This window comes from Nitrosopumilus adriaticus (assembly GCF_000956175.1).
GTDB classification, from domain to species: Archaea; Thermoproteota; Nitrososphaeria; order Nitrososphaerales; family Nitrosopumilaceae; genus Nitrosopumilus; species Nitrosopumilus adriaticus.
In genome coordinates, this window is the sequence record NZ_CP011070.1 from 1,347,868 (window position 1) to 1,403,166 (window position 55,299).

The 55,299-nt window shown below is 34.3% G+C and carries 71 protein-coding genes, 3 tRNA genes and 1 pseudogene (2 of these 75 cut by a window edge); 22 read left to right on the forward strand and 53 right to left on the reverse strand.

Annotated elements, in window-relative coordinates; translation table 11 throughout:
- Together hemB and NADRNF5_RS07970 are read left to right on the forward strand one after the other, a co-directional pair.
- Positions 1–486, forward strand: partial view of a porphobilinogen synthase gene (gene hemB, locus NADRNF5_RS07965; protein WP_048117113.1) — the 3' portion only. Its footprint begins 495 nt before the window's first position; 486 of the gene's 981 nt are visible here — the last part of the coding sequence; its start codon lies beyond the left edge, outside the window; it ends in the stop codon at positions 484–486.
- Complete coding sequence (locus NADRNF5_RS07970; RefSeq protein ID WP_048117117.1) at positions 483–794, forward strand: hypothetical protein; 312 nt, start codon at positions 483–485, stop codon at positions 792–794. Before hemB ends, NADRNF5_RS07970 begins: the two co-directional genes overlap by 4 nt.
- Here the strand turns inward: NADRNF5_RS07970 and NADRNF5_RS07975 are convergent.
- The 3 genes and pseudogenes from NADRNF5_RS07975 to NADRNF5_RS07985 form a co-directional block, all read right to left on the reverse strand.
- Positions 791–1,410: pseudogene (locus tag NADRNF5_RS07975) on the reverse strand (HD domain-containing protein). The gene NADRNF5_RS07970 and the pseudogene NADRNF5_RS07975 overlap by 4 nt on opposite strands.
- On the reverse strand, positions 1,411–2,028 hold the full coding sequence (locus tag NADRNF5_RS07980; RefSeq protein ID WP_048117120.1) for a hypothetical protein: 618 nt from the start codon (positions 2,026–2,028) through the stop codon (positions 1,411–1,413). It abuts the pseudogene before it with no gap.
- Positions 2,029–2,371: 343 nt separating this feature from the next.
- Positions 2,372–2,472: transfer RNA gene (locus tag NADRNF5_RS07985), tRNA-Leu, on the reverse strand.
- A 119-nt stretch (positions 2,473–2,591) separates the two neighbouring features.
- Here NADRNF5_RS07985 and NADRNF5_RS07990 point away from each other — a divergent pair.
- Positions 2,592–2,906 carry a single stranded DNA-binding domain-containing protein gene (locus tag NADRNF5_RS07990; protein ID WP_048117122.1) on the forward strand — a complete coding sequence of 105 codons (315 nt, stop codon included), beginning with the start codon at positions 2,592–2,594 and terminating at the stop codon, positions 2,904–2,906.
- Here NADRNF5_RS07990 and NADRNF5_RS07995 read toward each other — a convergent pair.
- From NADRNF5_RS07995 to NADRNF5_RS11425, 3 genes are read right to left on the reverse strand one after another with little or no spacing between them, the layout of a single operon-like run.
- Complete coding sequence (locus NADRNF5_RS07995; protein WP_048119408.1) at positions 2,900–3,502, reverse strand: hypothetical protein; 603 nt, start codon at positions 3,500–3,502, stop codon at positions 2,900–2,902. The two genes, NADRNF5_RS07990 and NADRNF5_RS07995, sit on opposite strands and share 7 nt — an antisense overlap.
- A gap of 52 nt (positions 3,503–3,554) precedes the next feature.
- Positions 3,555–4,127 (reverse strand): histone H1-like repetitive region-containing protein, encoded by a 573-nt coding sequence (locus tag NADRNF5_RS11420; RefSeq protein ID WP_048117126.1) that lies wholly within the window; start codon positions 4,125–4,127, stop codon positions 3,555–3,557.
- Between the two features lie 21 nt (positions 4,128–4,148).
- On the reverse strand, positions 4,149–4,625 hold the full coding sequence (locus NADRNF5_RS11425; RefSeq protein WP_192828313.1) for a hypothetical protein: 477 nt from the start codon (positions 4,623–4,625) through the stop codon (positions 4,149–4,151).
- Between the two features lie 136 nt (positions 4,626–4,761).
- Between NADRNF5_RS11425 and NADRNF5_RS08010 the strand changes: the two genes are divergently transcribed.
- Complete coding sequence (locus NADRNF5_RS08010; RefSeq protein ID WP_048117134.1) at positions 4,762–5,073, forward strand: hypothetical protein; 312 nt, start codon at positions 4,762–4,764, stop codon at positions 5,071–5,073.
- Here NADRNF5_RS08010 and NADRNF5_RS08015 read toward each other — a convergent pair.
- A complete protein-coding gene (locus NADRNF5_RS08015; protein WP_048117137.1) occupies positions 5,062–5,730 on the reverse strand; it encodes a phosphatase PAP2 family protein in 669 nt (222 codons plus the stop codon). The two genes, NADRNF5_RS08010 and NADRNF5_RS08015, sit on opposite strands and share 12 nt — an antisense overlap.
- 121 nt (positions 5,731–5,851) lie before the next feature.
- On the opposite strand from NADRNF5_RS08015, the gene NADRNF5_RS08020 reads away from it, so the two are divergent.
- The gene (locus NADRNF5_RS08020; RefSeq protein WP_048117143.1) at positions 5,852–7,078 is read left to right on the forward strand and encodes a phosphoglycerate kinase; all 1,227 of its coding nucleotides are present in this window, start codon (positions 5,852–5,854) and stop codon (positions 7,076–7,078) included.
- On the opposite strand, the gene NADRNF5_RS08025 is transcribed toward NADRNF5_RS08020, so the two are convergent.
- The 15 genes from NADRNF5_RS08025 to NADRNF5_RS08085 all read right to left on the reverse strand — a co-directional run bounded on the left by NADRNF5_RS08025 (position 7,071) and on the right by NADRNF5_RS08085 (position 18,445).
- Positions 7,071–7,418 (reverse strand): hypothetical protein, encoded by a 348-nt coding sequence (locus NADRNF5_RS08025; protein WP_048117147.1) that lies wholly within the window; start codon positions 7,416–7,418, stop codon positions 7,071–7,073. The two genes, NADRNF5_RS08020 and NADRNF5_RS08025, sit on opposite strands and share 8 nt — an antisense overlap.
- A 1-nt stretch (position 7,419) precedes the next feature.
- Entirely contained in the window at positions 7,420–7,863 is a 444-nt protein-coding gene (locus NADRNF5_RS08030; protein ID WP_048117150.1) for an iron-sulfur cluster assembly scaffold protein, read from the reverse strand.
- Positions 7,860–9,104 (reverse strand): cysteine desulfurase, encoded by a 1,245-nt coding sequence (locus NADRNF5_RS08035; protein WP_048117153.1) that lies wholly within the window; start codon positions 9,102–9,104, stop codon positions 7,860–7,862. The genes NADRNF5_RS08030 and NADRNF5_RS08035 overlap by 4 nt, the downstream gene beginning before the upstream one ends.
- A 3-nt stretch (positions 9,105–9,107) precedes the next feature.
- The gene (locus NADRNF5_RS08040) at positions 9,108–9,416 is read right to left on the reverse strand and encodes a Rieske 2Fe-2S domain-containing protein (RefSeq protein WP_048119411.1); all 309 of its coding nucleotides are present in this window, start codon (positions 9,414–9,416) and stop codon (positions 9,108–9,110) included.
- 5 nt (positions 9,417–9,421) lie between these two features.
- A complete protein-coding gene (sufD, locus tag NADRNF5_RS08045) occupies positions 9,422–10,822 on the reverse strand; it encodes a Fe-S cluster assembly protein SufD (RefSeq protein WP_048117156.1) in 1,401 nt (466 codons plus the stop codon).
- Between the two features lie 23 nt (positions 10,823–10,845).
- Positions 10,846–12,246 carry a Fe-S cluster assembly protein SufB gene (gene sufB, locus NADRNF5_RS08050; RefSeq protein ID WP_048119414.1) on the reverse strand — a complete coding sequence of 467 codons (1,401 nt, stop codon included), beginning with the start codon at positions 12,244–12,246 and terminating at the stop codon, positions 10,846–10,848.
- Positions 12,247–12,367: 121 nt separating this feature from the next.
- Positions 12,368–13,165, reverse strand: a complete 798-nt coding sequence (locus NADRNF5_RS08055) for a uroporphyrinogen-III synthase (protein ID WP_048117159.1) — start codon at positions 13,163–13,165, stop codon at positions 12,368–12,370.
- Positions 13,165–13,905, reverse strand: coding sequence for a uroporphyrinogen-III C-methyltransferase (gene cobA, locus NADRNF5_RS08060; protein ID WP_048117162.1), 741 nt, complete (start codon positions 13,903–13,905; stop codon positions 13,165–13,167). The genes NADRNF5_RS08055 and cobA overlap by 1 nt, the downstream gene beginning before the upstream one ends.
- Positions 13,902–14,198: a hypothetical protein gene (locus tag NADRNF5_RS11650; RefSeq protein ID WP_342399221.1), complete on the reverse strand. Its 297-nt coding sequence runs from the start codon at positions 14,196–14,198 to the stop codon at positions 13,902–13,904. Before NADRNF5_RS11650 ends, cobA begins: the two co-directional genes overlap by 4 nt.
- Positions 14,194–14,838 carry a hydroxymethylbilane synthase gene (gene hemC, locus NADRNF5_RS08065; RefSeq protein ID WP_237089248.1) on the reverse strand — a complete coding sequence of 215 codons (645 nt, stop codon included), beginning with the start codon at positions 14,836–14,838 and terminating at the stop codon, positions 14,194–14,196. Before hemC ends, NADRNF5_RS11650 begins: the two co-directional genes overlap by 5 nt.
- The gene (gene hemL / locus NADRNF5_RS08070; protein ID WP_048117164.1) at positions 14,835–16,112 is read right to left on the reverse strand and encodes a glutamate-1-semialdehyde 2,1-aminomutase; all 1,278 of its coding nucleotides are present in this window, start codon (positions 16,110–16,112) and stop codon (positions 14,835–14,837) included. The genes hemC and hemL overlap by 4 nt, the downstream gene beginning before the upstream one ends.
- 137 nt (positions 16,113–16,249) lie before the next feature.
- Entirely contained in the window at positions 16,250–16,414 is a 165-nt protein-coding gene (locus NADRNF5_RS11170; RefSeq protein ID WP_160289403.1) for a hypothetical protein, read from the reverse strand.
- Between the two features lie 446 nt (positions 16,415–16,860).
- Complete coding sequence (locus NADRNF5_RS08075; RefSeq protein WP_148313087.1) at positions 16,861–17,280, reverse strand: hypothetical protein; 420 nt, start codon at positions 17,278–17,280, stop codon at positions 16,861–16,863.
- An 83-nt stretch (positions 17,281–17,363) separates the two neighbouring features.
- A complete protein-coding gene (locus NADRNF5_RS08080) occupies positions 17,364–18,041 on the reverse strand; it encodes an MIP/aquaporin family protein (protein ID WP_048117170.1) in 678 nt (225 codons plus the stop codon).
- A 2-nt stretch (positions 18,042–18,043) separates the two neighbouring features.
- A complete protein-coding gene (locus tag NADRNF5_RS08085; protein WP_257719696.1) occupies positions 18,044–18,445 on the reverse strand; it encodes an arsenate reductase ArsC in 402 nt (133 codons plus the stop codon).
- Between the two features lie 40 nt (positions 18,446–18,485).
- Here NADRNF5_RS08085 and NADRNF5_RS08090 point away from each other — a divergent pair, with 40 nt between their 5' ends.
- Positions 18,486–18,785 (forward strand): ArsR/SmtB family transcription factor, encoded by a 300-nt coding sequence (locus NADRNF5_RS08090; RefSeq protein WP_048117180.1) that lies wholly within the window; start codon positions 18,486–18,488, stop codon positions 18,783–18,785.
- On the opposite strand, the gene NADRNF5_RS08095 is transcribed toward NADRNF5_RS08090, so the two are convergent.
- From NADRNF5_RS08095 to NADRNF5_RS08125, 7 genes are all read right to left on the reverse strand, one after another.
- Positions 18,782–19,084 (reverse strand): P-II family nitrogen regulator, encoded by a 303-nt coding sequence (locus tag NADRNF5_RS08095; RefSeq protein WP_048117184.1) that lies wholly within the window; start codon positions 19,082–19,084, stop codon positions 18,782–18,784. The two genes, NADRNF5_RS08090 and NADRNF5_RS08095, sit on opposite strands and share 4 nt — an antisense overlap.
- A complete protein-coding gene (locus NADRNF5_RS08100) occupies positions 19,081–20,166 on the reverse strand; it encodes a sodium-dependent bicarbonate transport family permease (protein ID WP_048117188.1) in 1,086 nt (361 codons plus the stop codon). Before NADRNF5_RS08100 ends, NADRNF5_RS08095 begins: the two co-directional genes overlap by 4 nt.
- A gap of 256 nt (positions 20,167–20,422) precedes the next feature.
- Positions 20,423–22,051 (reverse strand): hypothetical protein, encoded by a 1,629-nt coding sequence (locus NADRNF5_RS08105; protein WP_048117193.1) that lies wholly within the window; start codon positions 22,049–22,051, stop codon positions 20,423–20,425.
- A 140-nt stretch (positions 22,052–22,191) separates the two neighbouring features.
- The gene (locus NADRNF5_RS08110; RefSeq protein ID WP_048117196.1) at positions 22,192–23,766 is read right to left on the reverse strand and encodes a 6-bladed beta-propeller; all 1,575 of its coding nucleotides are present in this window, start codon (positions 23,764–23,766) and stop codon (positions 22,192–22,194) included.
- Positions 23,767–23,861: 95 nt separating this feature from the next.
- A complete protein-coding gene (locus tag NADRNF5_RS08115) occupies positions 23,862–24,647 on the reverse strand; it encodes an ABC transporter permease (protein WP_048117199.1) in 786 nt (261 codons plus the stop codon).
- On the reverse strand, positions 24,644–25,642 hold the full coding sequence (locus tag NADRNF5_RS08120; RefSeq protein ID WP_048117202.1) for an ATP-binding cassette domain-containing protein: 999 nt from the start codon (positions 25,640–25,642) through the stop codon (positions 24,644–24,646). The genes NADRNF5_RS08115 and NADRNF5_RS08120 overlap by 4 nt, the downstream gene beginning before the upstream one ends.
- A gap of 223 nt (positions 25,643–25,865) precedes the next feature.
- Positions 25,866–26,372, reverse strand: a complete 507-nt coding sequence (locus NADRNF5_RS08125) for a PRC-barrel domain-containing protein (protein WP_237089250.1) — start codon at positions 26,370–26,372, stop codon at positions 25,866–25,868.
- Between the two features lie 33 nt (positions 26,373–26,405).
- Between NADRNF5_RS08125 and NADRNF5_RS08130 the strand changes: the two genes are divergently transcribed.
- Complete coding sequence (locus NADRNF5_RS08130; RefSeq protein WP_048117206.1) at positions 26,406–26,726, forward strand: nitroreductase family deazaflavin-dependent oxidoreductase; 321 nt, start codon at positions 26,406–26,408, stop codon at positions 26,724–26,726.
- Here NADRNF5_RS08130 and NADRNF5_RS08135 read toward each other — a convergent pair.
- Positions 26,723–27,490 (reverse strand): ArsR/SmtB family transcription factor, encoded by a 768-nt coding sequence (locus tag NADRNF5_RS08135; protein ID WP_048117209.1) that lies wholly within the window; start codon positions 27,488–27,490, stop codon positions 26,723–26,725. The two genes, NADRNF5_RS08130 and NADRNF5_RS08135, sit on opposite strands and share 4 nt — an antisense overlap.
- Positions 27,491–27,637: 147 nt before the next feature.
- Here NADRNF5_RS08135 and NADRNF5_RS08140 point away from each other — a divergent pair, with 147 nt between their 5' ends.
- Positions 27,638–29,830 carry a beta-propeller domain-containing protein gene (locus NADRNF5_RS08140; protein WP_048117212.1) on the forward strand — a complete coding sequence of 731 codons (2,193 nt, stop codon included), beginning with the start codon at positions 27,638–27,640 and terminating at the stop codon, positions 29,828–29,830.
- Position 29,831: 1 nt separating this feature from the next.
- Here the strand turns inward: NADRNF5_RS08140 and NADRNF5_RS08145 are convergent, their stop codons facing one another.
- Positions 29,832–30,476, reverse strand: coding sequence for a hypothetical protein (locus NADRNF5_RS08145; RefSeq protein ID WP_048117225.1), 645 nt, complete (start codon positions 30,474–30,476; stop codon positions 29,832–29,834).
- 81 nt (positions 30,477–30,557) lie between these two features.
- Here NADRNF5_RS08145 and NADRNF5_RS08150 point away from each other — a divergent pair, with 81 nt between their 5' ends.
- Positions 30,558–31,034: a hypothetical protein gene (locus tag NADRNF5_RS08150; RefSeq protein WP_048119420.1), complete on the forward strand. Its 477-nt coding sequence runs from the start codon at positions 30,558–30,560 to the stop codon at positions 31,032–31,034.
- A 9-nt stretch (positions 31,035–31,043) separates the two neighbouring features.
- Here the strand turns inward: NADRNF5_RS08150 and NADRNF5_RS08155 are convergent, their stop codons facing one another.
- Positions 31,044–31,403, reverse strand: coding sequence for a tetratricopeptide repeat protein (locus NADRNF5_RS08155; protein WP_048117229.1), 360 nt, complete (start codon positions 31,401–31,403; stop codon positions 31,044–31,046).
- 57 nt (positions 31,404–31,460) lie between these two features.
- Positions 31,461–32,963 carry a hypothetical protein gene (locus NADRNF5_RS08160; protein WP_048117232.1) on the reverse strand — a complete coding sequence of 501 codons (1,503 nt, stop codon included), beginning with the start codon at positions 32,961–32,963 and terminating at the stop codon, positions 31,461–31,463.
- A 107-nt stretch (positions 32,964–33,070) separates the two neighbouring features.
- On the opposite strand from NADRNF5_RS08160, the gene NADRNF5_RS11430 reads away from it, so the two are divergent.
- The gene (locus NADRNF5_RS11430; protein ID WP_192828379.1) at positions 33,071–33,214 is read left to right on the forward strand and encodes a hypothetical protein; all 144 of its coding nucleotides are present in this window, start codon (positions 33,071–33,073) and stop codon (positions 33,212–33,214) included.
- A gap of 242 nt (positions 33,215–33,456) precedes the next feature.
- Here NADRNF5_RS11430 and NADRNF5_RS08165 read toward each other — a convergent pair whose 3' ends face one another.
- Positions 33,457–34,329: a hypothetical protein gene (locus NADRNF5_RS08165; RefSeq protein WP_048117237.1), complete on the reverse strand. Its 873-nt coding sequence runs from the start codon at positions 34,327–34,329 to the stop codon at positions 33,457–33,459.
- 112 nt (positions 34,330–34,441) lie between these two features.
- Here NADRNF5_RS08165 and NADRNF5_RS08170 point away from each other — a divergent pair.
- Together NADRNF5_RS08170 and NADRNF5_RS08175 are read left to right on the forward strand one after the other, a co-directional pair.
- Positions 34,442–34,516, forward strand: a tRNA-Glu gene (locus NADRNF5_RS08170).
- A 53-nt stretch (positions 34,517–34,569) separates the two neighbouring features.
- On the forward strand, positions 34,570–35,226 hold the full coding sequence (locus NADRNF5_RS08175; protein ID WP_048117240.1) for a phospholipase D-like domain-containing protein: 657 nt from the start codon (positions 34,570–34,572) through the stop codon (positions 35,224–35,226).
- Here NADRNF5_RS08175 and endA read toward each other — a convergent pair.
- Positions 35,223–35,786 carry a tRNA-intron lyase gene (endA, locus tag NADRNF5_RS08180; RefSeq protein WP_048119423.1) on the reverse strand — a complete coding sequence of 188 codons (564 nt, stop codon included), beginning with the start codon at positions 35,784–35,786 and terminating at the stop codon, positions 35,223–35,225. The genes NADRNF5_RS08175 and endA overlap by 4 nt on opposite strands.
- Positions 35,787–35,884: 98 nt before the next feature.
- Here endA and NADRNF5_RS08185 point away from each other — a divergent pair, with 98 nt between their 5' ends.
- Complete coding sequence (locus NADRNF5_RS08185; protein WP_048117243.1) at positions 35,885–36,394, forward strand: 50S ribosomal protein L16; 510 nt, start codon at positions 35,885–35,887, stop codon at positions 36,392–36,394.
- Here the strand turns inward: NADRNF5_RS08185 and NADRNF5_RS08190 are convergent.
- The gene (locus tag NADRNF5_RS08190; RefSeq protein WP_048117245.1) at positions 36,386–36,649 is read right to left on the reverse strand and encodes a hypothetical protein; all 264 of its coding nucleotides are present in this window, start codon (positions 36,647–36,649) and stop codon (positions 36,386–36,388) included. The genes NADRNF5_RS08185 and NADRNF5_RS08190 overlap by 9 nt on opposite strands.
- A gap of 63 nt (positions 36,650–36,712) precedes the next feature.
- Here NADRNF5_RS08190 and NADRNF5_RS08195 point away from each other — a divergent pair.
- A tRNA-Gly gene (locus tag NADRNF5_RS08195) sits at positions 36,713–36,789 on the forward strand.
- Between the two features lies 1 nt (position 36,790).
- On the opposite strand, the gene NADRNF5_RS08200 is transcribed toward NADRNF5_RS08195, so the two are convergent.
- Together NADRNF5_RS08200 and NADRNF5_RS08205 are read right to left on the reverse strand one after the other, a co-directional pair.
- Entirely contained in the window at positions 36,791–37,222 is a 432-nt protein-coding gene (locus NADRNF5_RS08200; RefSeq protein ID WP_048117248.1) for a hypothetical protein, read from the reverse strand.
- Complete coding sequence (locus tag NADRNF5_RS08205) at positions 37,215–38,543, reverse strand: cation:proton antiporter (RefSeq protein WP_048119426.1); 1,329 nt, start codon at positions 38,541–38,543, stop codon at positions 37,215–37,217. Before NADRNF5_RS08205 ends, NADRNF5_RS08200 begins: the two co-directional genes overlap by 8 nt.
- Positions 38,544–38,971: 428 nt before the next feature.
- On the opposite strand from NADRNF5_RS08205, the gene NADRNF5_RS08210 reads away from it, so the two are divergent.
- On the forward strand, positions 38,972–40,498 hold the full coding sequence (locus NADRNF5_RS08210) for a hypothetical protein (protein WP_048117251.1): 1,527 nt from the start codon (positions 38,972–38,974) through the stop codon (positions 40,496–40,498).
- On the opposite strand, the gene NADRNF5_RS08215 is transcribed toward NADRNF5_RS08210, so the two are convergent.
- Genes NADRNF5_RS08215 through NADRNF5_RS08230 form a run of 4 tightly spaced genes read right to left on the reverse strand, consistent with a single transcriptional unit; the run spans position 40,495 to position 44,752 of the window.
- Positions 40,495–42,561: a cellulose synthase family protein gene (locus tag NADRNF5_RS08215; RefSeq protein ID WP_048117254.1), complete on the reverse strand. Its 2,067-nt coding sequence runs from the start codon at positions 42,559–42,561 to the stop codon at positions 40,495–40,497. The genes NADRNF5_RS08210 and NADRNF5_RS08215 overlap by 4 nt on opposite strands.
- A gap of 51 nt (positions 42,562–42,612) precedes the next feature.
- On the reverse strand, positions 42,613–43,560 hold the full coding sequence (locus NADRNF5_RS08220; protein WP_048117258.1) for a 4Fe-4S dicluster domain-containing protein: 948 nt from the start codon (positions 43,558–43,560) through the stop codon (positions 42,613–42,615).
- A 36-nt stretch (positions 43,561–43,596) separates the two neighbouring features.
- On the reverse strand, positions 43,597–43,905 hold the full coding sequence (locus NADRNF5_RS08225; protein WP_048117261.1) for a hypothetical protein: 309 nt from the start codon (positions 43,903–43,905) through the stop codon (positions 43,597–43,599).
- A gap of 1 nt (position 43,906) precedes the next feature.
- Positions 43,907–44,752, reverse strand: coding sequence for a sulfurtransferase (locus tag NADRNF5_RS08230; protein WP_048117264.1), 846 nt, complete (start codon positions 44,750–44,752; stop codon positions 43,907–43,909).
- Between the two features lie 92 nt (positions 44,753–44,844).
- Between NADRNF5_RS08230 and NADRNF5_RS08235 the strand changes: the two genes are divergently transcribed.
- Both NADRNF5_RS08235 and NADRNF5_RS08240 read left to right on the forward strand, forming a co-directional pair.
- Positions 44,845–45,660, forward strand: a complete 816-nt coding sequence (locus NADRNF5_RS08235; RefSeq protein WP_048117265.1) for an NAD(+)/NADH kinase — start codon at positions 44,845–44,847, stop codon at positions 45,658–45,660.
- Positions 45,650–46,129, forward strand: a complete 480-nt coding sequence (locus NADRNF5_RS08240) for an NOB1 family endonuclease (RefSeq protein WP_048117268.1) — start codon at positions 45,650–45,652, stop codon at positions 46,127–46,129. Before NADRNF5_RS08235 ends, NADRNF5_RS08240 begins: the two co-directional genes overlap by 11 nt.
- Here NADRNF5_RS08240 and NADRNF5_RS08245 read toward each other — a convergent pair.
- From NADRNF5_RS08245 to NADRNF5_RS08285, 9 genes are read right to left on the reverse strand one after another with little or no spacing between them, the layout of a single operon-like run.
- Entirely contained in the window at positions 46,115–46,873 is a 759-nt protein-coding gene (locus NADRNF5_RS08245; protein ID WP_048117271.1) for a sulfurtransferase, read from the reverse strand. The two genes, NADRNF5_RS08240 and NADRNF5_RS08245, sit on opposite strands and share 15 nt — an antisense overlap.
- Before the next feature lie 33 nt (positions 46,874–46,906).
- Complete coding sequence (locus tag NADRNF5_RS08250; protein WP_192828314.1) at positions 46,907–47,593, reverse strand: ERCC4 domain-containing protein; 687 nt, start codon at positions 47,591–47,593, stop codon at positions 46,907–46,909.
- A gap of 52 nt (positions 47,594–47,645) precedes the next feature.
- Entirely contained in the window at positions 47,646–48,038 is a 393-nt protein-coding gene (locus tag NADRNF5_RS08255) for a prefoldin subunit beta (RefSeq protein ID WP_048117278.1), read from the reverse strand.
- Positions 48,039–48,061: 23 nt separating this feature from the next.
- Positions 48,062–48,307 (reverse strand): KEOPS complex subunit Pcc1, encoded by a 246-nt coding sequence (locus NADRNF5_RS08260; protein WP_048117281.1) that lies wholly within the window; start codon positions 48,305–48,307, stop codon positions 48,062–48,064.
- Positions 48,291–48,503 (reverse strand): eL43 family ribosomal protein, encoded by a 213-nt coding sequence (locus NADRNF5_RS08265; protein ID WP_048117285.1) that lies wholly within the window; start codon positions 48,501–48,503, stop codon positions 48,291–48,293. Before NADRNF5_RS08265 ends, NADRNF5_RS08260 begins: the two co-directional genes overlap by 17 nt.
- 1 nt (position 48,504) lies before the next feature.
- A complete protein-coding gene (gene rrp42, locus NADRNF5_RS08270) occupies positions 48,505–49,323 on the reverse strand; it encodes an exosome complex protein Rrp42 (protein WP_048117288.1) in 819 nt (272 codons plus the stop codon).
- 2 nt (positions 49,324–49,325) lie between these two features.
- Positions 49,326–50,060 (reverse strand): exosome complex exonuclease Rrp41, encoded by a 735-nt coding sequence (rrp41, locus tag NADRNF5_RS08275; RefSeq protein WP_048117291.1) that lies wholly within the window; start codon positions 50,058–50,060, stop codon positions 49,326–49,328.
- Positions 50,060–50,740 (reverse strand): exosome complex RNA-binding protein Rrp4, encoded by a 681-nt coding sequence (rrp4, locus tag NADRNF5_RS08280; RefSeq protein ID WP_048117294.1) that lies wholly within the window; start codon positions 50,738–50,740, stop codon positions 50,060–50,062. Before rrp4 ends, rrp41 begins: the two co-directional genes overlap by 1 nt.
- Positions 50,740–51,426, reverse strand: coding sequence for a ribosome assembly factor SBDS (locus NADRNF5_RS08285; RefSeq protein ID WP_048117297.1), 687 nt, complete (start codon positions 51,424–51,426; stop codon positions 50,740–50,742). Before NADRNF5_RS08285 ends, rrp4 begins: the two co-directional genes overlap by 1 nt.
- Before the next feature lie 60 nt (positions 51,427–51,486).
- On the opposite strand from NADRNF5_RS08285, the gene NADRNF5_RS08290 reads away from it, so the two are divergent.
- Genes NADRNF5_RS08290 through NADRNF5_RS08310 form a run of 5 tightly spaced genes read left to right on the forward strand, consistent with a single transcriptional unit; the run spans position 51,487 to position 54,204 of the window.
- The gene (locus tag NADRNF5_RS08290; RefSeq protein WP_048117300.1) at positions 51,487–52,152 is read left to right on the forward strand and encodes a DNA-directed RNA polymerase subunit D; all 666 of its coding nucleotides are present in this window, start codon (positions 51,487–51,489) and stop codon (positions 52,150–52,152) included.
- 45 nt (positions 52,153–52,197) lie between these two features.
- Complete coding sequence (locus NADRNF5_RS08295) at positions 52,198–52,545, forward strand: 50S ribosomal protein L18e (RefSeq protein ID WP_082052001.1); 348 nt, start codon at positions 52,198–52,200, stop codon at positions 52,543–52,545.
- Positions 52,538–53,035 carry a 50S ribosomal protein L13 gene (gene rplM, locus NADRNF5_RS08300; RefSeq protein ID WP_052661908.1) on the forward strand — a complete coding sequence of 166 codons (498 nt, stop codon included), beginning with the start codon at positions 52,538–52,540 and terminating at the stop codon, positions 53,033–53,035. The genes NADRNF5_RS08295 and rplM overlap by 8 nt, the downstream gene beginning before the upstream one ends.
- Positions 53,032–53,481 carry a 30S ribosomal protein S9 gene (gene rpsI, locus NADRNF5_RS08305; protein ID WP_048117306.1) on the forward strand — a complete coding sequence of 150 codons (450 nt, stop codon included), beginning with the start codon at positions 53,032–53,034 and terminating at the stop codon, positions 53,479–53,481. Before rplM ends, rpsI begins: the two co-directional genes overlap by 4 nt.
- A 3-nt stretch (positions 53,482–53,484) precedes the next feature.
- A complete protein-coding gene (locus NADRNF5_RS08310; protein ID WP_048117309.1) occupies positions 53,485–54,204 on the forward strand; it encodes a nucleotidyltransferase family protein in 720 nt (239 codons plus the stop codon).
- Here the strand turns inward: NADRNF5_RS08310 and leuD are convergent.
- Together leuD and leuC are read right to left on the reverse strand one after the other, a co-directional pair.
- A complete protein-coding gene (gene leuD, locus NADRNF5_RS08315) occupies positions 54,182–54,766 on the reverse strand; it encodes a 3-isopropylmalate dehydratase small subunit (protein WP_048117313.1) in 585 nt (194 codons plus the stop codon). The genes NADRNF5_RS08310 and leuD overlap by 23 nt on opposite strands.
- 1 nt (position 54,767) lies before the next feature.
- Positions 54,768–55,299, reverse strand: partial view of a 3-isopropylmalate dehydratase large subunit gene (gene leuC, locus NADRNF5_RS08320; protein ID WP_048117316.1) — the 3' portion only. 884 nt of this gene lie beyond the right edge of the window; 532 of the gene's 1,416 nt are visible here — the last part of the coding sequence; its start codon lies off the right edge, out of view; it ends in the stop codon at positions 54,768–54,770.

Here is a 55,299-nt window from a genome sequence, read left to right on the forward strand (position 1 = left end):
TCTGCAATGATGGATGGCCAGGTTGCCGCAATTAGAAAGGCACTTGATGATGAGAGGTTCACAGATGTATCAATAATGTCACATTCAGCTAAACATCGTTCAAACTTTTATTCACCATTTAGAGATGCTGCAGAATGTGCTCCAAAATTTGGTGATAGAAAAACATACCAAGTTCCATATACAAATGCAAGAGAAGCCATGATGGAAGTAGAATCAGACATCAATGAAGGAGTAGATATCGTAATGATAAAACCTGCATTGTCTTATTTGGATTTAATTGCTGAGACACGTAGGAAATACAACATTCCAGTTTCTGCATACAGTGTATCTGGAGAATATGCATTAGTAAAAGCCGCATCACAGTTAGGATATGTAAATGAAAAAGACATCACAGAGGAAATCCTATACTCAATTAAAAGAGCTGGTGCAGACATGATAGTAACATATTTTGCAAAATCTGCTTCAAGATTTCTTCAAGAATCATGAGAAACGACGAACGATTTGAAATTCAAAGAGCATTTGATTTATTGCCACATGTTGTAGGCTCTAGCTGGGCAGTTATATGGTTCAGAATGAAGGGCATAAAAAAGCCTACAAGAGAAGAATATAGAGAAAAAACATTAGAATTTTTAAAGAAAATTGAACCAGTTTTCGAATCTTATCCTAAAGAGGAAGAATTTTCAGAGATTATGAAGTATATAGAATATAGAAAAAATGATGAGTATGAGAAGATAAAAACAGGAGAAAACAAAGAGGTCGAAATTAGATATGATAGATATGTCGATTATGGCTAAATCTCATCTTTAAGTTGTTTTAAAAATTTCTTCAAAATCCCAGTTCTCTTCTTTGCCTCTAATTTTCCAGATTTCGTATTCATTAGAGATTCTAATGTAAGTAATTTTTTAAAGAAATGATCAACTGCCCACATATTATCATCAGGGTTTCTTTTTTTACAGAAAGGATCATCAATATTATAAAACGGTCGTTTTAGTGAACCACTTGTAGCAAAAACTCGAGCGATTCCAATTGCACCGAGGGCATCCAATCTATCAGCATCTTGGAGAATTTTGCCTTCCATAGTATCAGGAATTTTTTTTGTGAAAAACTATGATCACGAATAGCATCAGAGATGATTTGAATTTCTTCATCTGAAAAATCATATTTTTTTAAAATACTTTGTGACTTTTTTGCACTTTCAATTGAAGACATCTTAGAGCGCTTGTCTGATTTTCGATACGATATGATGTCATGTAGTAATGCAGCACTCAAAACAAGTTTTTCATTTGCTTTTTCTTTTTTACATATTTTTTGTGCGTTTTTGTAAACTCGCATAATATGTTCAAAATCATGAGCAGGATCATTTTTGATTATTTTTTTGACCTCGGCTTGAAGTGAATCTAGCACTTTCATTTAGATTCTCCAAATCTTTGGTTTGACAAACTTTAATTTTTTCTGTGTAATTAAAACAGTCCAATTAATTGATGCAAAAACAACAAGAACTCCTATTCCTACACCGTCAATTAATAAAATTCCCGTGAGACGATCTTCAAAGAGTTCAAAAAATGGTCTCAAAACAGCATCACCAAAATAAATCATCATTATGTATGAAATGGTCCTACCAAACCAAAATCCCACATAGATACTTGCACTTTTTGCACGCATTAATCCATATGCAATAAACAGCATATTGCTTGGGAGGGGAGTAGCCCCAAACAAAAAGGATGCAATAATGTATCCATATTTTTTTCTATTCAGATAATCACCAATAATATCAAGATTAGATTTCTGTTCTTCGCCTACAAATTTTCTAAATAATCCGCTAATTTTTTTGAGGAAGAATCTTCCAAGAGTAGCTCCGGTAGCACCAACCATAGCAAGAATTACGATATTCAAGCTAGGATCAAGAAGGTAGAAGGATGTCAAAATAATCCAGCTAGGTGGCATTAGTATTGGTGCAGTATTAACACCAATCAAAACAAGAAAAATGCCCAAATACGAATATTCACTAAAAAATTCAAAAATATCCAAATTCTTTCAAAAATTCTATCTCATTTTTTGTTTCTAAACCCTTGGATCATCATTCAGTCAGAAGAAAATATCATTCTGATCTAAAAAATTAAAAGAATTACAAGATTTTTCTAACAATGATCATGTTTTGTAAAAAATTGGATCAATCATGCAATATCTTTATAAGCAATTTGTGCCTACACTGAATATGTCCGAGTTAGTTTGGAAATGTTTTAGATGCAATCTATCTTTCAAGGACGAAGAATTGGCCGAAATTCATAAAAAAATATCAACACATTCCACAACGAAAGTAAAAGCGATTGTTGCTTAATTTTTCAACATCAACTATTCAATCATAATAAAATGCAGAGGGTGGGATTTGAACCCACGAACTCCTGAGAGAAGGGATTTCCTATTATGAAGATCTTGAGTCCCTCTCGGTTGACCGGGCTTCGATACCTCTGCAATGAGTTTGTGTATAGACCAATATTTCTCAATTACTATTATGACAAAGGGAAAAATTGATCTGAAATTTCAATATTTTTGAGAAAGCTTATAATCGTGCTAATTTGATTCAAAAATAGATGACAGAGTTCATACCAATTTCACAAGCAAAGAAAATGCGTAGTGGAGTTAATGTAAATGCCGAAGTTAAAAGCAAAGGAGATCCAAGGACTGTAAATCTAAAAAGTGGAGGAACAGTTGATGTCTGCGATGCAGTTATAGCTAACGGTGAAACTGAAGATGACCAAATGAAACTCACATTATGGGGAGACGACATTAAAGCAGTTAATGTTGGAGACACCGTTGTGATCACTAATGGATACACAAATGAGTTCAAAGGGGAAGTATCACTTACAAAAGGTAAGTTTGGTCAGATGGAAATAAATCCTCAATAACTTCTTTTATTGCCTTGATTATTTTTCAAATCTACTAGTATTACTATTGTTCCAATTACAGAAATAATTATCCCAAGAATTAAAAAAAATCCAGAGAAAGCCAGAATCAATACAGTATTCATTGTGGAAGTATCTGAATTTGATAGTGGATCAAAATTATCTGGATCTTCAGAAAACATTGCTATGACATTGACATTTCTTGTTCCAATATTTTTGATTTCTAAATTTAGTGTGTCAGATTGGGAGATATCTAGCATCTCAAAAAGAATAGGATCATTTTGAATAAAATCACCATAATCATCTCCAAAAATATTTGAAACTTTAATGGATAATTTATCACCTGGTTGGTAATCAATAATTCTAATTCCCCACAACAATGGAACGTCTGATGAAAATGTACTATAGGAAAAATAAGTTGAATCACCAGGCATGATTTGAATCTCATTTGTCATTTCATTAAACATTTCTTCAAATAACGAGTTAGAAAAATTGTTTATTTCAGAAATATTACTTGGTACAACAGAAGATGCAATTGAAAGCGAGACAATAACTAGTACCAGTCCAATGATGGAAATTATAGGACCACGTTTAATTATAAACATATTATGAAGCCAACATATTTTATTTCTAGAAATAGTATAATGAGGTTTATCGTTTAGATTTCTTTACTGCTTTCTTTGCTGCAGTTTTTCTAGCTGGTTTTCTTTTTGCTACCTTTTTCTTTGCTGCAGTCTTTCTAGCTGGTTTTCTTTTTGCTACCTTTTTCTTTGCTGCAGTTTTTCTAGCTGGTTTTCTTTTTGCTACCTTTTTCTTTGCTGCAGTTTTTCTAGCTGGTTTTCTTTTTGCTACCTTTTTCTTTGCTGCAGTTTTTCTAGCTGGTTTTCTTTTTGCTACCTTTTTCTTTGCTGCAGTTTTTCTAGCTGGTTTTCTTTTTGCTACCTTTTTCTTTGCTGCAGTTTTTCTAGCTGGTTTTCTTTTTGCTACCTTTTTCTTTGCTGCAGTTTTTCTAGCTGGTTTTCTTTTTGCTACCTTTTTCTTTGCTGCAGTTTTTCTAGAAGATTTCTTTTTAGATAATTTACGTCGATTTGCTAAAAGTGCACGTAGTTTTGTCGATGCCTTTTCTAATGAATTTTTAACAGATTCTTCAGCTTTTATTCGTCTTTCTAATTCTTTTTCTAGTTTTTGAGCTGCCTTTCTACTTTGAGTGATTGTTTGGCGCAATGTTGGTTTTGATTTTGCTTGCTATTGAATTTTTGAATCAATTTTTGATTTAACGTCAGAATAATTTGAAACCTCACCAGATATCTTTTTGGCAGTTTTTTGCCTGTTTTTTATTTCATCCTCTAATTCTTGAACATGATCATTTAATGAGCGTAATCTAGCCTCAGCATTCTCCTTTTCTTCAGGATTTTCAGCAAATTCAATTTCTTGCTGGGCTTGTTCTATGGCCTCTTTTTCACGAGTTAGTTTTTCTTGTGCAGCTTCGACTAATCGCTCAATACTCTCTAATTGTGAGTTTTTTTGTGTGAGTACAGTAGAAACATCAGACACATCTTCTCGTTCTGATTCTATTTTTTTATCAATGGTTGTTAATCCAGATGAGGATCTTTTTTCAGCAGAACGAACTTGTTTGAATTCTTGTTCAGCTTTTTGTCTAAGCTTTGATGCTTCTTGTTTCTTTTTTCTTAATTGAACAACTAGTTTTTCTATTGATGCCAATGATACAATCAAAGAAAAAGAGTCGGTTAAGTTGTTAATATAATCAGGATTTGACTTACCAGTTAAGAAAATTAACTAACTTTGATCGCAAAAATCATTTTTTAAAAAATATTAGTCAATAGATTTTAAGAAAAGCATGGATTTTCATCCAAAAGATTTACCAATATCAAAAACATATGATCTAAAAAATGAAAAAGATGCATTAGATGCAGTTGAAGATATGATAAATCTAGGGTTCAAAGAAAGAAAAGAGGGATTCAGAGTCCTCATGCCAAAAGAAACAAAATTAGCAAAAAGAATTGGATACTCTGTCACAACAGGTGTTACTCATGGCCTCAGACAAAAAAATGAAATTCGGGATGTCAGATATTGGACATATCATTATGATGATGAGCATTATGCAATAGTTCTGATAAGTAATACTGCATTAACTGAATTAGGTTTTTGATTTTTCAAAAATCTTGTAAAGTTTTGTGCGCTTTGCCATCACTCCTGCAAGCATTATTCCAATTACAGTTCCACCAATGACATCCATTGGATAATGTTGCAGAACGTAAATTCTGCTAAGTGAAATCATTGCAGGATATAAGAACATCAAATACGCCCCACGAGGGAATCTCTCCGATAGAGCATATCCCAAAATTATAGCAAAAATCATAGATCTTGCAGCATGGCCTGATGGATATGATGCATCAAATCCACCCTCACAAAATAATGCAAAAGTATCACGGCTGATTGTTACAGGAAAATCCACGCCCTCATAGTCAAAATCAGGCCTATCTCTATCCACACCACATTTGATGTAACCTGTAAGTAGCGTAGATATTACAATAAGAATCATCAGAGTAATTCCTACGCGTCTAGTTTTTGGGATGATCAAAACCACAATTCCAAACATTAGCATATTGAAGACATCGCCGCTTTCAGTCACATATTGCATAAAGATGTCAATTGTAGGATTTCCGATATTTTGTGAGAAAAATAAAACTATACTTTGATCAAAAGTTTCAGTGACTCCCGAATAAACCAAGGCAGTAAGAACAAGAAATAATGTAGTAAGTAAAACAAAGGAGCGAGACCTAAGATCAAAAATCCAATTTTGCAATTAATTAAACCTCAAGTTGATAGTTTTTAATTTTTGTCAGTAGATAAGTTTTGAAATTATTAATCACGGTTTGTAAATAATATCTGCGAAAATAAATGATCGGCTCAAAGAATTTAACCAAGTGGATAATAGAAAGGGCGTGAAGGTACTCACACTAGATGATTTTGACCTTAAAGGTATGACCGTTTTTTTAAGAGTGGATATGAATTGCCCAATAGATCCAGATACCATGGAGATTTCAGGTACCAAAAGAATCGAAGAAGCAATTGAGACTTTACAATCACTCAAAGAAGCTAAAGTGGTTGTTGCATCTCATCAAGGAAGAGTTGGCAATAATGATTATACAGGAATGGACAAACACGCAAAAGTTCTTGAGAAATTAATGAATAGAGAAATCAAATATGTCGAAGATACCATTGGTGAAGCAGCTCAAAACGCAATTAAAAATTTAGAAGATGGAGACATTTTACTTTTAGATAATCTAAGATTATGTGCAGAAGAAAATTATGAGTTTACACCAGAGAACGCTGCAAAAACAATAATGGTTTCACGGTTATCAAAATTCTTTGATCTATGTGTTTTAGATTCATTTCCTAGTGCACACAGATCACACCCATCAATAGTTGGATTCCCACAAGTTATTCCTGCTTGTGCAGGAAGAATTGTAGAGAGAGAAGTTAGAAATCTTGATGAGATAATGACTGTAGCCAAGGCCCCACATGTTATTGTGCTAGGTGGCTCTAAAGTTCCAGATAGATTAGAAGCAATCAGACTATTAATTCAAAATGGCCGTGCAGATCATGTGTTATTGACAGGTTTGATTGCCAATGTGTTCATGCGGGCACAAGCCAGAATCAAATCACCCCTCGGGATTAAAAGAGAGGATGAAGTAGTTGCAAAAGCTCATGCTTTGATAGGAGAGTATCCAGATGTGTTTGCCACTCCTGTAGATATTGCAATTGACAAAGACGGTGCAAGAGTTGAGATGGATGTAAGAGAGATTGCAAAAACTGATAAAATTTATGATTTAGGTCCTAAAACTGTAGAATACTATTCAAAATTAATTGCAGGTGCAGGTACTGTGTTTATCAGCGGACCTGCAGGATTTTTTGAGAAAGAGAATTTTAGTTTTGGAACAAAAGCATTACTGGATTCAGTTGCAAACTCAATGGCAACTACAATTGTGAGCGGAGGGCACTTGACATCTGTTCTTAAAAGACTAGGTTTAGCAGAAAAAATCAACCATGTCAGTACAGCAGGTGGGGCGCTAGTTCTTTATCTTACAGGAGAAAAACTACCAATGATTAAAGCATTAGAAGAAGCTGCTAAAAAATACAGATCTAAATAGAAGATTTACAAGAACCGTTTGGGCAAATTCTTTCTTCTGTTGGTCCAAGATAGATATCATGATTACAAGAATTGCAATGAAATTTTTCAATTGGATCAAATAATTTCATCCATATCGTTGTAAAGTTCTGGGCAATGTTTCGGGCAAGACCAGAATCGCAGATTTCGGTAAAAAAAGATTCAGTGTCATCTATAATCCAAGAAGGATCAAGATCACCGTTTTCTTTTATTATTTGAAAAATTTCATCATTGGTAAATTTGCCATCTGGATCATTGAATTTTTCAAAAATTATTTTTCGTATTTGCAATGATATTGGCATTGTAGGAGTAAAATCACTCATACTAGTACAGGTTTGCTGCCTCTTCTTTTAGTTTATCTACATCAGGAGTATCTTCCATGTTCTTTCCAATGTAGGTGTAAAGAGCAGATTTGAGTACTTTGAGAGAAAGTAATGCACATTTTATTCGTACAGCTTGGAGATGCTCCAGACCCAATTCACTTAGGACATCATTTTTGTCTATTGCTCTTGCTTCATCAAGGGTCTTGCCTTTTGTAATTTCAGTTAGAACAGAAGAGCAAGCCATACAAATTGCACATCCTTTTCCATGAAATTTGATATCAGTTACTTTGTTATCATCAATTTTCATGTCAATATCTATACTATCACCACAAAGTGGATTTGAATCATGAAAAGTAACATCGTGGTTTTCAATCTCCCCATAATTAATTGGATTTCTTGAATAATCCACGATCATTTCATGATAAATATCTGCATTACCACTCATAGTTTGAACACCTTTGCCACAATGTTTAATGAATTTACCAGAATATCAATGTCTTCTTTAGTATTGTAAATGTAAAAACTAGCCCTTGATGTTGCAGCAACATTTAGTCGTTCCATTAATACTTGAGCACAGTGATGTCCAGAACGCACTGCAATTCCTTCTTCATCAATAATTTGAGCGACATCATGAGGATGCACATCTGCAAAATTAAATGAGATCACACCACCGCGTTTTGACATATCCTTTGTACCGTAGATATGAAGACCTTTGACATGGGATAATTTGTCAATTGCATATTTTGTCAGTTCAATTTCATGCTCTCGTATATTGTCCATTCCAATTTTTGTAAGATAGTCAATTGCAGCTCCCAATCCAACCACATCTGCAATATTTGGAGTACCTGCTTCAAATTTGTAGGGTAAATCATTCCAAGTTGTTTCATACTTGTGAACTTCCCTAATCATATCACCACCGCCATGAAATGGTACCATAGTTTCTAAAACAGGTTTTTTAACCCATAAGACACCAATGCCTGTTGGACCCAACATCTTGTGTCCAGAAAATGCAAAAAAGTCACATCCCAATTTTTCAATGTCAACTTTCATGTGAGGCACTGCCTGAGCACCATCAATCAAGGTAAGAACGCCTGCTGCCTTACATTTTTCGATGATTTTTTCAGCATTAGTTATTGTTCCAAGTACATTTGACATTAAACTAAAGGTTACAAGTTTGACTTTGCCGGTTGCAAGATATTTGTCAAGGTCATCTAAAATTAATTCACCATTATCATCCATTCCAATGTATTCTAGTTTGGCATGTTTCTCTTGTGTAACTAGCTGCCAAGGTACAATATTGCTATGGTGTTCATACTCTGTTGTAACTACAATATCACCTTCATTGATGTGAGGCCTGCCCCATGCATATGCAACAAGATTAATTGCTTCAGTTGTCCCTCTGACAAAAATAATCTCTTGACGATTTTTAATGTTAATGAATTTGGCAATTTTATCCCTTGTTGCCTCATAAGCTTCAGTTGCTTCTTCAGCTAATGCATATACTGCTCTGTGAATATTTGCATTATGGTTTTGGTAATAATCAGTGATAGAATCAATTACTTGATTGGGTTTTTGTGTAGTTGATGCATTATCAAGATACACAAGTTGTTTGTTATCTCGAACAGTTCTTTGAAGTATTGGGAAATCTTTTCTTATATTTTCAAATAATGATTCTGTACTTTGCATTTCTTAAAGCTCCACATAAATTTCGTCGTCATCTATTTTAACATTGTATACTTTAAGAGGAATTTCTGCAGGAAGATTTTGAGGTTTACCATCATCTAAATTAAAAACAGACAGATGTAATGGGCATCGCACTCCCTCTTCACTCAAAATTCCAGTAGAAAGGTCTGCGTCTGCATGAGTGCAGATTAAATCAGTTGCATGTATTTTTCCTTTGAGATTTGCCAGTAAAAGTTTTTTATCATTATGAACAAATCCGAAAAGTTGCCCTTCTTTTACCTGCTCTAAATTGCAAGCTTTAATCCATTCTGACAAAATTTTCACCGATACTTGTAGTGTTGCTCAATCTCTGCATCTTCATTATAACGCGTCTCTTCTACTTCAACAAATTTAGTTAATTCTGCATCAGTGTTAATTGTAAGCTCACGGTTTTCCCATTTAGACTCAATAAGATATGCTATCCAGGCTCTTACTTGGAAAGACATTTTCCTTGAAAGAGGCTCCAAAAATCCCTCAACAATGGTTCGCTCAGCCTCCTCGTGGGTCAAGCATCTAGTTTTAAGATAAAATATTTGCTCTTCATCAATTTGTGCTACAGATGCAGAGTGCGTAGCCTTTACATCATTTGTAAATATCTCCAATCCAGGAATTGCATCAGATTTTGCATCTTTATCTAAGAGAATGGAACGACCAGACAAAAATGAATTTGACTTTGCAGCATGTTCTTTAATGCGGATCATTCCCTTGAAGAGAGATTTTGATTTGTTTCTAAGAATGGATTTTTCAACTACTCTAGCTTCAGTAGATGGGCTTTCATGGTTCACATTAGTTTGAATATCAAATGATTGTTCATCATTTCCAAATATTACCTCAGAGTCATTTGCAGATGCACCACTACCATTAAGAAAATAATCAATCTTGTATCTAGATAGAATTGAACCAAACAATCCAGAATACCAATTTACCTTGGCATCTTGAGCCAAATCAGTACGTCTTGTTGAAAAGTTTACTGTATGTTGATCCATTAACTGTAAAGTTGTAACATCTAGTTGTGCATTGGCTGCAACATTTGCGTTTAGTAATTCAAGATATGCTGGTTGTTTTTCTGTTTTAGGGGAATAGATTTCTTGTACGATTGTGGCTTTGCTGCTTTCATCTGCAAAGATAATATTTCTAGCAATAGTAGAATTTCCATCTTCAGAAAGACATGCCAAAAAGTGAATTGGTTTCTCCAAGATAAGATTGCGTGGAATATGGATGAATACTCCTGAGTTAAATGCTGCGTTGTTTAATGCAGTAAATTTATCATCATTAGAGTTTGAGGCTTCTAGTGCCTTTTTTACCAATTCGGAATTATTTTGAATTGCATCAGAGATTGATGAAACTACAAGACCTTTGGATTTTAGATCATCAGAAATATTGATTTTATGAACATTTGTTCCAATCTGAATGATGCATGTTTCATTTTCTAGTTCGGTTAATCTCTTGTTTAGGAAACTTGGAATAGTTTCAGCAGTAGATGTCGAAAGGAATACTTTTTCTGGATCCATTTTTTTGGCATCAGTGTATTTGTTATATAGAGGAGACATTTCAAGTGGAAGACTATCATAGATAGTTAGTGAATTTTTTCTGTAATCTTTTAGCCACTCAGGTTCATTTCTTGATGAGGAAATCTCATCAATATGGCTTGTGTTGATTTTTGATAGCGCTTCTTGAGACATGTTTAATCAAAGTAAATGGGAGTTTATCCCACAGAGTCATCCATTTCTAGTTTGATCAGTCTGTTGAGTTCTACTGCATATTCCATTGGAAGTTCTTTTGTAAATGGCTCCATGAAGCCATTGACAATTAATGAGAGTGCTTCCTCTTCAGAAAATCCTCTACTCATCAAATAGAAAATTTGCTCATCACCAATTTTTCCAACTGTTGCTTCGTGGGTGATTGTTGCATCTTCCTGATTAATTTCCATGTATGGGTATGTATCAGTCTTGGATGTATCATCTAAGAGTAATGCGTCACATCTTACAGTTGCTTTAACATTTGTAGCACCTTTTGCTACATTGAGTAGACCTCTGTAAGTTGACCGTCCATCTAATCGGCTTACTGATTTTGATGTGATTTTAGATGTAGTATTTGGTGCAAGGTGAACCATTTTAGCTCCAGTATCTTGGTGTTGTCCTTTTCCTGCAAATGCAATAGATAGTGTTTCACCATATGCTCGCTCACCCATAAGATAGATTCCAGGATACTTCATTGTTAGTTTACTTCCAATGTTTCCATCAATCCATTCTACTGTTGCACCTTCATATGCATAAGCACGTTTTGTAACCAAGTTATACACATCACTACTCCAATTCTGGATTGTGGTGTATCGTAGTTTAGCATCTTTGTGTGCAACTAGCTCTACAACTGCAGAGTGAAGTGATTCTGAAGAATAAACAGGAGCAGTACATCCTTCAATGTAGTGAACTTCTGAACCTTCATCAGCAATGATCAATGTTCTTTCAAACTGACCAATGTTTTCAGCATTAATTCTAAAGTATGCTTGTAATGGCATGTCGACTTTGACACCTGGTGGAATGTAGATAAATGAACCACCACTCCAAACTGCACTGTTTAGTGCTGCAAATTTGTTATCCTCTGGAGGAATAATTTTACCAAAGTATTTCTTGAAAATCTCTGGATGCTCATGAAGGGCTGCATCGGTATCTAAGAATAGAACGCCTTGTTTTGCCAAGTCTTCTCTTAGAGAGTGATATACAACTTCAGATTCATATTGTGCACCAACACCGGCTAAGAATTTCTTTTCAGCCTCTGGAATTCCAAGTTTATCAAATGTTTTTTTGACATTATCTGGAACGTCATCCCAGTTCTTTTCTACTTTGTCAGATGCTTTTGCATAATAGTAAATATTTTGGAAATCAATAACACTAAGATCTCCACCCCAAGTTGGCATTGGTTTTTTCATAAAAATTTCAAAAGATCGTAATCTAAATTCAAGCATCCAATCTGGTTCTTTTTTCATTTTACTGATGCTAATCACAGTTTCCTTAGACAGGCCTTTCTTGCTAAGGTGGACATAAAGTTCTGTAGAGTCTTTAAAATCATATTTGGAATAATCCATATCGAGGTTTTCAGTTGCCATGCCCATCATAACCCCGTTATATTATAAATACATGAGGAAAAATAGGCACAGCTAAATAGCTTCAGCTAAATCTCATAGTTTAGTTCACAATCAAGTATTGAAAATAATTAAGCACAAAAGATTATGCAGTAAGGGTATTTTTCATTGCATCAAATGCTCCTGCAACTGTATGGACTTGGGATACAATATTTTTAACATTGAATTTTTTTAATTCATCTGAAGTAAATGGACCAATAGAGACTACAGATAGTTTTGCAAGATTTTCAAGTAATTTGTCATCATCATAATCTTTTGACATTATCTCAAAGAATCCACGAACAGATGATGCACTGGTAAACACTACACCGTCGACTTTGTTCTGAGAGAATAATTCTCTAAACTCATTCCATTGAGTAGTATCTCTAAATGCACAAACATCATAAAGATGAATTTCAAGTACATCAATTCCAATTTTGTTTAAAAGTTCTTTAAGAAATGGTGTAGATGCACCACTGCGAGGAACAATCACTTTTTTTCCAACTGCATTAATTTGAGTAAATTCCTCTCCCACACCAACAGATGAAAAAGTGGTAGGTTGGAGATTTACTTTGATTCCTTCATTTTCAAGAGCTATTGTTGTTTTTGGACCAACAGACATGACAATAGTATTTGCAACAGCCAATTGCAGTTTATCTAATTTATCAACACGTTTTGCGGTATCAAAAAGGAGTTTTACTGCCTTTGAACTCATAAAAACAGAATAATCAGGATTGTATTTTTCAACAGATTCTAAAAACTCATCAACTATTTTTTCACCCTTACTTACAAGTTCAATTGTAGGTAACGGGAGGGGTTTTGCATGATTTTGTTCTGATAGCGAAATAAATTCAGCAGCGTCATCTTTTGAACGAGTGATTGCTATAGTTTTTCCATCAAGCATTATTTCCACCCAATTGAATCTGAGAGATCAACAACTTTTCCAATAATAATATTTGTAGGAGGAGTTATTTTATTTTCTTTAACTTTTTTTGCAATATTTGTGACTGTCCCTTTGATCATTTTTTGTTTGGGAGTAGTACCATTTTGAATAACAGCTACAGGGGTTTTTTTATCCATTCCTCCAGCAATTAGTTGTTTGCAAATAATATCAATTCTTGAAAGCCCCATCATAATTACAATTGTATCAACAGACTTTGCCAGTCTTTTCCATTTTACAATCTCTTGTTTCTTTTCAGGATCTTCATGACCCGTAACAAAAACTACCGATGATGCATGTTTTCTATGAGTCAGAGGAATTCCAGCATAAGTTGCAGAACCAATTCCAGAAGTAATTCCCGGAACAATTTCATATTTTATTTTATTTTCTTTTAGAAATTCTGCTTCTTCACCACCACGTCCAAAGATAATAGGATCACCGCCCTTTAGTCTAACAACATTTTTTTTGGATTTTGCATATTTTACCATTAAATCATTTGTGGTAATTTGATGAGTTGTGTCATCACCCACGGCTCTGCCAACGTAAATTTTTTCAGCAGATTTTGGAATCATTGAAATTATTTTTTTGCTTACCAATCTATCATACAAAACAACATCTGCTTTTTGGAGTAATTCAACTGCGCGTAGTGTAATTAATTTATGATCTCCAGGTCCGGCTCCAACAAGATACACTTTTCCAGTCATGACTTATTCCATTCCTCCACTTTTTCTCTCCAATTTAATGCAAGATCATTTACACCCTTTTTACGTAATTCTTCCCCAGCACTTTTGCCTAGTAATTTAGGATCATTTTTGCTTCCTTTCTTACTGACTTGTAGTGATTGTTTTCCATCAACAGAAAATGCAAATACTGTCAATGTCATTTCAGAGCCATTTGATTTTGCATATGCACCTAGTGGGAATCTGCAACCAGAATCTACATAGTCAGATAGTGCTCGTTCTGCCTCTATTTCTAATCTAGAATCTGGATCTTCAATTTTTTTTCAGCATGGAAATAGTATCTTCATCATTTGCTCTAGCCACAATTGCAATCGCACCCTGACCAGGAGATGGAGAAAAAATATCAATTGATAGGGGAGAAAAGTCCACATCAACTCCCAATCTTGAGATGCCAGCTTGTGCAAGAACTATAGCATCAAAATTTTCTCCTGATGCTTTTTTAATTCGGGTTTCAATATTTCCTCGAATTGGTTTTACTGTAACATCAGGTCTAATTCGAGACACTTGAACAGCACGTCGAAGTGAGCTTGTTCCAATTACAGCGCCTTTCTTGATATTCTCCAATGAAGAGCCATCAGATGAAATAAAGACATCATTTACTGCTTCACGTTTTGGAATTGATGCAATGATTAAACTCTCATCTAGCTCGGAAGGGACATCCTTTAGACTATGAACTGCAAAATCTACTTCTTTTTGAGATACTGCCCTATCAACTTCTTTTTCAAAAATTCCTTTCTGATTGATTGTAAATAATGGTCTAGAATCAGTATCACCTTTAGTAGTGATGGATTTAATTTCATACTCACAATCAGGATTTACTTTTTTTAGTTCTGAAATCACCCAGTTTGTCTGAGCAATGGATAGTTGACTACCTCTTGCACCTACAATGTATTTCATTTCTTCACCGATTTTAGTGCTGCATCATATGCATCAAGTGTTTTGTTTAGATCATTTTCTGTGTGAGCATCAGATAGAAAAACAACTTCAAATTGTGAGGGTGCAATGAATATTCCTCTTTTCAGTAATGTCCTAAACATTTTCTCAAATTTCTTAGAGTCTGCTTTTTTGGAGGTTTCATAATTTGTCACAGGTTTGTTTGTAAAGAAAATCTGAAACATTGAGGCTGTAAAGTTGATTTGATGAGGAATATTCATGTCAGTTGCCATATCATCTAGTGCAGTAGAAAATAGCAGATTGAATCGTTCCAGTTTTGAATAGAGTTTGTTTTTTATTTTGTTAATGGTCTTAATTGAAGCAATTGCAGCACTAACAGAAATAGGATTTCCTGCAAAGGTACTTGCTTGGTAGACTTTTCCCCCCGGAGACAACAAATCCATGATTTCTTTTCTTCCACCCACTGCAGCAATTGTAAAACCATTGCTCAAGGCTTTTGCCATTGTAGTTATGTCAGGTTTGATTCCAAAATGTTCTTGAGCCCCACCAGGTGCAACTCTAAACCCAGTAACAACTTCATCAAAAATTAATGGTATGTTATTTTCTTTGGTAATTTTTCTTAAATCAGAAAGGAAATTCTTTTCAGGTAAAATCAATCCCATGTTGGCTAAGATGGGCTCTACAATTACACCTGCAATATCTTTATTTTTTTGTATAGTCTTTTGAAGATCTTCAATGTTGTTATATTGTACAACTAGTGTGTTTTTTGAAACTTCATCCAACCCACCATCTGAAACGGAAATTCCATTATGTGCAGAGCCAGAACCAGCTTTTACCAGTACTGAGTCATGTGCACCATGATAACATCCTTCAAATTTAATTATTTTTTTCTTTTTTGTAAAACCACGAGCTAATCTAATTGCAGTCATTGTAGCCTCACCGCCTGTATTTACTAATCTTACTTTGTCAATAGATGGAAAGTTTCCAATGATTAATTTTGATAATTCAATTTCTGATTCTGTTGGAGTGCAGTACAGAGTCCCCTTTGAAAGCTGATTTGAGACAGCAGAAATAATTTCTTTTCTTCTGTGTCCCAAAAGTAATGCGCCATAACCATTACAAAAATCAATAATCTTTTTGTTTTCTGCATCCCAAAGATATGCGCCATTTGATTTTTTTGTAAAGAATGGGTATGGTTCAAAATATCTAACAGGGCTATTTACTCCTGAAGGAATGACTTTTTTTGCATCTGAGAATAATTTCGAATTAGTCATCATAATTGGCTAAACTAGGTCATTATTATTCGTAAAATAATAAAATTAAATGGTATTTAGGTACAAATTATCCTACATAGGGGCGATCTGATGGTTCTTGTTTGCACCAACAGTTAGGACTGCATGGATATTTTTGATTTTCAGACATCATATTCTCCTGTATTGTTCTTCCCATCATTGCCATCAAGATGAATCGACTTTGTGGACTCTCGTACGACCTGTTTAATGATGTCTGCTACTTCTTTTGACAATAAAATTTTTGAAAATGAGGAATTGTCTTGCTCAAGGAAGGTAGTAGCACACATTGAACACAGTTAAAGATAATTTCATAAAACAGAATTGTAATTGTTTTCCATAGAAATCTAAAAATTTGTAATCTATATAGAAATTTGTAGTTCATGTAAGTTTATTGCATATGTCATCACAGTAAGGACAAAATAAAACATCTTGGGCAAATTTTCCACATCTTAAAATTTCTGTTTCAGGATTTCCACATTTTAGACATTTGATTTTTTGCATGGAACAACTATTAATTTTTGATCTAAAAGAATACTCTAAATGATTTATGATAAAGATGTAATTAAATACGATTTACATAATTATTTAATTTGGACTATATTCTTGATTACAATTATGATATAGTGGTAAAGTTTTTTGATTACAACGATAACAAACATACTGAAATAAAGTATTACAATTTTTGCATTTGGAAAAATTTTTTAAAAAATAGCCACAATTTCTGCAACATTCATCAGGCATAATACACTTGGGTCTTTTTTGGTGCCCAATCAAAATCACGCAGCATAAACAATATTTTTTTTGCAAGATAATTTGAGATCACATCTAAATCACATATTATCAGCATCAATCCTTTAGAATATGGAAAAATTAACTCCAAGAAGGTATCCCTTTGAACGATAATAGAATTTAGAGGACCAACCAAATCATCAAATTCTTTGGATAGAGATGTCTGTAATGTTCTTTGCATGTAAAACATTTCTATTTCAGTTTTTGACATTTTTTTAATGATTCTGTCATTGCGAAATTTTGATTCGATTGCTCTTCCATTTTTGTTCAAAGAAGACACAAAGAAAATTCTCTCATTTGAAGCCAAAATGTCCTCACATAGGCGTGTAATTCCTAAATTTTGTTCAAAATTTGATGATTTCATGATTAATTTTACACAATCCAAAGACTAAAGATGACAGTCTTTAGATTTGATAACAACCTGTAATCTATGTAGTTGATAGATGTCTATAATTCTTGTTTTCTTTGATTCTCAAATTTTTTCCTAAACAAAAATGCAACAATAGTTGTTCCAACATATGGTGCGCTCCAATAAAGCCAAAGATTATCCATCATACCAGACAATAAGGCAGGTGCCAAGGCTCTTGCAGGATTCATTGAGGCTCCAGAAATAAATGCCAAAAAGAGAATGTCCAATCCCACAATACCGCCAATTGCAATTCCACTGAATCCTTTGAGTCCTTTTGTGTACACTACAGTAAAAATAACTGCCATAAGTAATGCTGATGCTAAAACTTCTACTGGAAAAATCAAAAATATCGAATAGTCATAGTTTGGCGCATTTGCTCCAAGATTTGCGTCTTTTCCAATAAACGTCATCACAAATAATGAACCAAGTATTGCTCCAATTAGTTCAGCTGCAAAATACCAAATGATTTGAATTTTAGAAATGTGACCAGTGATGTAATAACCGATGGTTACTGCAGGATTGAAATGAGCTAGAGATATTTTTCCAAATGAATAAACTCCAATGATTAACGCAATAAAAGGCGTAACTGCTGCAAACCATATACCATATAGCCCTCCAATTTGAACATCATATACAATAGAACCTGTTGCAAAAACTACAAGAATGAATGTACCAATTAACTCTACAACAAATATTTGAAGATTAGAATACACCATGACTATTCCTCTAATTTTTTAATGAGTTTCAAGACTTGATTTTTAATTTCATCTCGAATTTCTCTTATTTGTTCAATGTCCTTATTTTTTGGATCAGAAATATTCCAATCAATTACATTATCAATAAATAATGCAGGGCATGATTCTTTATCCATGCATCCCATATTGACTGTGATTGATTGAGAAATCATTTCATTTGTAAGATCCTTTGGTTTTTGCTTAGTAATGTCAATTCCAATCTCTTTCATAGCCTCAACTACATTTGGAATTAATTGGGATCTAGGTTTGGTTCCTGCACTTGATACCTCCAGATGAGGAGCATATTTTCGAAGAAAACCTTCAGCCATCTGGCTCCGACCAGCGTTTTCTACGCACACAAACAAGATTCTTTTAGAATAACCCACATAATCAAATAAATACTGGTTTATATAAATTTAAATTGATATGAATGGAGTTAGTCTCTTAAAATGTATTTGTGATGAAACAAGGTTTGAGATTTTAGAGCTGCTACAAAAAAACAGAGAGTTGTGTGTGAATGATTTTGTAGAAAAATTGCAAAAAGATCAGCCTCTAGTATCACACCATCTTAAGACATTAAAAAAATGTGGGATAGTCAAATCAAGAGATGAAGGAAAAAAAGCAATGTACATGATATCAAACAACCAACTATCAGAATTGATTTCAACGGTTACTAAAACTAGTAAAAAGATTCCAGTTTTATGTTCAGATGATAAATGCTGTTAAAATTTTTCAGTTCGTACTACGCCAACATCACTAACATAGAGAACTATTGCAAAGTTTGCAAACAGGGTTCTTGAAATTTCTTCTACAACATCTTGTAGTTTTTCTTCACGCATTATTACTTCAACTTTAACATTTTTTTCAGTTTTTAATCCTTGTCCACGGATTCCACGTGCACCGTTTCCATCTACCTCATATGTTGTATATCCAGTGATGTCATGTTTGCCTAAAATTTCAAGTATGTTTTTTTGAGCAAGAATTTCACAAGTGATTGTTAATAGTTTAACATTGTATAGCTTCACAAGAACACCTCAGTTATGTAATTGAATAAGTCTATCGTTCCTTCTCCAGTATGAATAAGTGTGGATATTGTATACAAGATTGGCAATGTGACAATAATATTGAATGGGAATGTTATCCCCAATGCAGATGTAATGTATAGACTGGGTTTTGCTTCAGGAATTGCATGGCGCAAAACTGCAGGTGCTGCAATAAATGATGCACTAGCCATAAGCAATCCAAACATGACTGCACCTCCTATGCTCAATCCTAGAGCAGTTGAGACTAGAACTCCAATAATTCCATTGAATAGAGGCATAATAATAGCAAAGGATGTAAGAAAAACGCCTACTTTTCTAATATCATCAAGTCGTTGACCAGCAATTATTCCCATTTCAATCATAAAAATTACAATGGCTCCAGTAAACATATCATCAAATACAATTTTGATTGATGCAAAACCATCTTCCCCAATTATGTAACCAATTACAATACTACCAAGTAGAATTACAATTGCTTTTCCAGTAATAGATTCATGTAATACTTTAGAGAGTTTTGTTTTAGTTTGGTTAAATCCAATATCAATATCTGTAGAGCCATCATCTGAAAATGATTGTTTTTTCTGACGGATTTGTTTTGATACTGCCATATTTGTCATAAATATTGCCAAGATGAAGGCAAGGGGTTCTAACACTGCAAGAATTGCTGCAATATATCCTTCCGAAGAAACTCCTTGATTTTTGAGAAACGATAGACCCACAGAGAAATGGACTGCACCAACTGCACCATAAGTAGATGCTAAAGCATAAGAATCAAAAAGATTGAATTTTCCAAGTCTTCGTAAAATTTGATAATGGTTTAATGTAAACAGCAAAGAAAGACCAATTGCAACCAACATTGGAATCAACATATTTTCAAATCCAGTATTTCTCATCTCTATTCCACCATGAAGACCAATTGCAGCTAGAAGATAGATTGGTAAAAATTCTGAAATTGCCTCAGGCATTTTTAAATCAGATTTTATTCGAGCTGCTATAATTCCAAACAAGAAGAACAGGATAATTGGAGTAAGAAGATTAGCTTGAATTAGTTGTAAAATATCCATTTGAACACTAGAAAAAATTTTTGGCAGAATAAAAATTAAGACATTAAAAAATCAAACAAACAGGTGAATTAGAAAAGAAATGTTAATCCCTATCAATACAGTTGGAACGTATCAATTATGGCATCAATAGATCAAAAATCACGCCTGGGGAAATCAAGATTAGAAGAATAATTCAGTCTAGAAGTCAACTACCACAGATCTAAGATTGATCTACATCATAGATCATTTAGTTTAAAATAAAAAATAAGAAAAAAATCTACTCTACGTAGAATCCTTTGGACCAGTCATCAGTATTTCGTAATTCTTTACTGCTGGTAGTTTTTGCTTTTTCAACAACAAACATTGCATCATACATAGGATTGTTTGGATGATATCCTTGGCATTCAAAGTCAAAAATATTTTCTAGTGCAAATTTATTTTTGACATAACTTTCTTCCGTATTTGGATTTGTAGAAACTACATAATCAGTTGATCTACAGTTAGAATAGTTAAAGCCACGAATTTCCTCATTGCCAGATACAATCTTTACATCAATATCAACAAGGTTACGATTGTTTGTTCCAATCACTCCCTGAATTGATAATGCATCATCAACATGGTTGTATAGTAATGGATAATCACCAACAATTCCTCTCAACTCTAAAGTTGGATATGCTGCTTTTCTTGTAAATTCAGCATTTGCAGGATTGTCTTTATCACTACGGTATACATTTTCTGTTGCAGAAAGCACTTTACTTTGTTTGAACATGGAGAACTCTACAGTTTCAACACCATCATCAAACGTGAATGTAGCAAAAGCACTCAATCCTTTGTCAGTGTTTTGGAGTGGTTCTTGATATTCATGTACAATGTCAATAGATTTCCATGAAGGTTTATCACCTCGAAGTTTATCATAATGCATATTCAATGATTTAATTCCTGAACATTCAAAACCTAATTGATGTGCTATGACAAATCCACTTTTTCCAGTAAATCCTTCTTCTTTGTCTGTCAAAGTGGTGATTTTTGCATCCTCAACATGACAACTTGAGAAATCAAATCCTCTGTATGTTTTTTCACCATTAGAAAATTCAACTAATGCATCAAAGTCATCATTGGATTGATGTGTGAGTCCAGATATTTTTCTAGCATTATCAATTTTCTTCTGCAAGAGAGGATAATAATCCAAAACACCTTCTACTGAGAATTCTGCTTTAACATTTCTATCAGATTCAGTATATCCTGAAACTAGATCAAATACAGGAAATTGAATTTTTTCCTTTCCTTCATTAAATGAGAATGTTACAAATGTTTTCATTCCGTTAGCGAATTTAAATCCAGAATCACCATGATCTATTATCGTTCCATGATTTATGGGTGTAGGATCATTGTTTGATTTTAATCCACTACATACAAAGTCAATTTTGTCTACTATTGCAAATCCAACTTCTTTGTGATAACTCTCATAGTCATTAGAATCAAGTGTTTCAACTTGATAGTTATCAATTCTACAATTGTTGTAATCAAGCGAGATTATAGACTCTCCCTCTTTTACAAAATTTGCATCTACATCAAAGTATTTGAATTGATGATCAAATGCTGCATTTGAGTATCGATAAATGTATGCTTCATCCATTGCTTTATGTAATAACGGAGAGTCTGTCACAGTTCCTTCTACTGAAAATGAAACTCCTGAATCATCAACAAAATTTTCTCCCATTTTGAAAACAGGGAATTGGAGTGTTTCAGTTCCGTCTCGGAAATTAAATGTCAGTTCTGGCATAATGTCGCCTACCATTTTGTAGTCTCTTTCTTCAGCAAATGCATTTGAAAATCCAAATGCAGTTACTGTGAATAAAGCAACAATGCTAAAAATTGCAATGTTATTTGCGTTTTTGTAAGTCATTAATGCTTGAAAGAGAAATTTGTATTATAACCTGAATGATCATTCTATACTTGGAAAACATAGTCATAGAGAGATTATATTTTCTATATAGAAGGAATAGAACAATTTGAATTTCACATTATTAGAACAAAGATTTGAGGTTATGATTCACAATTTAACAAAAGATCTTTTTGGGAATTTTCTGGAGAGTAACAGCCATCAGAATCATCACCGCCATCCATAACATCGGAGCCTGAATTAGAATATAGAATGTCAAATCCATAGCCTCCTTTTAGAACATCATTTCCAGGACCACCTGATAATGTATCAGTTCCATTATTTCCATAAATTATATCATCACCATTTCCACCAAAAACACAGTCATTTCCATCATTACCACTGATGATGTCAGATCCATCTAATCCAAAAATCAGATCATCATTTGGAGTTCCCTGAATGAAATCATCAGTATTGGTACCTACGATCATATTATAATCAGAATAAACGTGTCCACATGCATGAATTGTGATGGTTTGGTAGGCTTCAGCAGTATTTCCAGCATTGTCAAATGCAATCCAAGTCACTTTGTTAACACCTAGAGAGAATTCCTCAGGAGCATTATTCAAAATTGATTTAATTCCACTTTCACTATCAGCAGCTATTGCCTCACCAATATTTACAAAAGTAGTCAAACCAGTTGCTTCTAAAATCATATCACTTGGAGGCATTATTGTTGGATTAATTTTATCACGGGAAAAGGATTCAATTATTTCAGGTTCCACAACTTCGGGAATTTCAATCACTTCAATGATTTCAGGTTCAGTGTAAGCTGGCGTCTCAAGTGAATAAATTTTGTGTGCACTAGAGTCTACAACTAGTAATTCACCATTAACTCCCAATGCAATGTCTGTAGGAGTTCTAAAGGTTTGTGAAAAAGGTCCATTTTTCTGAAAAATATTTAGATACAGACTATCATCTTGATCAAGAGACAAGACTTTGCCACTTTCAGAATTTACAACATATATTTTTCCTTCAGGGGAAATCTCAATCCCTCCAGGAGAAAAGGTAAAATCATATCCAGTAAAAGTAAGTGTTCTTATCCAATTTCCAAAAGAATCAAATTTTTCAATTTTACGATTTCCTTTATCAGTAACATACACATATCCCTCATCGTCAACATCTACTCCAATTGCAGTAAGGAATTGACCGGTTCCCATTCCACTTGAGCCAAAAGATAAAACAAATTCCCCATCAGATGTAAATTTTTGAATTCTTTGATTTCCTGTATCTACAACATAGACATTATTCTCTGAATCAACTGCAATGCCATTTGGATATTTGAATTGTCCATCATGGATTCCCTTACTTCCCCATTGTTCAGTAAATGTTCCATTCAGATAAAATTTTTGAATTTTATGCAAATCGTGGTCTGCAACATAAACAAAATTACCACTCACTGCTATTCCAGCAGGATAATGAAATTCCCCAGGCAAAGTTCCGCTTTGTCCCCAGTGAGTAAGATATTGTCCATCACTGGAAAATTTTTGAATTCGTTTATTTCCTAAATCACTTACATAAGAATTCCCTTCTTCATCTACTGCAATGAATTCAGGATATGAAAAATGTCCGTCTTTTGCAATACCAAACTGACCCCACTCTGAGATTAAATCATAATCACCCAGTGCATATGAAGAAGGAATCAAAGCACTAGACACTAAAAAGATTGTAAAAACCATTACAAGCAGGACAAACTTTGACAACAGATACTTTTTCTAAAATTTGGCAAAGATCAACAGAGTTAACAAATATTCCATTTTTTGTCAACTTTGTGTCAAAATGGTTTGTTCACTTCTCGCGTAAAGACATAGCTTGCAAGCCCCACCATAACTAAAACAAATACAGAGATTACCCCCAGACTCAATACAATTGAGATTCCACCCTCTGAGACACCGGTCATTAATTCCCTTACAAGCAATACCGTGTATGTCACAGGGTTGAGTTTTGCAATTACTGCAAGCCAATCAGGAAGTAATTCTAATGGGAACAGTGCAGGACTCAGCATAAACAGAGGCATCCCTAGAAAATTTATCACCCCCCAAAAAGTTTCTTGAGACTTTGCAGTAGCTGCTACAATTACAGATATTCCAGAAAAACCCAACGAAAACAAAATTACAATTGCCATGATTGGCGCAATCATTATAGGATTGGGAAAGTTCACACCTATTGCCAAAGCAATTCCCAAAATCAGACTAGCTTGCAGGGCAGCAATCAGTGAAATTGCAGACATTTTTCCAAGTGCCACAGCAGAACGAGATATAGGAGAAGTCAACGCCTTATTCATAAAGCCATAACGTCTATCCCACAAAGTATTGACGCCACCAAAAATACTTGTAAAAATTGCAGTTAGAATTATGACACCAGGTGCCATAAACTCTATGTATTCGCCTTCAAACCCAACTGATTGAATTAGTGGTTGAGTTCCTGAAAAAGTATTTCCGATAACAATAATCCAAATCGCAGGTTGAATTAAACGAATTAAAACGCCACTTCGAGATTTTTTGTATCTCTTTAACTCTCTCCAAAAAATTGTATAAGTATCATACATCAATGTATTCATGCACGTAACCTCTTCATCTTTGCATGCTCTCTTTTTCGATTAAACTTTGAATCATCATCTCTTATTTCATGTCCAGTGTATGAAATGAATACATCATCAAGTGTTGGTTGTGTCAAAGCAATTGAAACGATTTTAATTTTAAGAGCAGATGAGATTTGAAAAATTTTTGGGATTACTTCTGCTCCATTTGAAGCAAAGAGAGTTAGTTTGGATCCATCTACATTAATTTTGTTTACAAACTCTATCTCATGAAGTTGTGATAAAAATGAATCATGATTTTCTTCATCTCCAATGATAATTGAAATTACTTCATTGCCCATTGCATTTTTCATATTTTGAGGAGTGTCAATTACCTGTATTTTTCCACCATCAATAATTCCAACTCTATCACATAGTTGATCAGCCTCTTCCATGTAGTGGGTTGTAAGAAAGATAGTCATCTCAAACTCATCATGGATTTTTTTCAGATATTTCCAAATTTTCCTCCTAGTCTGAATGTCCAAGCCCACAGTAGGCTCATCAAGAAACAATGCTTTTGGTCTATGTAAAAGGCCACCGGCAATATCTAGTCTTTTTCTCATGCCGCCTGAATAAGTGACAACAGAGTCATGTTGTTTATCACTTAATTCAATTAATTCTAAAATATCATCAATTCTTTTATTGATTTGATTTTTTGGGATATGGTTTAGTTTTGCCTGCAAAATTAAATTCTCTCTGCCAGTTAGATATTCATCAACTGTAGTCTCTTGTTGGACATAACCAATGCTTTCTCTAACTTTTTTTGCATCTTTCACCACATCAAATCCTGAAATCAAAGCTTGGCCAGATGTTGGTTTTAGCAAAGTTGTAAGAATCATCATAGTTGTACTTTTTCCAGCACCATTAGGCCCTAGAAATCCAAATATTTCTCCACTTTCAACTGAAAAAGAGATATCATTTACAGCAATCACATCTCCAAATGATTTTGTTAGAGATTTTGTTTCTATAGCAGGCAATATTCTGATCGCATTTTGCAATTATAAATTGCTAAGTATTTGAGAGCACAAAAAAAATTTAAAGAGCAAACAGAGGACTAGTGGCATGATAGGATTATGTCAAAAATGCCACTCATCTAATGTAGAGATAACAGTTCAGGAAGGAATTCCTGTTTGTAAGGTATGTTCAAAGAAAGCAGGCTAGACAGTAAAGGTTATTTTTAAAAAAGAAGAGAAAAAGAGATCATTCAAGTTTTTTGAATTCTTCTCTGGTCATTCTAAGTATGACTCGTTCACCAATTCCCCAAATTTCGGATTTGGATAAGATTTTTGAATGCATTAATCCATTACTAACTTCAATTGATTCAAGATCATTGGTATCAGGATTTCTGTGTAACCGTTTGACTTTGCCAATTTTATGGCCATCAATATCAACAACAGATACTCCTGTTCTTACTGGAGGTCTGCTAAGAAGTAGAGTTTCCTCAGAAAATTTGTCAATATAATCCTCTGAAAGAAAATAATCCTTGTTGAATCCCTGATGGATTGTCACTCCAGATACTGTGAGGGTGTCTTGATGGATATGGATATGTTTGACTTTGCCATATCGAATTCCCTCTCTATCAATGACTTTTTTTCCAGTAAAAGAGTCAGCAGTTGCAATGTTTGTAGGCATTCCTTCTAGTTTTACGGACATGGTACCGTATCTGCAGATTTGCTTATCATACCAAATATCAGAAATTTCTATCAATGGGGTTAAATTACTTGACAGAAAAAATTACGCATGAAGATTAAAGAGAAATTATTCAGACCAATCCTAATTACAAAGGGAAGGAAAACAGGCAACCCACATTCAGTTATACTCAGAGCAGTAAATCATGATGGTAAAATATATTTTTCAAGACACCGACCTGATGGAGACTGGTTCAAAAACGCATTGGCAAATCCAGAAGTAAAAATACAGTATAAAGAAATGGTTTTTTCTGGGAAGGCAAAGTTAGTGACAGATGAAGAGTTTAGCCAAAAGATTTCAGAATTAAAATATCCCGGTGAAGCGAGAGCAAAAGAAAAAAGAGTTACAATTGAGATTACTCTGGATAATTAATTAGAATTTTTCAGATATTTTATCAAATAGTAAACAGTGATACCGCCTAGTATTGCTGTAAGAATTACAAATGGAATAAACAACTCTGTTCCCAAATTGCTAACATCAGAATCAATTACAGTCTCTACAACATCCAAATTTTCCTGAATATAATCTTGAGATTCTACACTTTTTTCCAATTGTATGTGTGATTCAGATTCTGCCACCATCGGTGAAGCAGCGATAGATTCTGCAGATTCATCCATTCCAATAGATTCAGAAGTTTTTGCTGAAAGTTCAGGTGATGCAATTCTACTTGAAATCATACTTGATGGAACTTTGTCTTCTAGTTGAGACAATGAAATAATTGCAGAGAATCCAGTTGCAATTCCTAGTCCTGCGACTTTGTAGATATGTCTAAAGGAACGGACAAGTAACTTGCTTTCTTTGGTTTTTTCTGAAAAGCTTGGAGGAACAATTACAATACTGAACTTTGTTGCAGTGTAGATTTTCATGTCTTGAGACTTTGAGTTTTTTTCAATCTTTGAAATTTTTACCACACCTAAATCCTGAAGTTTGTTAAGATGATACTTTACTAGTTGAAGCGAAATCTCAGTCTTTTGAGAAATCTGAGTTGCAGTCAACTCTTCATTGAAAAGTAATTGAAGGATTTCGCGGCTAGAATCGTTAGTAAACAGCTCACCAAACATCTTTATTTTTTTGTCATCAGTTGCAAGGATTTTGATTTTTTCAGTAAAATCATCATCAGGGATTTTAGAGGACATTTGAGTTCATACTGTAATTCCTGAATATGTAAGTTGTTTGGTAAAATTCAAATTTCACTAAACCTTTTATCCCAAACTACAAAATAGTAGTAATCGCTAAATTCGAGATTTCATAAAAAGAGATACGGAAAATAGTGAGGAGAAAAAATGAATCCAAAAATAACAATCCCAATTGCAATAATCGTTTCAGTAGCCATAACATCGGGAATTATGTACACTATTGGCTTTGAACAAGATATTCAAGTAACTCAAACTCTAGAACCAGAGATAATCTATGTCGATAAAACTTTAGAAGAATATTTCCAGGGAACTCAAAATATCAAAAAAATATCTTCACAAGAAGAATTAAAGAAAATTTTAGAGGTATCAGCTGTCTTTAATGGTCAAATTTTTGATGAAAGAATGCTAAGAAGCTTTTCTGTAATGGACGGAGACATGGCAGTAGCAGAATCTGCACCACAGGCAGAACCGGCAGTTAAAACACAATCTGGCGGCTCAGAGTACTCTACAACAAATGTTCAAGTTGCAAATGTCGACGAACCAGACTATCTCAAAAATGATTCAAAGTATGTCTATATTGTATCAAGAAACACACTTTCGATAATTGATGCATATCCTGCTGAATCTGCAAAATTAATTCTCAAAATTGCTCTAGATATTGAATCACAGTACATACAAAATATGTTCCTTAACGGAGACAGACTAGTAATATTTTACAACGGGCAAAGCGATGACCAGATAATTCCCCAGTATGATTTTGTTCCACAAAGATCATACGAACCTGTAACACATGCATTAATTGTAGATGTATCTGATAAAGAAAATCCAACAATCCTAAAGGATTACTCTATTGATGGACACTTTAGAGATGCAAGAATGATTGGAGACTATGCATACTTTGTAACAAATAGCCACATCAATTACCAGTACCCAAGACTTCCAGTAATAATGGAAGACGCTGTTAGAATAATGACACCTGAGGCATTTTACTTTGATAATGTAGAGCAATTCTCAAACTTTAGCACACTTACTGCAATTGACATCTTTGGTGATAAAATTAATTCTGAGACATTTCTCATGGGATATTCAGGAACATTTTATGTGTCAGAGGATAACTTTTACTTGACTTACCAGCAAAATATGCCATTTGGTTTTTATGAAAACTCATCACGTGATAGATTCTTTGATGTAGTTGTTCCACTATTACCAAAAGATATTCAAGATGAAATAAAAGTAATCAAAAGCGATTCTTCATTGAATTCATCATCACAGTGGATGAAAATATCAGAGCTAATGCAAAAGTCATACAATACAATGAACAAAGACGATAAAGAAAAACTATTTGAAAAGATAAAGCAGGCTCTAATTGAGTACGACACAAAAAAACAGCAAGACACACAAAAGACAATTATTCACAAAGTATCAATCAATGAGGACAAAATAGAATATGTTGCAAAAGGTTCAGTCCCAGGACGACTACTTAATCAGTTTTCAATGGATCAGAGCGGGGATAGATTCAGAGTTGCAACTACTACAGAATACTACATACAGCATCAAGGAACCATTAGGTCAAATTCAGTCTATGTCTTAGATGAGAATCTAAACATAGTTGGAGGTTTGGAAGATATTGCACCTGATGAGAGTATTTTCTCATCAAGATTTATTGGAGAACGACTATACCTGGTAACATTCCAGCAAATCGATCCATTTTTTGTGATTGACTTGTCAACTGACACTCCGAAGATTCTAGGTGAACTCAAGATTCCAGGATTTTCAAATTATTTGCATCCATATGATGAAGAACACATTATTGGAATTGGCAGAGACACAAAAGAACTAGACAATAATAGAGTTCAACAACTAGGCATCAAAATAGCATTATTCAATGTAAAAGACGTAAAGAATCCAATTGTGGCAGACGATATTGTGATTGGAGATAGTTCCACTCATTCAGAAGCACTGTTCAACCACAAGGCATTCTTCTTTGATAAGACAAGAGGAATCCTGTCAATTCCAGTAAATGGAGATGTAAAAAGCCTCAATGAAAGTTCCTCCAAGATGTTTGCACCAGAATACAACAGATGGAGCGGTTTCTATGTATTTGAGATTGATGCATTAAATGGAATCAATACAAAAGGAACCATTACTCATTCAGAGGAAGATTCAAGATACTATGGGATGGGGGAGGCAAGAACTTTCTATATCGATGACGTGTTGTACACTGCATCTGAGCAGCATCTAAAGATGAACGACTTTGATAGCTTGGAGAAAATCAATTCAATAAAACTTGAAAACACTGGAAAGTTTATCGAATACATGGAAGATGAAATTTTACGTTAAATCATACTAGATGAACAACTGTTGAAACTCCTCGCCTGTCAATTTCAACATCATTTTCAATTTCACAAATAGTTACTGTAAAGGAAATTACATCACGAGTCTTTGCATTTTCGGCATGGAGTGTAAGATGAATATCCAAGAATTCAGACTCTTGTGTTGGTAAATTTGTTTCATCAATGTATGCATCACATGTGGATTCTATTCTAAATCGATCATCTTTAAAATGAAACCCTAGTTTTGTTTTTCTGCCATCTCTTCCAGTGGCTTTGACATTTACATCAATAATACCAGGTCTTGTTTCAGTGTACCCTGATTTTTGATTTACAAAAACTCCGATTTGAAATGGTTTTCCCGCAGTAGATTCGGCCATTTTCTGTATTCCGTCATTCATTACCACATCAACTGCCTTGATTGATTGGGAAACCTTTGCAATCCATTCATTTGTTCTAGCAATTGTTGCACGAATACCTGCACGTCTTCGTTTATCTTCATCTTCGGGCAATTTGTAATAGTCTACCCATGCCTCATAATCATGAGAGATATCCTCTATGAAATCAATACAGGTTCTTCTGTATTCATCAACATTATCTGTTCTCTCAGATGCATCATCAGTGCGCATACCATCAAAATCCATAGGCATTGCCATGCTCAGGATTAATCCTAGTTCTAAAAAAACCAACCTTGAAAAAAATTAATGGTTATAATAGGAATTTTGGCAAGAAAATGTATGATATTTTCAGAAATCGTCACGGATTTGCAAGAGCAATTAAAAAAAGACTTGGCGCAAATCAGATTTCTATTAAAAAAGAATCCAGGGATGGGTTATGCAAGAATTGTAGAGATTGGAAAAGAAGTAGGTAAAAAATACGACATCAAATTAATTGTGAATTTCCCAAAAGAGGGAAGAATTGAAGAATTTGAAATGTATGGGAAAAGAGATTTGAGTTTAATCATAGATTATGATCTAAAGAGATTTCCCATAGACAGAGAGATAATTAAACAAAAGGCAAAAGAAATGCTAGGAGACATTCAGACAGAAGATGCATACATGTATGAAAACAAAGAAGGAGTCAGAGTATTTACAAATAATTGGAAAATAGACATACTTCCACACTCTGTACATATATGGACTGAATTTAATGAAAAGGTTACAGCATTTTGTAATTGGTTATTAGAGAATGCTTATCCTATGAAAAAAAGATAATTTTAGAAACTAGAGATTTTTCAAATCATCCAAGAGTAGTTCAGCTTCAGTATTTTCAGGTTGTAATTTCAAAATACGTTTGCAGCAATCAATTGCCTCATCTTTTTGCTCCAATGCCAAATGAACATTAGTTTTCAGAGTAAGGTTCTCCACATCATTGTTGTCTAATTCAAATGCTTTTTCAAAATACGGTAATGCTTTTTTTGCATCCTCCACAATAAAATAAACACTGCCCATGATAAACATGAAATCATGGTCATCAGAATATTCAGATTCTAAACTCTTTCCAAATTTTATAGCCTCATCGTATTCACCATCTCTTAGTAATTTTTTCAGACGACGCTTTGGATGCTTGAAAAGACCTACCATCTTAGTTCGTTATTTGAAAGAGAGTATAGTAATTTGAATGTAGAACTCGAATAATCACTAACCATACCATGGTTCAGGTTCTGAACCTGAAGACTTTTTGATACTAGGATTTTCAATCTTCATGATTCCTTCTTTGATTAAGAATTGAATACCTTGGACAAATGAATTATCATCAATGGAGCCATCAGCCCACCATCCTGCATTATTCTTAATCCAATCAGGGATTTGGTTTGAACCACTACCTGAGCCCTGAGATGTTGGAGGAATCTTCATGATTCCTTCTTTGATTAAGAATTGAATACCTTGGACAAATGAATTATCATCAATGGAGCCATCAGCCCACCATCCTGCATTATTCTTAATCCAAGAAGGTATACTTTGGGTTGGACCTGCATCCTTTGAGTCATAAACTAAAACAGGGATTTGTAGATAGTCTGAAGCTCCAGAAGGAACAATTCCTTCAGGGGCCAAACCATAAACCCATACAACATAATTTGCAGTGCCAGGTTTTTCTTTAACAATAAAATCAAGAATGTATTGTCCCGAAGGAGAATACAAGAATTGTTTACCTTCTTCTTGGGCAACAGAGCGTAGAGGGTTTAGATTTTTATCAACTACTAGAAAATCAAACTGAACTTGGTTTAAAAATTCTGTATCATCATATTTGCTAATAAATTTTATGAGCCATTGCATCTCACATCCCATCACAGGATCTTCAGGTCCATAAAATATGTGAATCTGGTAATCAAAATTCTTTGTAGGTTTCTTTACACTAACTGATTTTTCAAAGTTCACATCACAACCAGCATCTACTAATTGATTTACAGATGAAAGTATTCCCTCAAATGGACTTTGTTGCACGTTTTCTTTATAATCCAATAAAACGAATTCGTATTCAGTTGGAGGTATTCCTTCTGAAACATGTGTGTAAGTTTTAGCTTTTATTGGAAATGGAAATCCATCTACAATCCATACTTTGCTACCAGTACCTCCAGTTTTCCAATACATTTGAACAGTTTCCCAGGTACCTGCAGGGACTGTAATTGTTTCAATAGCCTTTGGAAGTACTTGCTCTCCTCCTATGTTTCCAATTTTACCCCACGATGCAGCTTTGAATTCTTTAGGACCCTTACCTCCAGAACTTGAATCGGATGTTGCAAAAGCAGATAACCAGACTACAGAAGATTTGAAGGCGCCCCGATAGACACCAAGTTCAATGCTGCCTCCAGTTGGTTCAGGTGCAATTTTTCCAAGTTCCATTTCACCAACAATTACTTTGCTGCCATCATATACAACAGCTTCAGCCAACCACTTGGTTTCACTTCCAACTTGTTTGTCACCTTTAATCCAAATATCCATTTCAAATGGAGCACATTCTTTGTAATCAACATGACACATGGAATAAGAAAAGAAATCTCCTTGTTTGAGACCTTCTCCTGCATACCACGAGCCTTCTTTATCTACACCCCCAGATTGGAATTGAGCAAATGCAGATGGAATTGACAATGATCCTAAAAGTAAAGCTGCAAAAATTGGAATTATTAGTAATGATCCTTTCAAATCTGAAAAAAAATTGTCAAAACGGATAGTTAAAGGTTATTCAAATAAGCAAATATAGAGGAAAATTTACAGTAATTCCAGAAATGTGTGAATGCTCCAAAGTGCACTTGTTTGAAGTAGAGTTCAAGTTAGACGGCATGATTGTAGTTCCCACACACAAAAACTGCGGATTCGGTTTAGATGAAAAGCAGGCCGACAAGTTCCAAAAAGAGTTAGTAAAATCATGGGGCTTTGAGGAAGAGGAAGATTAGTTAAAAAAATAAAAATAAAATTTTGATAAACTATCGAATTACATACTACCGACAGCTTCTTTACAAACGTCTGTTGAACATTTGCAATCTGCGCTGCATATACAATGACCTTGCATAGCACAATCGCATGAGTAATCTGGGTCGCCGCTATCAGCTTCGCAACCGCATGCTTGATCTACCATGACTAGTGAGTAATCTTACTTGTTTTAAAAGGTTAGTACAAAAGATGAGAAATTCAGCCTTTAAAGAAATCCCAGTATAGCATTGCATGATTTTTCTATACTATTTGCTTGCTGTTCAACTAAATTCAGATCAGCCTCAACATCAAACGCTACCTTGAGAATATGGATAAGATCTTGTTCTCTATTCAAATTATCCTTAATTTTTACGAAATTTTCTTTGTTTATCCAACCCAAGTAAAAATAGCAATCAGCCAGCATCGAGTTGTTTACAAAGTAATCAAATTTTTGCTGAATTATTTGAGAGTGATTGTTTTTTTCAACCAAGTCAGAGAATCCAATCGTAGATTTGAGCATCCTTTCAAGTAGTGGAGGGGTGGCCCTCTCAATTCCCACCGTTTGAGTGACAGTTGAGATATAATCATTGATTTGATTTTTTTCTAATTTTCGCAATACATCAAGCATATGGGATGGACTAATTCGTTGATGGTTCAATGAGGAGATAGCATCTGCTAAATAAAATACAGCACATTTTTGCCAGCACGGCCCAAATTGATCAGTAGAGTGTATGGATTCTTTCGTTTTTTGACAACAAAATAATGATTCAATCAAAGAGTTTTTTGCAAAATCATTATAGAGTAAAATGCGTTTTTTGTGAATTTTGGATAAAAACATTCGGAGTTCCCATGATTCATCTTGAATAATTTCAAGACCATCATATTGCAATAGTTGTTTTGATTGGGTTTCAGAAAGGGATCCATGATGAATCATCACAGATTCATTTTCAAACTTTAGGGTTTCCTCTCCCAACCTACCATCAAAAACAAAAACATCATAATCACAGGAATTATCGCTTATTCCAGACACTCTACAACCTCCTAACCCAACAGGAAAACTAGTCAACTCATGATCTGTAATGAATTTTTTAACATCCATAAAGTCAGTGCACATCCTTTTTTCTATAAAGGAACCAACTCACAAAGTTTTACAAATTCATTCAAAGTCAAAACATTTCCTTTAAATTGAGATTGGATTTGTTTTTCATCAAGCTCCTATAGTGTAGTCCGGTTAAGCATTTTGGCTTCTCAAGCCAAAGACTCGGGTTCAAATCCCGATGGGAGCACTTTGGATAATTTGAATTGTTTCTTTAAATAACAAAATCAAGAGAAAGGATTAGTGGGATTAAGAGATATTGAATTAAAAGAAGAGTATCGCTCAGACAGAGACGATATCGTAACAGAATTTTTCTTTCCCTGCCTTAGTCATTGTATAGAATATGATAGATGTGTTGATTTTTTATCGATTCAGACATTAGCTACAATTTCAATGGCATTTGAAAATTTTGCCGAAGGTAAGGCTAAATTAAGAATGATCACAGGGCACAGATTCAGATCAGGAGACCTGAATCTGTTTACAAAATTATTTTCTGAAAAATTTACAAAATCATTTGAAGGGAAATTCATCAAAGACACTAAAATCCAAAAACTTCAAGAGATTGTAAATAATGGACAAATTGAATTAAAGGTCGCAATTACAAATTCAGAGCAAGTTTCAAATTCTTTCTCTGAGAGAATTGGAATTTTTAGAGATGTAGATGATGAAGCAGTTGCATTTACTGGAACATCAAGAGAATCATTTTCTGCTCAATCAAGAGATTTTGAATCAGTGGATGTTTTTACATCATGGAATGACAAATCAAGAGTTGAAAGAAAGATGAAAGACTTTCAGGATCTTTGGGATAACAAAACAAAATACGTAGACGTCTATGATTTTATGTTTGCAGAAAGAAATAATCTTTTAAAATATTCATCAGAATGGATATTACAAGATTAGATTTTGAATGATTCTTCTAGTCTAGATTTATTTTCATTGAAATTCATTCGATTAATTTTGTAGTAGATGACTTCACCTCGGCGCTCAATTACTGCAATTATTGGTTCTTTTCCCATCTGAGTAATATCTTCAATCTTTTTTTGTAGATTACCCATCTTCTCTTGTTGTCCCTCATTGAGTCCAAAGATTAGAAATTTTGCTCCCTTCTCACCAAAATGTCCCCTTTCATATACTCGAAAATCAGAACCAAATCCAAACCCATCTTTTACAACATACCCGCGATTTCTAAGATCACGATAAATTAAAAATTTAGTAAGAATATCAGAGTCAGTTTTTTGACAGATATTCATAAAAGTGTCAAAATCAATTTGTTTTTTAGCTTTCTTCAAAATCAATTTTTTAGAATATAATAAAAATAATGTTTCAAATTGTTTTAAAAATAATTTCTCGTTTTCAACTTCACCATATCCCTTCAGTTCAAGCTCATGGATCATGTTTTTATCAGAAATACAAGTTTGTTCAGAAATCATCTCACCATTTACTATCGGAGTTTCTTCCATGATGATGAGAAAATCAAAGGATTTCCATATAAGCATTGGAAAAAATGGGCACATATTGACTCACCGTTAAAATATGGGCGTTTTGGTTTGAGAACATAATGCATGGTGCCAATTATAGAACTGCAACTGGACAAATCTTTACTAGAAAAGAATACATCAAAGGTAAACCCCAGATCAAAATTGCAAAATTTCAGGGAGGCAAAAGAGGAGTTTACAAATATTGTGTGCAATTACTAATCAACGAAAAGATTCAGATCAGACACATGGCAATTGAATCAACCAGATTGGCTGCAAACAAAACTCTAGAAAAGACCACTGGTGAAACAGGTTACTATTCCAGATTAAGAATTTACCCACATAATTTACTTAGAGAAAATAAACAGATTGCAACTGCAGGTGCAGACAGGGTTTCAGAAGGAATGAGAAGATCATGGGGCAAGGCAGTCAGTTTAGGTGCCAGAGTCCGACAAGGTCAATGCATCATGGAAATGTTTGTAAATACAGAAGCCCACTTGGAGGCAGCTAAAAAAGCACTTCACGGTTCATGTGTTAAATTGCCAGGAACACCAACCATCAAGGTTATCGAATGGAACAAACCATCACCATAAATTTTCTAAATCAGATTTCTTATTTTTAACAAATTCTAAAAATTCATTAAATTCATCTTTTGTGGGTTCGCGTTTTAGAATTCTTTTTGATTGATAGTAAAATGCATTGTAAATTCTTCCGACCACCACACCAAGTGCAAATGATTTTGAATCATCAATGTCTGAAAGTAAATGAATCAATTCTTTAATTTCATCTTTGTTGGAAAGTGAATCTTGAATTTTTTGTTCTATTTTACTAAGAAGCGTTTCATCCATAGTATATCTTGATTGAAATAGTTAAAAACAGTTTAATATCCAAATTCAACCTCTAGGGTTGTTGCAGTTATAGTACAGTCTGGTTAGTACTCGTGCTTGCCAAGTACGTGACCCGGGTTCAAATCCCGGTAACTGCACCATCTATTTTTGATTTTTTGGAATTAATGCATTTTTAATAATTTCCAATGCATCCTGAGCTTTTTCTGGGCGAGGCAACTGAATCATAAACACATTATCTTTTCCATAATTTGATTTAGGAGAAGACAGTGCAAACATAGATGTTTTTGATAAAGTTACAAAAAAGTCAAGATGTGTTTTTGCATCTATCATAAACTTTTCGACAATGTTTCCTTTAGAGAATGTCAAAACAACTTCAACGAAGACATTGCCTAATCCATCTTGTAAGATATTAAGATCAGTGTTAATAGACAAAGACTGCCCTGCAACCTTGGCAAGCATATCATCATATTTTTTTTCTTCAATAATGATGCATGGTGTTTCTTTACCATCAAAATCAAAAGTAGTAATTCCATCATGAGCTTGTTCAGTTAGTTTTTTTAATTCGTCAGACATCTTTCTTTTCCTCTACTTTAGGTACTATTTTATCTCCAGCTTTTACTAAAAAGGGGGAAATAAAAGCAGTGATGATAGAAATTATACCTATCAATGGGAACAAGAATGCACTAACGGCTCCTATATCAACGCCAACCTTTACAATTACAATTGAGAACTCACCTCTCGGAGCAGCTAATGTAAATGCCGAACGGATTGCTTTAACACGCCTTTGCCGAAAGATAACATTTCCAACCAAATTCCCACCAAACTTCATTCCGGTAGCTACTGCTATCAGGGCAATTGCGATGAAAATATAATTTTCAAGTTCAGACACATCCATCAGAGCACCAACTGAAATAAAGAAAATTGCCACAAACATATCTTTGATGGGACTAGAAAGTAATTTTGCAACTTCAGCAGATTTTGATTCTGCAACCAACACACCTGCCAAAAATGCTCCTATGGCAACGGATAACCCAACAATGTTTGCAAGTAATGCATATCCAAAACATACGCCTAGGACACTGAGCAGTAAAATTTCGCGATGCTCAGCTGCTGCAACTTTATCAATCAATCTCGGAATTATTCTAGTTCCAATGGTAAATGTTCCAACTATAAGACCAGTAGCAACTAGTGCAATAACAATAACAGATTCTATGGATATGGTTCCAACTAAAGCAATCGACTGTAAAGATGAAATCAAAATAACTGCTATAATGTCCTCTACAATTAAAATTCCCAAGACAAGAATAGAGGATTCATTTTTGATCCTCCCCATTTCCTCTAAAATTTTGACAATTATTGCAGTACTGGAAATAGATAGTGCTGCTGAAATAAACAATGCATCTAAAAAGCCCAAACCCAATGCGGTTGCGGCATAAAATACAACACCTAAAGTGGAAAACAACCCCAAAGTTCCAACCCCTACTGCCACCCTTCCAATACTTTTGATCTTGGCATAGGGAAATTCAATTCCAATTACAAAAAGTAACAAAATTACACCAATCTCAGCAAAAAGATTCAATGCAGAAATGTTAGATAATATTCCTACACCACCCAAAACATCAGAAGATGGACCACCTTCAGGTAATACCCAAGACCAAAACGGTGAGAGGGGACCAATAAGCATCCCAGCAAAAAGATATCCAATTATGAGTGGTTGTCTAATTTTAAAAAAAGCTAAAGTTACTACAGCACCAATAATCATGATAAATGCCAAATCAGTTACAAAAGATGCATGTGGAAGTTCAGGAGTAATTTGTTCAATTAAACTATTTACAGTTGTGTTAAGAGAGCTATGAATTTCACCAGTATCTAACTGAAGTGAAATGTTTTGCATGTATTCAGTTAACAAATTTCATTAAAAATGATTTCTGACTAAAAATTTTCAAATCAAATTGATGAAAGTGCAAATAGCTGAAAATAGGCTCAATAGACATAATCTTTAACCTCTTTATGATCAATCATCATAATGATTTTGCAGAGTGATGATTAGGTCATCTGAATATTATGTAGAGAAATGACCTGGGGTATCTGACTGCATCATTGGTTACGTCATAATCACCTGAGTATTAATAGTACGGTACCATACCGTACTATATGATTCAATGTGAATATTGTACAAGAGGGTTTATCGAAACAGCAAATGGGTTGGCTGAAAAGACCTTTCATGAGTTACTACATGAACCAACTGTTGTAAACAAGTAACTCATTACATTTTTTATTTTATACCCAACTTTTTTATCATCATTTTTTTATTTACTGTATATGGCAGCTAAAACTACAAAGAAAAAGACATCAGCAAACCCAAAAAAAGTTGCCAAAAAAGTTACAAGAGAACCAACACCTTCAGCACTATTAAAAAAAGTAGCATCAGTTTCAGATTCGAATAAGGCATTACAAAAAGAGATCAAAGTAATGTCAAAAATTTTTGGAGAAAATCAAAAAGTTCTCTTATCAATGAAAGGTATGATCGATACACTAACATCAACATTAGAGTATATTCAAAAGCAATCAAAACAAATCAACATCATAGAAGATGATACTCAGAAACTATATGCAGGATTAAACCAAGTTAGAACACAATCAAATCTTGTAAGTAAGATAAATGAACAAACTGTAAAACTCCAAGATGAGATTAATAAAATTTCAGAGATTCAAAAAACGACAAAGCCTCAAGAATTATCTCAGCAAGTACAAGATAGTATGAATTCAATTAAGAATAATTCCCAAATGATAATAAAAATTGCACAGAGAATTGACGAAGTAAGAGACGATATGAGAAAAGTTTCTGGAAAAACAGATTCATTTTTAGAGATTAGTTCTGAGATGAATAAACTAAAAAATAATCTCGAAGAGATCTCCGATAAAACTGCAAAACTAGATACCGGAAATCAAATCATAGAAAGCCTCAAGCAAGAATTTGAAAGAATTGCAGAAGGTGCAATCTCGACAACAGATCTTAATGCAGAATTAGAAGCAATCAAGATAACAATTGATTCAATCTCTTCTAAAGCATCAAAAATTGATTCACTTGGAGGAGTTATTGATGGACTCAAACAACAATTTGAGACAATCTCTGAAAATGCAAAATCTGCTGAAAATATCAGTCTACAAACTATGAAGGATTTAGGAGGAAAAATAGATAAAATCGAGACTGAAATTGGCGGATTATCGCAGAGAGCAGATTCCACAGCATTTGTTGGAGAAGGGCTCAAATCAGTTCAAGAAGACATCTCAAATTTCAAGCAGAATGTATTTGATAAGACAAATAGCATTGAGCAAAAAATAGCCTCAGCATCAGATATTCTAAAAAGACAAGATGCCTCAACTGCAGAATTTCATAAAAAATCAGATAAATTATTTGAAGAAATTCAATCAATCAAAAGTGTCACAAACAAGGCTACTAGTGATTCATCTAAAGAGATGATGGCATTGTTAAAACTTTCAGAATACCAATCAAATGTTAGAATAAATTCTGAATCAAAATATGGCGAACTAAAAGACATTGAAAACATGGCAGCACAAACTGCAGACATTGTAAATCTATTTGATAGAATATCCATAGAGTCAGGTGAAAAAATTCCACTACCTCAAGAAGTAAGACAATGGGCAGTAAGTAAGATGCTAGATTGTGCAGACAAGTGGGAAGTTAGGTTCAGTGATGTTTATTCCATTTTAACTAATGCAATAGGCAGAGATTTACTAAAAGAAATAATTAGAGTTCAACAAGTAAGAGACATTTATGGAATTAGAGCAGTAGATGAATTAAGAAAGGATCTAAATATTTCTTAAACACCAGTATCATCTATCTCTTTGAATTGTTGTTTCTTTTTCTTTAATGCAGCAAAGATTCCCAAGATTGCTGCAATCCAAATTGTACTAAACATAATGTTTGCAACACTTACGTACATGTACGGAGTTGCATCCATGATATTGGTTTTCAAAGATAGCGCCCTACCGTTGATATCCAGCATTCCTGTATGATATGCAGAACTATCCTTTGGCACAGTTGAGATTTTTTCAATACTTGCAACCAATGTAGTTACATCATTTTGAATTCTAAGCAAGTTTGTAGATTCTGTGGCAAATATCCAAACAGGGTTTTTAGAAATTACCTCACCATTTGCATCAGTTTTTTCAGGTACTTTTTCCATTACAAGTGCTAAATCTTCTTGAATTGCTAACAGATGATTCTTTATTGCAACAGGATCAGATGAGCCGACAATTCCATCAAGATGGCCTCTAATTCGATCTAGAGGATAGATGTCAGTATTATATCCATAAATTGCCATAAATCCTCCAAAAATAATAATTCCCACAATTCCAATCATGGAAAGTTTGTAAACAGTATTTGCCATTTTTTCCTTCTTAGTTTTTGGTCGTGGTTTACTTGATTTATTTCTTTTAAATCGAGTATGAGACAAACTCATGTATGCAATATAGAAAAATCCTGTTGCCTGTAGACCGATAATAGGAACAAAGATAGGATTATTTGAAAAAACTGCAATAAAGATACCTAGTATTCCATATACCCCAAAAAAGATCTCAAGCAGTGTAACTTGTGAGAAAGGTAAATTGTATGCATTATCTTTCCAATCATCTTTTGTTTTTAGCACGCCATATTTGGGCGTTCTAAGAAATTCATTTTTCTTTCCAACAACCGCATCAAACACTGCAACAGTGTTATTTACAGACATTCCAGCATTGTAAATTAATAATGCCGGTAGAATCTTGGCCTTTGACTTCCAAGATTTGTGATACATGCCTTGCATGATCATTATATACGCACCAGGACCCATTGCAAGATATGTTGCAATAGTTATTGCAGGCAAAAAACTAATCACATAGAGATTTACTTGTCCTGCTAGTAAAATAGGTAAAGCCAAAAATTGTATCAGCATTAATGGATAAACAATGTGACGAGTTAATTGAATAAATGCCTGAATTTTTGCTTCAACTGCAACTTTACGCTTTAGAGCAATGTCAGATAGTAATTTGATTGCACATTGAATAGAGCCTTTTGCCCAACGGAACTGTTGTCTTTTTGCAGCATTCATCTGCACAGGAAGTTCTGCATCAACTACAATATCAGGAAGAAACAGACATTTCCAGCCTTTCATTTGTGCTCGATAACTAAGGTCAAGATCTTCAACTAGTGTTGCAGTATGCCATCCTCCTGCGTCCTCAATACAATCACGTTTCCAAATTCCTGCAGTACCATTGAAATTCATGAATAGATGGGAATTACTTTTTGCCTTTTGTTCTATAAGAAAATGAAAGTCAAGACTAAGTGCTTGTGCTTGAGTGATTGCAGAGTAGTTTTCATTTACATGTCCCCACCTACATTGAACAAGGCCAATCTTTGAATTTGTAAAATGAGGTATTGCTCTTTTGAGAAACCATGTTGGAGGAATAAAGTCGGCATCAAAAATTGCAACAAGTTCAGTATCAGTTGATTTCATGGCATGTTTTAGTGCCCCAGCCTTGTAACCACTTCTAGTTCCACGTCGAATATGCTCAATTTTGAATCCCTGATTTTTGTAATCATCAACGGCATCTGCAAGTAAATCAACTGTATCATCATCAGAATCATCCAATACCATAATTCTCATTTTGTCTTTTGGATAATCCAAATTGCAAACTGCATCTACCAATCTTTTTGCAACATACTTTTCGTTGTATATTGGGAGTTGGATAGTAATTGACGGATTCCCCCAATCAGTAGTTAAGGGAACTTCGTTTCTTTTTCTTGAAAGAAATGCAAGATAGTAAAAATTGCAAGTATATGCAGTGATGATAATAGCTGATAAGATGAATAGATCAAAAACAAACGCAGTGAAAGGATTGATTGCCATATCCCTAATCTCTCAAAATGACTAGTCGCTATTTATAGTTGCAATTATAGATTATTTTTGCTCAAAGATCTTGATTGCCTGTGGTGGGCAAACACCCTCACATGCAAGACAAAAGATACAGTCAGGTTCTTTAGACATTAGTGGTTTTTTGTCGGATGCTGGATTTCCTGGAGTGTCAAACCACTCATAGACGCCTACAGGACATGCTTCAATACAACCACCATCTGCAATACAAATATCATAATCTACTGAAACAAATTCCCCCCAAACACCCATGATTCCATTGCTGGTGCCTTTTCTTCCCCAAGTCTTGATAGTATGCTCTGGTGCTTCATATGCAGCTGAAGGTTTCATTTTTCCTTTGAATTCCACATCAATAGGACCGGGTTTTGCACCGTCTGGGATTTCAATGTCTCCTTCATCTTCTTCCACATCTTCATCCTTTGCCTCAACTGGTTTTGGTTTTGCACCAAGAACAATTTTTGCCAACGGAGTTAGTTCTTCTAGTTTTTGAATTGCAGCAACTTCAGAAATTTTTTCAGTCTTTGCAAAATAAGAAATCATTTTGTCTGCTAAGATGGTGTTTCGTAAAATAGTGTCAATCACCATTTTGGCAAAATGGTCTGCTTTCTTCCTATAGTCTTTGACCCAGTTTGGATCACCGAATTTTTCAATTGGGAATATTTGATAAATAATATCAACGACTTCTCCACTAACAATTTCTACAGTAACTGAAAGTTCAACTTCTTCGTATCCTTTAGCATCAGGATCATCCATGTTTTGCTCCTTCCAACGATAAGTAGCGTAAATTCTATCAGCATACATGTCCATTTCAAATGCTTTTTTGAGACCATCATGTACTGATTTTAGCTCAACTGGATCTTCTAATTTAATTGGTAATCGGTATAATCCAAGTTTGTATCCATGTAGTGGGTAAACTCCACGCTTTGCTGTTGGGGCCTCCATGGTATAGACTCGATCTTTTAAAAGTAAAGACATCTGATTTTGATAATTCGATTTTAGTTAAAAAGGTTATCAGTCATCATCAGGACACGTTAACTCTCTGAGTTCAGTATATTTTTTTTCCATGGCCTCAGCATGCTCTAAAACTTTGGATTGATCGTAGGAATCCTTTGGAAAATACCATCTAATTATAACCCAATGACCAATCCCATCCATATCATGGATCATTCCCTTATCGGCTTTGACGTTTAATTTTTCATCAATCGAAGTCTCCTTAATGGTAAGACCTCGTTTTGTTTTATCCTCTAAGATAAAATGAGAATTCCCATCCTTGATAAAATAAAAACTCCCTTTCTCGAGAATTGGAAGGTCTAAAAGCAATTTATTTTTCCACAGGATTTCCTATCATGTTTCCCCATTCAGTCCAAGAACCATCATAGTTTCGAACCTTAGGATATCCAAGTAGGTATTTTAGTACAAACCAACTGTGAGAAGATCTTTCTCCAATTCTGCAATAACAAATTACATCTTTATCAGGAGTAACACCTTTTGGTTCATAGTTTTGTCTTAGTTCTTCGACTGCTTTGAAAGTTCCATCAGCATCATTGACTGCAGTTGCCCAGGGAATATTATTTGCTCCAGGAATATGTCCACCCCTTTGTGCATGCTCCATGGGATATTCTGGAGGAGCTGTAATTTGACCAGTGAATTCTGCAGGAGATCTAACATCAACCATCACAGTATCTTCTTTGTCTAATGCACGACTTACATCAAACAGATAAGCTCTTAGTCCCTCATCCGGAGGCTGTGCAATGTATTTTGTTGGGGGCAATTGTGGTTCATCAGTTGTGTAATCTTTATTTTCTAATTCCCATTTCTTTCTTCCACCATTCATGATTTTGAGATTCTCATGACCGTAAATTTTGAAAACCCAAAAAACAAATGCTGCAAACCAATTGTTAAAATCGCCATATAGAATTACTTCAGTATCAGATGTAATTCCATTTTTAGCCATCAAGTCCTCAAATTGTTTTTTACCGATTATATCTCTTGTAACAGGATCATTAATGTCACGCTTCCACCAAATCAGAGTTGCGCCTTTAATGTGACCTTTTTGATAGCCGTTTACTGGATCATAATCAACTTCTACTAATTTTCTATTTTCATTTGGGGGATTTTGTGATACCCATTCAGTATCAACTAAAACTTCAGGATGTGCGTAACTCATGGTATTTTTGCCATTGTTTTCATACTTATTTGTTTTTTTCCAAAAATCCTCAAAAATATCATTTTTAAGTACAATGAATTCAGTAGAACTGCTTGAAGCTTCAAAAAGTTGCAGTGGTAAGTAAAGTGGGTTCAAAAGACTCAGAGAGAGCTGCAAAAGATGTTGCAAAAAAGTTTTTGGCAAAAAATTCTACAGTGTATACAATTTCTCCAATTGAGGTTGAAGGGGCAATCGAGATTGAAGATTTGTCAGAGTTAAAAAAAATAGAATTAGATCTAGTCATCACTCTTGGGGGAGATGGAACTACACTCAGAGTTTTTAGAAATCTGCAAAATGAGACACCGATTTTGACTATAAACGTGGGAGGTAACAGGGGCATTTTAGCTGAGATTACAATTGAAGAAATAGATGATGCAATTAATGCAATTTTAAAAGATAATTTCTTTTTAGATAAAAGGATTAGAGTTGTAGCATCATGTGGTGGAGTAGAATTTCCACCTGCATTAAATGAGATATACATTAGCAGAGTGAACTTGACTAAAACTGCACAAATTGAAATTAAATTTCAAAATGACACAGTAACACAAAAAATGGATGGGGTAATAATTGCAACTCCAAGTGGATCAACTGGTCATTCATTTTCATTAGGCGGTCCAATTTTACATGAGAGTTTGAATGTTTTAATAATCACACCTGTTGCACCAGTATACAGATTAGCATCAATTGTAGTTCCAGATGAGAAAATTGAAATAATTTGTTCGCATGATTGTAACATTGCAATGGATGCACAAGTAATCAAAACAGCAGGTTATGAAGAACCAATCATCATCAAAAAATACAACAAACCAGCAGTCTTTGTTAGATTAAAAAAACGAGGGCTAAGACAAATGAGTAAACTTGGATTTTAGAATTTTAGACGCCAGTGCATTTTATGCAGGAGTTCCATTCGGATCAGCAGAGGACTGTTACACAACGTCTCTAGTGTATGATGAAATAAAACATATTAAAAAAAATCAAGATGCACTTGGAACTTTACTTGAAACTAATAGATTAAAAATTAGAGAGCCTGACAAAGAATCAACAACTGCAGCAGTAAAAGCCGCTAGAGATACGGGAGATTATCAACAACTATCCAAACAAGATGTGTCAATTATTGCTTTATGTATTGAGCTAAATGGAGAGATAATTACTGATGATTTTGCAATTTCAAATGTTGCAAGAAATTTAGGTCTGAAAATTTCACCAATAATGACACAGGGAATTACAGATGTTGGGAAGTGGGTTCATTATTGTCCAGGATGTAGAACAAATCACCCATCAGGAAGCGAATGCCCAATGTGTGGAACTCCATTAAAGAGAAAATTACTCAAGGGGTAATTTCTTTCCAGTCCATTCAATAAATGAGCCATCATAGAGTTTTACGTTTTCAAATCCTGCAATTTTGAGTTGTAAAAATAAATTGGATGCTCGATGGCCATGCATGCAATAACAAACTATCTTTTTATCCTTTGATACATTATTTTGTAAAAATAAATCATCAAGGAATTCTTTAGTACGAAATAAATTTCCATCATAACCAATACCTTCAGTAAAGGGAATAAGTTTTGAGTTAGGTAGATGCCCGCCCATAAATTCTTGAGGACTTCGTGCATCTAATATTTCAAAATCAGTTAAATGATCTTTTAGAAAGTCAGATTCTATTCGTATTTGGTCATTAATTTTTGGAGAAAATTTTGCAGGTTTAGGAGTAGTTGTTTGCAGTTTTAATTCAAATCCATGTTTTTGTAAATCAGATGAATTTGAATTTAGAAGATATGTTTTATCATGTCCAAAATACAAAAATGTCCAAACAATTCTTGCAACAGAAGGATCCATAGCATCACCAATTAATACGACAGTTTTTGTTTCGTCAATTCCTAAATTACTAAAGAGTTCAATAATTTTTTCTTGTTCAATTACCAAGTTAGAGCCAAATTCATCAAAACTAATTACCTGCTCTATTGAAAGAGATTGAGCATTTGAGATATGCCCATAGAGAAACATTGTTTTTGGACGTGTATCTAAGATCACAACATCAGGATCAAATTGATGATCTTTTAGCCAATTAACTGATACTAGCATGACATCTCATCTTTTGTAAATTATTAATTTGTATCATTCATCATGCAAAGTTTTTTGATTAGATTTTTTGAGATGCTTGCTTTTAGAATCAAGAACGGTTTTTATTTTCTTGGCTCGCGCTTCACCTAATCCTTCAACTTTTGCCAAATCGGAAGTTGTTGCAGTAAAAACTTTCAGCGGGGTTCCAAATTTCTCAAGCATTCTTACTGCAAATTTCTCTCCAATTCCAGGTAAACTACAAAGAGAAGACAATTGCTGGCGTTCTAGATCAGATGATTTTTTTATTTTTTTCAAGTATGGTCCTTTGTGAGATTCTTTTCTAGAACACATCGATACCAATAATTTTGCAGTATGTGCAGCACTAGGAGTAGGAATAACTGGAATTTTAAAATCAAGAACAACTGTAGATATTGCACCATAAAATATCAGAGGGTTTTCTGTAATTTCTTCAATTTCATCGACATTTCCTTCCATGAGAACAATTGGATTCTCAAAATGTTCCTTTAGTCGTGAGCATTGATCAAAAAGTCGCCCGTCAAAGACAGAAGCCATGAGATCACGAATACTTTTTCGCTCAACAATTGTTTCAGGTGCAACAATATAATCACCTATAGGAAGTGTTTTCATCTCAAGATTCATCCCAACTGATTTTAAGAGATCAGGAATTCCGCTTTTTCGTTCCCTCTCATCTACAATAATTCGAAGATTCTCTAATTTCACTAATAGTACTTGGAATGAATTGTTAATATCTTATATGAAATTGTGTTAAGAATTATTTTCTAGGATTGTCTTCTGCAGGTGGTGTCGGATTTGTAGAACCACCTTTCATCATTTCAGTAATTTTTGTCTCTTGTTCTTTGAGTGATTCTTTGAGACGTGCTTCCTGTTTGTCAAGGACTGTTGCACGAGTTTTTGCCATTTCTGCTTTCTCTTCTAGTTCATCAATAAGATCTTGTTTTTTTGATTTTATCAAAACAGTTCCTGCTTGTTTAAAGACAGCATCACTATCTGCAACTTTTTTTAATTCATCTAATGCTTTTTCTGTTTCTGCTTTTTCCATCTCAAGATGTTGTTTTTGTGTCATCACTGCTTGAAGATTTTGCTGAGATTGCTGCAATTTCATTATTTGCTCTTGAAGCCATGGTGGCATTTGTGGTGATGACATGATTTATCAAAAATTTTGTTTCATTATATCTTTACCGATTCAATTGAATCATAACTTGCCTGAATGAGTCTAAGAGTTGAATTAAGATTTGCTCGGAGATGAGCTAGTTGTTGAGATTCGGCCAAAATTTCAATTTTTTTATTAAAGACTATCTTTGTTTTTACAGGATTTTCAGGATAAAATTCGTTATCAGTGTTTACAGAATCAAAAATAGCCTTAGTCTTGTCTTTTGCATCAACTGTGATTTTTGCACTAAAGTTTAATGTCATATGCAGTTCCGGCTACTTTATAGCTGCATTTCTTACAAGACCAGATACCCACAGCATCTCTTCCAAAAGTTTTTGAACCGCATTCAGGGCATGTTCTTTTTTCTTTGAGTTGAAGATGGATTTTTGTATACTGTTTTCTAAGCTTAATTCCATAACGAGCGCCTAATCCTTTTAGTGATTTTTTTGCTTTTGCCATTTTACTGACCTGCCGTTTGGGCTTGTTTTAATTTTTCTCTTATTTTTGCGCCTACTCGAACTGAGATTTCACCACATTGGTTAATCTCATCTTGAGTGAATCCATCAAAACCACCTTTTTGTAATGCACAGATATTTCCATCGCCATCAGTAGTAATTGTAATACGAGCATCCATGCTTTCCCATTCATCACCGTTTGGATCTACAATAATGTGATTTCCTATTTTTCCCATAGTTACAGACACAGGAATTGTTGTAATTGGTAGCGGAGTGTCCTCGCCTTCTACAAGAGTTGGAGAATCATCAATCCAATTCCATTTGGGAGTTTTTGATGTGAGTAATGCAGCTACACTAGCATAAGAACAAGCATCAAATAGATTTCCATCATAATCAACAACCACATTATCTGCAAAAACACCAATAACTGATTTGTCTTTCTCGATTACTAATTGAGAAACATCAACCATGTGACTTTCTCTAATTCCTCTATCAACAACTCTTGCTAATTCAATAACATGTGGTTGTGGAGGTCCAGTTTCAACAGTAGGATGTGAAAGTGGTAAAAGTTCAGCTGTACAAATGAAAAGACCTTTGTCACCAGTATCTGGGAAAGGTCTATCGGGTTGAATTTTTACTCCACATACAACTTCAGTATCACCAAGAAAAACTCTTGCAGAACCATTTGCTTTTGGAATAGCATTTGTTTCAATTCTAATTTCTCTTGGCTCATCTAGTGCTCTGCCATCTACTCTTTTCCCTTGTTCGAGTAACTCAAGAATTTGTGATTTTCTTAGATCATCAAGGACAGAAGTGGATGTCATTTTTAATCAGCTCCGTTTCCAAAGTATTTGTCTTGGAGTGCTTTCTTTTGAATATCATAAACAATTTTACAGCCATCAACTCCAACTTGAACACATTTTTTGTATTCTTCAGGAGTAAGAACACCATCTAATTGTAATAATGTAATTTTTTCAAGACTTGGCATATAACCAATTGGCATGTCGGCTTGACCTGCTTGGTCTTCTTCATTGTTAACATCTAAAACTATAGTATCTGCAACTTTACCTGCAGCACAAGCTGCTACCATATCTCTCATTGGGATTCCAGCATCTGCTAAAGCAACGGATGCTGCTGAAAGTGCAGCACATCGAGTTCCACCATCGGCTTGTAAAACTTCAATGAAAACATCAACTGCAGTTCTTGGGAATTTTTCCAACATAACTGCTGGTTCCAATGCTTCTTTGATTACTTTGGAAATTTCAATTTCTCTTCTTGAAGGAGCAGGGTTCTTTCTTTCTCCAACAGAGAATGGTTCCATATGATATCTAACTCTTAAGATTCCAGTATCAGTGTTTGACATGTGTTTTGGATGAACATCTCTTGGACCAAAAACACCAACTAGGATTTTGTTATCACCAAATTCAATGTAAGCAGAACCGTCTGCGTTTTTTAGTCCGCCAGCTTTAATCATGATTCGTCTTGGCTCGTCTACTTTACGGCCATCACAGCGTATACCATTCTCGTCCAATAGGACCATTGTTGCGTCTCTTCCGCCCATTATGATTCACCTTTTGATTCTAACATTTCTTTCACTTGATCAGTCAAATTAGCAACATGTGCTTTTTCATTAACCATTTCGATTGCCTTTTTAGCCTTTAATAATCCCTCGGGAGACTCACATGAAACAACTACCCAGCCATTTTGACCAATGGTGATAGCAGCATCTGTTGCCATTTCTATCATTTGGATCATGGTACCTCTTTTTCCAATTAGGCGTGGAACTTTACTTGGAGATATTTTTACCAAATCTCCAGTATCAATTTTACCTAAATCTCTATCAGAAATTGTAACTAGTGGATCTCGTGTTCTATCAAAATTTGCAATTCTTGCTGCTACCAAGTCACCTGACTTTAATTTTGAGGAGAGTTCATCAGCATGAGCAGAAAAGTCTCGTCCAAAGACATCTTGTGCAGGAAGGAATCCAACATAGCATGAATTAATGTCAAGTTCCCATGAAAGAGATGTGTGAGAAATTACTTTACCTATAACTAAATCATTGATTTTTGGAATATATTTTCCTGTAAGTGGGATTACCTTTACTGAATCATCATAAATTTCAGAAATTCCAATTGTAGTTGAGATTATCTTATTTCCTTGAAGTTCTACATTTTGTTCAGGTCTAAATGGACCTGTAGTTACTACATCTCCTGGAATAACATATTTTCTTTTATTATCCATTATTTCATTACCTCAACTGTAGCAGAGCCTTTGGTTATAGAGCCTAATCTATCAATCACGTTTGGCCTTGCTGCAGCGGGTATTTCAAGTATTGCTTTTAGTGAGCCATTATTTTGCCATTCTTCTTTGTTTAGAGAACCTACAGATTTTAAAACTGCATATGATTGAGATGCATATTGTGCAGGAATTGTGATTTCCAATTTTAGATTCTCAGATTTTAAAGCAATAATAGAACGAAGTTTTTCAACAATATCCTTTACCTGTTCATCTACGGTTTTGTGAGGATCAATTGATACTCTACCATCTTTCATAGCCTGCTCGATTCTAAGTGGAGGATGTGGAAGATGAGTCCTAGGATCTACGTATGTTTTAGCAATAAATGTAACAATCTGTTTTTTCTTCTCTTCAATCATTTTTTTTCTTTGATCAGTTGTAAGATTCAGATCTCCTTTCTTGAGAATAATCTCTGCAATTTCTGCCTGATCTTCAGTTTTGAAAGCATGTTGTAACTTCTCAGCAGTAGGTCTTGTGCCTTTGCTAGCATCAGTGTAAATCTCATCAGAAACCAAGATTGCCGAAATGTCCTTTTTCTTACCCAAACGGTAATCAAGTGCAGGGTCAGGCTTTACCATAATTTCAAATTTTTCTCCCTCAAAGGAATATCTAACCAACGTGTAATCTGCCATTTCTAAAACATCTATGATAATTTGGTATTTATCTATACGTGAATCTAGCTAGATTTTTATGTGGACTTTGAAGATTTTCTTCAAGATTTGTCATCCTTAGAGGTAATTAGTAAAGATAATCAAAAAATAGCTGTAAAGCTAAAAGGGGTTCCATTACAATATGCAAATGCACTCAGACGTGTATGTCTTAATGGCGTACCAGTATTTGCAATTGATACAGTAGACATTCTTGAAAATTCTTCAGTGATACCAGATGAAGGACTTGCACACAGATTAGGATTAATTCCATTAAAGACAGATTTGAGTAGATTTAATGAACCATCAAAATGCGATTGTAAAAGTGAAACTGGATGTACAAATTGTAGGGTAATGTTAGTTTTAGATTCTGGTGACTCTGATGTCACAAGATCTGTCCTTTCAAATGAGTTATCTTCCGAAGATGAATCAATAAAGCCAGTTTCAGACAAAATCCCAATTGTCCATTTGGCTCCAGGTCAAAGAATCAAAGTTGAATGCTATGCCAGACTTGGACGTGGAACAGAACATGCAAAATGGAATTCTGCAAACATTTCAACAATTATTGATACTGATAAAGAAGATGAGAAAATTCTCACAGTAGAGTCAACTGGTGCTCTAAATCCGGAACAAATTATTCTTGCAGGTGTAGATGAAGTCAGTAGTAAGTTAGGTCAATTCAAAGAAACAATTGACCAGATTCAAGAGTAAAATAAGCATAGACATTATATTTGGGTTTCAAGGCGGATTATTCACATGACTAATCAAGTAGTTATACGCATGGCAAAAGATCTAAAAAAAGCATCAGCTAAAAATGATGCTCCAATTTGGGCAAAATTAGCAGAATATGCATTAAAGCCATCCATAGCAAGAAGAGATCTAAACTTGAATCGAATTGGTCAATTAACTAAAGAAAACGACACAGTAGTCTTCCCAGGGAAAGTTCTTGGGACAGGTATCGTTCCTCATAAAATTACATTATTCTCATTTGCAATCTCAAACTCTGCTGCAAGTAAAATTATTGAAAAAGGCGGAAAGATAATTAGCTATTCAGATTTGATCGAGCAAAACCCAACAGGAAAAGGAGTCGTATTACTTGGCTAATGGAAGAATCAATAAATCCATTCGAAGTACTAAACAAGAAACAGTAGTACGAACTGACAGACCAATTGTTGTAGATGCAACAAATCTCATTGCAGGAAGACTTGCATCAAATGTTGCAAAATTACTCATTCTAGGAAATAGAGTTTCAGTTGTAAATTGTGAGAAAATCATGATGAGTGGAACAAGAACAAACCAAATCAAAGAATATAGAGAATTTTTAGAAATTAACAGTATTATTAATTACAAACATGGACCAGTTCACTATAGAAGACCAGACACATTAATTGCAAAAATGATTCGTCAAATGTTACCATTTGATAGGAAACCATCTGGAAAAGAAGCATATCAAAGACTAAGAACATACATAGGTTCTCCAAAACAAATTAAATCACTTGAAAAAATTCAATTTGAAAATGCAAAAATTAAAAGAACTGCAGCAAACTATACAACCTTAGGCGAATTATGCAGGGTAATAGGGTGGACTGAATGACAACACCAAAAACTGAAATTTATTTTGCAACCAGAAAAAGAGCTAGTGCACACGTATACATTACAAAAGGACAAGGTAAAGTAAGAATTAACAACGTTCCAGTAGAAATGATTCCTCAAGAAACTGCACGTGAAGTTATTTTAGGTCCACTAGAAATCACAGGAGATTTGAGAGACAAAATTGATATCTCTGTTAGAGTAAGAGGCGGAGGTTTTATGGGCCAAGCTAGTGCAGCTGCAACTGGAATTACCAGAGCATTGATTGGGTGGACTAAATCTAAAAAAGAACCAAAAGAACATCCACTTCCAAAATCTACAAGAGAGGATCTTCGAAAACGAATCTCCGATTTTGACAAATATCTAGTCAGTGGAGACGCCAGACAAAAAGAACCAAAGAAATTTGGCGGACCTGGTGCAAGAAGAAGAAAACAAAAATCATACCGTTAGACTGTGAAGGCCATAATTTTAGCTGGCGGAAAAGGAACTAGAGGCAAGCCATATACTGAATACTTTCCAAAGGCAATGACACCAATTGATGGAAAACCATTAATTGATTATGTGATAAAATATCTAAAATCATTTAGTTTCATAAATGAGATAATCATAATTTCTGATTTTACAGGATTAGGAGGTCAAATTAAAAACTATTATGAGAATCAAAAAGGGATTACTTTCATTCAAGACTCACAAAGTGGAACAGGTGGAGATTTGCTGCACATTGAAAATAAACTCAAAGGCGAATCTGAATTTATCCTGTGGTTTGTAGATAACCTGTGTGCCATCAATCTAAAAAAGATGCATGAACAGTTTATTGCAAAAAAAAGTACTGCATGTATTGCAACAAGATCAAAAAGAAAAGAAGAGACAGGGTTTGCAGTAGTTGAAGATGGAATAATTAAAGAATTCAAAGAAAAGCCATTAATGGAATTGCACCTATCGGAATGTCTAGGAATCTACATGTTAGGCTATGATGTCATTAAAAGAATAAAATCAAAGTCAAAGCAAAAAGAGATCAATCTATCATTTGATATTTTACAAGAGTTATCAAAGGAAGGAAAAATTAGCGCATTCGATATTGGTCAAATAGAATGGATTGATGCAGAATCCCCAATGGTTTTAGAAAGAAATGAGAAAACAGTAAAGAAAATTATAAAACAGATGGGATTTTAGAATTTTTTTCAAACTCTGTAATCTTGTCTTCGTATTGAAATGTTTGTGCAATATCATCTAATCCTTCTATGAGAATTTTTTTCATGTGAGAATCAATATTAAAATGAATTTCTTGGGTTGAGGTTTTGATAGATTGATTTTCCAAATCAACACTGATTGGGTCGGTTTCTTTTAGTATGGCATCAACAGTTTTTTCATCAAGTGAAATTGGCAACAGTCCATTTTTGAAGCAGTTGCTAAAGAAAATATCAGCAAAAGATGGTGCGATAATCACTGAAAAACCATAGTCTTTTAGCGCCCAAACGGCATGTTCACGGCTAGAGCCACATCCAAAATTATCGCCTGCGACAAGGATTTTAGATCCTTCGTATTTTAGATTGTTTAACACAAAATCAGATTTTTTGTTTTCAGCCTCATCATACCTCCAATTAAAAAACAAGAACTTTCCAAATCCAGACTTTTGAACTAATTTTAGAAATTGCTTTGGGACAATTTGATCAGTATCCACATTTACTTTATCCAAAGGAGTAATTATGCTTGAGATATTTTTGAAAGGCTCCATGTTAATTCAAATCTAATTTCCTTACATCTACAAAGTGTCCATTTATTGCAGCCGCTGCTGCCATAACAGGACTAACCAAGTGAGTTCTTCCACCAGTACCTTGTCTTCCTTCAAAGTTTCTGTTTGATGTACTGGCACATCTCTCTCCAGGAGATAAAATATCAGGATTCATTCCAAGACACATACTACATCCGGCCTCCCTCCATTCAAAATTGGCATCAATGAAAATTTTATCAAGACCCATTTCTTCAGCTTGTTTTTTTACCATTTGAGAACCTGGCACAACCATCGCTCTAACATCAGGTGAGATTTTTTGTCCCTTGACAACTTTTGATGCCTCAATAAGATCTTCCAATCTTGCATTTGTACATGAACCAATGAAGACCCTATCAATTTTGATATCTTCAATTTGAGTTCCAGGTTTGAGATCCATATAATCAAGTGCCTTTTCTGCACCCTTCTTTTGATTAGGATCTCCTTTTGCAAAATCATCAGGAGAAGGAACTGATTCAGTTACATCACAAGTCATTCCA

Excerpts from the sequence above, each read along its gene's own strand:
- NADRNF5_RS07970 (WP_048117117.1), top strand. The coding sequence starts at position 483 with ATGAGAAACGACGAACGATTTGAAATTCAAAGAGCATTTGATTTATTG.
- NADRNF5_RS07990 (WP_048117122.1), top strand. The coding sequence starts at position 2,592 with ATGACAGAGTTCATACCAATTTCACAAGCAAAGAAAATGCGTAGTGGA.
- NADRNF5_RS08010 (WP_048117134.1), top strand. The coding sequence starts at position 4,762 with ATGGATTTTCATCCAAAAGATTTACCAATATCAAAAACATATGATCTA.
- NADRNF5_RS08025 (WP_048117147.1), bottom strand. The coding sequence starts at position 7,418 with ATGAGTGATTTTACTCCTACAATGCCAATATCATTGCAAATACGAAAA.
- NADRNF5_RS08030 (WP_048117150.1), bottom strand. The coding sequence starts at position 7,863 with ATGAGTGGTAATGCAGATATTTATCATGAAATGATCGTGGATTATTCA.
- NADRNF5_RS08035 (WP_048117153.1), bottom strand. The coding sequence starts at position 9,104 with ATGCAAAGTACAGAATCATTATTTGAAAATATAAGAAAAGATTTCCCA.
- sufD (WP_048117156.1), bottom strand. The coding sequence starts at position 10,822 with ATGTCTCAAGAAGCGCTATCAAAAATCAACACAAGCCATATTGATGAG.
- sufB (WP_048119414.1), bottom strand. The coding sequence starts at position 12,246 with ATGGCAACTGAAAACCTCGATATGGATTATTCCAAATATGATTTTAAA.
- NADRNF5_RS08055 (WP_048117159.1), bottom strand. The coding sequence starts at position 13,165 with ATGCTTGATGGAAAAACTATAGCAATCACTCGTTCAAAAGATGACGCT.
- cobA (WP_048117162.1), bottom strand. The coding sequence starts at position 13,905 with ATGACTGGAAAAGTGTATCTTGTTGGAGCCGGACCTGGAGATCATAAA.
- hemC (WP_237089248.1), bottom strand. The coding sequence starts at position 14,838 with ATGAAATACATTGTAGGTGCAAGAGGTAGTCAACTATCCATTGCTCAG.
- hemL (WP_048117164.1), bottom strand. The coding sequence starts at position 16,112 with ATGATGACTAATTCGAAATTATTCTCAGATGCAAAAAAAGTCATTCCT.
- NADRNF5_RS11170 (WP_160289403.1), bottom strand. The coding sequence starts at position 16,414 with ATGTGTGCTACTACCTTCCTTGAGCAAGACAATTCCTCATTTTCAAAA.
- NADRNF5_RS08075 (WP_148313087.1), bottom strand. The coding sequence starts at position 17,280 with ATGAAATCATCAAATTTTGAACAAAATTTAGGAATTACACGCCTATGT.
- NADRNF5_RS08080 (WP_048117170.1), bottom strand. The coding sequence starts at position 18,041 with ATGGTGTATTCTAATCTTCAAATATTTGTTGTAGAGTTAATTGGTACA.
- NADRNF5_RS08090 (WP_048117180.1), top strand. The coding sequence starts at position 18,486 with ATGAATGGAGTTAGTCTCTTAAAATGTATTTGTGATGAAACAAGGTTT.
- NADRNF5_RS08100 (WP_048117188.1), bottom strand. The coding sequence starts at position 20,166 with ATGGATATTTTACAACTAATTCAAGCTAATCTTCTTACTCCAATTATC.
- NADRNF5_RS08105 (WP_048117193.1), bottom strand. The coding sequence starts at position 22,051 with ATGACTTACAAAAACGCAAATAACATTGCAATTTTTAGCATTGTTGCT.
- NADRNF5_RS08110 (WP_048117196.1), bottom strand. The coding sequence starts at position 23,766 with ATGGTTTTTACAATCTTTTTAGTGTCTAGTGCTTTGATTCCTTCTTCA.
- NADRNF5_RS08115 (WP_048117199.1), bottom strand. The coding sequence starts at position 24,647 with ATGAATACATTGATGTATGATACTTATACAATTTTTTGGAGAGAGTTA.
- NADRNF5_RS08130 (WP_048117206.1), top strand. The coding sequence starts at position 26,406 with ATGAAGATTAAAGAGAAATTATTCAGACCAATCCTAATTACAAAGGGA.
- NADRNF5_RS08135 (WP_048117209.1), bottom strand. The coding sequence starts at position 27,490 with ATGTCCTCTAAAATCCCTGATGATGATTTTACTGAAAAAATCAAAATC.
- NADRNF5_RS08140 (WP_048117212.1), top strand. The coding sequence starts at position 27,638 with ATGAATCCAAAAATAACAATCCCAATTGCAATAATCGTTTCAGTAGCC.
- NADRNF5_RS08145 (WP_048117225.1), bottom strand. The coding sequence starts at position 30,476 with ATGGCAATGCCTATGGATTTTGATGGTATGCGCACTGATGATGCATCT.
- NADRNF5_RS08150 (WP_048119420.1), top strand. The coding sequence starts at position 30,558 with ATGATATTTTCAGAAATCGTCACGGATTTGCAAGAGCAATTAAAAAAA.
- NADRNF5_RS08155 (WP_048117229.1), bottom strand. The coding sequence starts at position 31,403 with ATGGTAGGTCTTTTCAAGCATCCAAAGCGTCGTCTGAAAAAATTACTA.
- NADRNF5_RS08165 (WP_048117237.1), bottom strand. The coding sequence starts at position 34,329 with ATGGATGTTAAAAAATTCATTACAGATCATGAGTTGACTAGTTTTCCT.
- endA (WP_048119423.1), bottom strand. The coding sequence starts at position 35,786 with ATGGAAGAAACTCCGATAGTAAATGGTGAGATGATTTCTGAACAAACT.
- NADRNF5_RS08185 (WP_048117243.1), top strand. The coding sequence starts at position 35,885 with ATGCATGGTGCCAATTATAGAACTGCAACTGGACAAATCTTTACTAGA.
- NADRNF5_RS08190 (WP_048117245.1), bottom strand. The coding sequence starts at position 36,649 with ATGGATGAAACGCTTCTTAGTAAAATAGAACAAAAAATTCAAGATTCA.
- NADRNF5_RS08200 (WP_048117248.1), bottom strand. The coding sequence starts at position 37,222 with ATGTCTGACGAATTAAAAAAACTAACTGAACAAGCTCATGATGGAATT.
- NADRNF5_RS08205 (WP_048119426.1), bottom strand. The coding sequence starts at position 38,543 with ATGCAAAACATTTCACTTCAGTTAGATACTGGTGAAATTCATAGCTCT.
- NADRNF5_RS08210 (WP_048117251.1), top strand. The coding sequence starts at position 38,972 with ATGGCAGCTAAAACTACAAAGAAAAAGACATCAGCAAACCCAAAAAAA.
- NADRNF5_RS08215 (WP_048117254.1), bottom strand. The coding sequence starts at position 42,561 with ATGGCAATCAATCCTTTCACTGCGTTTGTTTTTGATCTATTCATCTTA.
- NADRNF5_RS08220 (WP_048117258.1), bottom strand. The coding sequence starts at position 43,560 with ATGTCTTTACTTTTAAAAGATCGAGTCTATACCATGGAGGCCCCAACA.
- NADRNF5_RS08230 (WP_048117264.1), bottom strand. The coding sequence starts at position 44,752 with ATGAGTTACGCACATCCTGAAGTTTTAGTTGATACTGAATGGGTATCA.
- NADRNF5_RS08245 (WP_048117271.1), bottom strand. The coding sequence starts at position 46,873 with ATGCTAGTATCAGTTAATTGGCTAAAAGATCATCAATTTGATCCTGAT.
- NADRNF5_RS08255 (WP_048117278.1), bottom strand. The coding sequence starts at position 48,038 with ATGTCATCACCACAAATGCCACCATGGCTTCAAGAGCAAATAATGAAA.
- NADRNF5_RS08260 (WP_048117281.1), bottom strand. The coding sequence starts at position 48,307 with ATGACATTAAACTTTAGTGCAAAAATCACAGTTGATGCAAAAGACAAG.
- NADRNF5_RS08265 (WP_048117285.1), bottom strand. The coding sequence starts at position 48,503 with ATGGCAAAAGCAAAAAAATCACTAAAAGGATTAGGCGCTCGTTATGGA.
- rrp42 (WP_048117288.1), bottom strand. The coding sequence starts at position 49,323 with ATGACATCCACTTCTGTCCTTGATGATCTAAGAAAATCACAAATTCTT.
- rrp41 (WP_048117291.1), bottom strand. The coding sequence starts at position 50,060 with ATGGGCGGAAGAGACGCAACAATGGTCCTATTGGACGAGAATGGTATA.
- rrp4 (WP_048117294.1), bottom strand. The coding sequence starts at position 50,740 with ATGGATAATAAAAGAAAATATGTTATTCCAGGAGATGTAGTAACTACA.
- NADRNF5_RS08285 (WP_048117297.1), bottom strand. The coding sequence starts at position 51,426 with ATGGCAGATTACACGTTGGTTAGATATTCCTTTGAGGGAGAAAAATTT.
- NADRNF5_RS08295 (WP_082052001.1), top strand. The coding sequence starts at position 52,198 with ATGACTAATCAAGTAGTTATACGCATGGCAAAAGATCTAAAAAAAGCA.
- rpsI (WP_048117306.1), top strand. The coding sequence starts at position 53,032 with ATGACAACACCAAAAACTGAAATTTATTTTGCAACCAGAAAAAGAGCT.
- leuD (WP_048117313.1), bottom strand. The coding sequence starts at position 54,766 with ATGGAGCCTTTCAAAAATATCTCAAGCATAATTACTCCTTTGGATAAA.